Raw genomic sequence first — 49,217 nt, forward strand, 5'->3', positions numbered from 1 at the left:
AGGCGATGATTTCGCGGTCGAATGCGTCGATGACGAAGGCGAGACGAATGACCTCGCCATTCCAGCAGGTGAACTCCAGACCGTCCGAGCACCAGCGCAGATTGGAGCGCATAACCATGACCTTGCCGTCATGGATGCGGCCCTTGCGAACGGCGGTATGCTTCTCCAGCAGCATGGCATGGTTGCCCATGATGCGATGGACCCGTTTGGCGTTGACCACAGGCTTATCGGCGGCTCGCCTTTCGCGATTGAGGAGCGCGGCGATCCGCCGATAGCCATAGGTTGGCCTTTGATCCACCAGCCTGCGAATGGTGGGCAAAAGCTCTGCATCCTCGACCTTGTGGTAAGGCCCACGCGGCTTTGATTTGCCTTTCAGCCGCTCGATGAGGTTGGAACGGGAGACGCCTAGCGTGTCTGCTACGGCCTTCATCGCGAACCGTCCTTCGGCAACAAGATCGGCCGCGATATCCGTTTTTTTGAGTCCGCTTTGGAAAGGGCTTCGCGGAGGATTTCGACCTCCATCGTCTTACGGCCGAGCATGCGCTCCAGCTCGCGGATGCGATCTTCCAGTTTCTTCACTTCCGAATTGCCGACCACCGGCTCGTCAGAATCCACGGCTGCAGCACCTCCCTCACTCAAGAGCCTGCGCCACCGGTAAAGCAGATTGGGCGCAACACCATGGCGGCGAGCGGTCGAAGATACCGTTTCGCCTGGTTCGAAACTCTGCTCGATGATCGTCAGCTTTTGCTCGGTTGTCCACCGCCGACGGCGGACATCACCTGTCAGCAATTCGACATGTCGATACTCGTTAGACATAAGCCTATACCCAAGCCTGTGCTTGAGCCTTTCTGCTTATGCCGACTGTCCGGTCGAAATGGGGGGCAGTTCAGCGCGGCAGAAAAGCAATTAAGGACCTAATTAAAAGTACCCATACCTTTAAAATAGTTGTTGGTCCCGTTTCGCAAATAGACGCGCAAAATATGGAAGATGAACTTATCCGGCACTTTAAAGCGCGCGGGTATAACGTTCTCAACCAAGTTGCCGCTGGAGCATTGGGTTCGCTTGGCGCGATAAAATGGACAGAGGATGCGATTTACAAAGAGGCGCGCCAATACACGTCCAGAACTGAATTCCTTCGGGGGAGTCCGGGTGCGTATGGTGCAGCGCGGCGGCAATATGGAAGCGTTGATAGGTTCTGTAAGCACATGGAACCAAAACTAAAGTCTTGGGATGAGGCGTCGATTGCTGAAGAGGCGTTGAAATATAAAAATAGAGGGGCTTTTGAGAAAGCTTGTGGCGCTGCCGTACAGGCGGCTCGTCGACTTGGTATATGGGAGAAAGTGTGCGCCCACATGCCTTACCTAAAATTACCGAATGGATATTGGTCCAATCGTCCGCGTGCATCGGTGGTGGCATGACGGGAAACTCAGATGTTTGTTGGGTGTGCTCCAGAAGGGCCGTAGGCCTCGGCGTGCAGGCAGACCGTGAACCCATACGCTGGCTATGCAAGGAATGCGCTGACATCGCCGAGCATATTCGGCATCGCAGGCGGTTGGACCCGTACGAGCTGCGCGCCCTTGATACGGGCGTCGAGGCGGTCGGGGAGTATTTGCAGGAGTTGGGAAAGACCGACCTTAAGGAAATGGATGATCTGGAAGCACGCATGCTCGTGAAGGCCGCATGGGAAGGCTGCGGTCGAGGGATGCGCGCGGCCCTAAGCGAAGCTCCATTCTGAGGCAGCCATGACAGCCTATTACAACGAGTTTGACCCGAAAGCGGCGGCTTGGTTGCGCGAGCTAATCAAGGCTGGCCACATCGCACCGGGAGATGTTGATGAACGTTCAATTGTCGATATTCGACCTTCCGACCTTATCGGATACACACAATGCCACTTCTTCGCCGGGATCGGCGTCTGGTCCTACGCGCTCCGCCGAGCAGGATGGCCAGATGATCGCCCAGTCTGGACCGGATCCTGCCCATGCCAGCCTTTCAGCGCGGCAGGCAAAGGAGCAGGGTTTACTGACGAGCGGCACCTATGGCCGCACTTCCACTGGCTTATTGAAAACTGCCGCCCTCCAATCGTCTTTGGCGAGCAGGTTGCGAGCAACGACGGACTTGGCTGGCTCGACCTTGTACAAGCTGACCTGGAAGGATCGGGCTACGCCAGCGGGGCAGTCGATACCTGCGCTGCGGGCTTCGGCGCGCCGCATATCCGACAGCGGCTGTATTGGGTGGCCCACGCCAACGACGAGGGATCACAAGGACGGTGCGGAGTGCCAGAACGTACCACTGAACGCGCTGTTGGGTCGAGTGGCTTGGCTGACGGGCTGGCCGACAGCGCAGGCGTCGGACGGAGAGAGGGCGGGAACAGGCGTAGCGCCCAACATGACGGGCAGCAGCTTGCCTCAAATGGCAGCAATGGCGGGTTGGGAAATTTCTGCGGTCCAGACTGTTACTGTGAACTCACAAGCGATCGACCCTCCCGAGAATGCCTTGAGCGGATGGCCGACACCAACAAGCAGCATGGTCACTGTGGGGGATATGGTTCAAGCAATGACTGCTGGCAACGCATCGGATCGACCGAGCTACGAGGAAGCGAACAAACAGTTCTTCGGCCCCGCCCGACTAACGGCCACTGGCGAGATGCTGACTGGCTCTTCTGCCGGGATGGAAAGTGGCGGCCAGTTGAACCCGACACATTCCCGCTGGCTCATGGGATTGCCGCCCGAGTGGGACGACTGCACGGTTACGGTAATGCAATCGTTGCGCCTGCAGCGCAAGCGTTCATCGAAGCGTACCTAGGGACTGAGATGATGCCCGCCAACGACAATCACTGCGGCGTGACGTTTAGACCTGCGGCATGAATTCGGTTCATTAGAGCCGCCGCTGCCTCGGCCTCATCGATATCGAGGTCTCTTAAATAGGAATCTTGCAGCTTGGCCACGTGGTCGGTTTCGGTATCGATGACCGACCATTTGCCGTTGCTCGTTCTCATCATTTCATACCGTCCTTTGGACATCTCCAGGCTCCAATAAGGAAGATTGATGCAAAATAACATCCAAGTGTTTTCGGGTGAAGACCCCATGATTGACGTCGCCCTGTCCTACACCGCACGCAGCTGGCCTGTCTTCCCATGCCGTGCCGCTGACGAGGAGTTCATCGACGAGGACGGCATCATTGAAATTCTCGCGACTAAAACGCCGCTAACTTCAAATGGTTTCCGCGGTGCGACGTTGAACGAGCGCATTGTGCGGGAGCTCTGGCGCCGCAACCCCGGCGCAATGATCGGCGTGCCGACCGGGGCGACTATCGGCGCGTGGGTGCTGGATATCGATCCGAAGCACGGCGGTCCGGATACGCTCGCGGCATTGGAAGCCGAGCACGGTTCGTTACCTGCCACCCTCACCGCTGAAACCACGAGCGGCGGCCGACACTACTTCTTCAAACACCAGGCTGGCGTTCGCAATCGTGGCGCATTGGGCGCTGGCATCGATGTTCGTGGTGACGGTGGTTATGTCATCGCGGCTGGCAGTGTGCCTGCTGTTGGTCAGCCTTACCGCTGGTTGGTCGATGTGGAACCGGTCGACGCGCCAGACTGGCTGCTGGAGCTTGTCCTGCCACGGTCATACGACAGCGCGACTATGTATCAGGCGCCGTCGGTTTCGGGCACGATCAACGATCGGTATGTCGAGCGCGCGGTGCAATCTGAGCTGGACGACCTTGCCGTGGAACCGATGGGCAACCGCAACAACCGCTTGAACGACGCGGCGTTCCGGCTGGGCACGTTCGTCGGCGCCGGGGCTTTGTCGGAATCCGAAGCGCGGGCCTTGCTACAAGATGTGGCGCGCGGCTGGGGCAGGGACTTCCCGCGTTGCTGCAAGACGATCGACAACGGCCTGAAGGCGGGCAAGATGCATCCGCGACAAGCACCGGAAGCCGTCAATGACAATACCAAGCTGGTGGACATCACCCGTATGCTCGACAACGCGCGGGCGAAGGTTGATGAGCAGCGTGAACCCGAAGCGCACAACGAGGAACCTGACGTCCCCGTCGTTGAAGAAGCCCCCACAGACCAACCCATCCTCGCAGCTACGCCTTTCCAGTGGAAAGACCCTTCTTCGCTACCCCGCCGCGAGTTTGCTTTCGGTCGCCATTTCATCCGCAAGTATGTCTCGGTGACAGTTGCACCGGGCGGGCTTGGCAAAACCGCCAACAGCATCGTGGAAGCGCTCGCTATGGCGTCGGGGAAGGCCTTGAACGGCGTTAAGCCACCACGCCGCCTTAAGGTCTGGCTGTTCAACGTTGAAGATCCGCGCGATGAATTGGAACGCCGCATCATGGCTGCGTGCATTCACTTCAATCTGAAGCCGGAAGACATTGATGGCCATCTGTTTCTCGACAGCGGCCGCGAGCAGGAGCTTGTCGTGGCAATCGACGACAAGAAAGGCGTCAAAATTCAGGAGCCGATTGTAGAAGCCGTGGCTGAAACCATCCTTGCTAATGGCATTGACGTGATGATCGTCGATCCATTCGTTTCCACGCACCAGGTCAACGAAAACGACAACGGCGCAATCGATAAGGTCGCGAAGCTCTGGGCGCAGATCGCGGACTATACGAACTGCTCCATTGATATCGTGCACCACTTGCGCAAGGTGAGTGACCGCGAGGCCACCGTTGAAGACGCACGAGGTGCTGTGGCGTTGATCGGAGCGGCGCGTTCGGTGCGGGTGCTAAACCGTATGTCGGAAGCGCAGGCTAATGAGGCTGGCATCCCCAGCATGGATCGGTTTGGCTATTTCTCGATCACATACGGCAAATCAAACCTTACGCCGCTCTCGCATCGGCTTGATTGGCGGCATATCGAAAGCGTGGCTCTGGGTAATGGGCGTGGGCTGACACAGCCGCAGGACCATGCGCCGGTTGTGACCGAATGGCATTGGCCGTCCAGCGAGGAAGTGGCCGAAGGGCTGACGGACGAGCAGAAAGACGCAATCCGTGGCGCTGTAAATGGTGGCATGTACAAGCAAGCACCGCAGGCCAAAGACTGGGTTGGTCACGCCGTGGCTTATGCGTTGGGGCTGGATATAGACGACGAGTTGCAGAAGAAGCGGGCCAGCCTCATTACCAAGGCACTGTTCAAGGAAGGGTTTCTCGCAAAGGTCGAGGATCGCGATCCGATACAGCGGAAGACGACGTCGTTTGTGAGGGCGGTTTAGGGGGAAGCAGCATACGGGCTTATTCTGCGTCCGGGGCGGAGGATTCCTTAGTGGCCGCCTTACCGTTGGAGAAGAATACAAGAGTAAGCAGCGCAAACGCCATTATGATAATGGCCACGTCAAAGGCGTTTGCAGCGCAAGCAATGCCGATTGCTCCTGTTGCCCACAGGCTGGCCGCTGTTGCGGTGCCTTTGACGGACGAACTCAAACGAAGAATAGCTCCACCACCGATAAATCCCATGCCGGTGATCACACCTTCAATAATGCGCGCGAGTGCTTCGGGGCTTTCGGAAGTAAATCCCTCGGTAGCTTGGATAAAGCCGCAACTGGCAACCGCGACCAGCGGAAAGGTCCGCAGACCGGCACTCCGCTCTTCGCGTTCTCGGTGCCACCCTATCGGCAACGCCAGAATGTATGCGGCGGCAAGCGCGATAATGTGTGGCCAGACATTGAAGTTGTCGGACTTTAGCGCCTCATCGAGCGCGATCTCAAGCTGATCCATGTTTTCTATCACTCTGGGTCAATGGCTTCAGTAAACGGAACTGGCCGGTTTCAGTTCCAAACAAGCAACCTATTGGCGTCAAGACCATAAGCCCAAGTAATATGGACAAACCTAATAGCGGCTCTTTCGGGACGCTTTTTTTATTGCCGCGACCAATCCGGCGTGATGCCGTTCTTGCCCATAATTCCGTATGTTCCCCCGGTGTTAATGAACCAAACGCTGATAATTGCGCACAGGACTAGAAATACGGCAGCTGAGATGGTGATACGCGCTTTGCGCGTTCTGCGCCTCAATAGGAGATAAACGCCTGTACCAACAATAGCAGATGAAACATAGGCGGCGATCATATTCGACCTCTATCGGGAAAAATGCGGAGGCCGAGCAATACCACGCAAAGTCTTCAATATGCGTTGTGTATCCGGGTCGCTGCTGTGTTCTATATTCAGAACTGTGGAACTGATAGAAACAACATAGCTAGAAATGCTGCTGCACTCACAATTGCTACCAGCAATATAAAGCCGAGTATGGGCAAGCGATCCAGCCAATTACGATCACGCTCTTTGAGAAGTTCGGTCTTAATCCGCGCCTCCTCATCAAACTGGTATCTTCTGGCACCACGCCAATTTGCCTGAAAATCTTCCCGCTCCATTCGGGCGAGTTTGCATCAAACAGCTTAATTTCTGGTTGAAATCCCACCCCTTCAGAGCGTGAACCCTGGATGAGGGAAGGTGCGCAACGGCTACCGTTACTTTTTAGTTGCCGAATGATTGTGGCCGCACCTAGAGCAAGCCTTGTTAGGCCATGGATGGTAAATATACAGGCCAAAAATGCTTTCGCTTCTGAAAAGTGAAAATGAGCATTTGGGGCATACAAAGACGAACATGAACAAGATCGCCCCAAGGGCCAATACAACTGATCCGATCGCGGTACCGCTCGCCCCAATCGCATCACCAACGCCCTTCGTCCAGTCAGGCGAGGTGAGTACGAGAACAGATAATATAATCAGAAATAGCCAGGCTTTTTTGTAGAGTGTCATAAGTAATTGATATCTTTTTTATTTAACCTCGGACAGTTAATACATCTTACTTGCCACATCGTTGCGGCGAAAGCCTAACCTCAAACTGCCTGGGGCCTAACATCATCTGTTTCTGAGGGCGTGTGACGATCTTAGCCCGAATTGAACAAGGACCGGCGATGACCTGATATTGGTCAGGTTCTTGATAAATGACTTTGGTTACCGGGTGGCTTGGGAACTGTTCAGCAACAGCTTCAATTACTGCCGACATTTCTTTGGCGCGTTGATAATTGGGAGCTAAAGCTGCGTCAGCTGCTGTTGTGGAGAAGGCTAGCAGAGCAGTTAAGACAAAAGCATGATTTAAGCGCATATCGACCCTTCCTGTTTGGCAAGGATTGAACTGTGAGTCTTCTCCGGATGACAAGCAGAGAGCCTCCCGCCGACTGAAGGCCGGTTTATACCATGGATGCTATACCGAGGCCATCGACTAGCTCTGGTCGGCCGACCGCGCCAAGCGCTTCCACAACCGCTCGCCGCTCGTCGAGTGATCCCTGCTGTATCTCCACAGCAATAGCTTCCAGAGCTTTCAAGTCAGCGTCAACATCGCATTCTCGGTCTTCTATATAAGAAACAGCGATAGCAAGAGCGGTGGCTATATGCTGCATTTCACTGACTCCGCTCGACCGCGAAGCTTGGCGCATCTTTGCCTTTGCCTTCTTGCAGGAAGTCCATCAGTTCCCCCATTAAAACCTCGGCGACCGACTTTATCATGCCGAGCTCAATGACACCCTTATCGGTCTTTATACTAAGAATTCCGAGCAACGGGTCTTGATTTAGAACCTTGTATTTAGCGCCCAGCAGTTTGTCGAATTCATATGGCCCAAATTTAGACATTGGATTTCCCTTCGAATGGCACTTCATTACACATCATAGCAGGACTTGGCTCAGGTTGCGGGCTAATAATAAGGAACCTATCAGCAAATGTTTCGTTTCGCTTTTCCAACCAGGAGGACGATCATGAAAACTCTGTCTGATATTTTCGAGCATACCTTGCAGGACATTTATTACGCAGAAAACGCCATTACCAAGGCTCTTCCGAAAGTCGCCAAGGCGGCCAAAAGCGCCAAACTGAAGCAAGCCGCTGAGGAACATCTCGAAGAAACTAAGGGGCAGATCACGATTCTGAATGGATTGTTCAAGTCTCTTAAGCTAAAGCCTACCGCTGAGAAATGCGACGCGATCGAAGGGCTGATTAAGGAAGCCGACGGCTTGATTGAAGAGGCAAGCGGAACAGCTCTTGACGCAGGCTTGCTCGCAGCTTGCCAGGCGGTCGAGCATTATGAAATTTCCAGATACGGTTCGCTGCGCGAATGGGCAAAGGAGCTCGGACATACGGAAGCACACACCTTACTTACCCAGATTTTGGATCAGGAAAAAGCCACAAATAACAAGCTCACGAACTTGGCCATAAGCCAAATCAATAAGGCATAGTTTTCTGGCTTCATACGAGAGGAAGGATGTCCGCCTTCCTCTCTTTCTTCCATCAACACAACCGCCTGTCACAATAAAAATACAACCCTAAGTAACGCGTACTTCTTTTTGCGCACTTCTCGAAAAACCCTAAAAGAAGTTCGCAAATGCACGCTGCTTTTGGTGCGTAAGAGTTCTTATATAGAAACTTACGCACAAAGCGCGCGGCGCGCAGTTCTCGAGTTTTGAGAAGTGCGCACTTTTCCTGATTTAGGACTTTCCAAAATACAACCTGATTTGAGGTTGGCGACAAGACGCCCCCGGTGAATGGTGTAACTGGAGGACCGCAAAGCGCCTTGCCCCGCGGCAGGTTAACGTCTCATTTTCTGCATGTCCATTAACACCACATTTATTGAGGCATTCCACACTCCTCTTGCCGCTACCAACGGCATACCGCAATCAACACGAGGAGCACACATGGCACGCAACCGCACGCGCGCGCCTTCGTCTACGACCGCCACCACCACACAGATCACACGTATCAACGGCGCCCGCGTCAAGATCACCACCCGCAATGGCCGCGTTACTACTAAGTCTGCCCCGCCGCTCGAATGGGAATTGCAGGCGGCGCAGGTTCCCGCATTGCGCCGCCTGCCGCAATACCAGCGCCAGTTCCTGTTGGCCGGAGACATGAACGCCAGCAAGCGTGGGCCAAGGGCGCAGGCTCAGGCAATTGCAACGGGAATGACCAGCGGCGAACCTGACCTCCGCATCTATGGCGAATACGGTCGTCTGCTGCTGATCGAGAACAAGGTCGGGCAGGGGAGACTGTCACCAGCCCAGAAAGACCGCCACGCGGCCCTACAGCGCCTCGGCTACACGGTTCTGGTCATTCGGGCCACGACGACCACAGAAGCCGCTGAGCGGGCCGTTACGGCGGTTCTGGGGTGGCTTGGACAAGAGAAGGGGAAAGCAGCATGACGAATACAAGACACGGATCACTCGCAGAACAGTTAAAGGCGCTTATGACGTATCGCAACCGCCCAGAAGGTCAGCGAGAACCATTGCAGACGAACTGGTCTGTTGCGCCTGGAGCGAATGACAATGACCCGGAGGAAGTCGCCGACATGCGTTACGAGCGGGACTGGCGGCAAACACCGTCCGTGCAAGCCATCATGCAGAATGTAGCTAGTAACGATACCGAGAAGAATGAGAATGGACAGATTGTCCGCATAGGCAAGCTGCGGTTCAGCGATGGAAACCAGACTGAAGTCGGATATGTGCTCGGCATCGACGGTGAAGTTATTCAGGCCGACATACGAATGCCGGCAGGCGCAATGCTCGGCACGAAAGATAAACCAGATCGTGCATCGGGTGGCGGAGCTGATCCGAAGGATACCAAGGCGAGCAATCACTATTTCGAAGATATGCTTGGAACAATGCCGCATCGATATATTCCATCCGGCAAGCGCCGAAATGGTACGGATTACAGCGCTGAAGAATCCGCCCGCATTCTCGCAGAGGCCCACGCAAACACCGACATGGAGAAGGTGACTTACACGCGATACCCGAAAGGGTTGCCGTGTGGTTCGCCCAAGGTGGCCAATAGTTTTCTTGGGATGCGCAAAACAACGTGTGCCGGTGGAGGAGACGAGGCGTGGGAAGATACACTGTCTGCGATGATCGATCGCGACCTGTGGTTTGAAGCGCTTCAAGAGTTGAAAGATAGGGATCGCGACGTTCTAGATGCTGCGCTGGGGGCGGGCAGTCTGGCAGATATCGGAGTGAGTGGCCATCAGCGCACAAAAGAGCGGCAAGGCAAAAGGCGACTGATAGCGGCAAATGATAATCTTGTGGCCGCATTGAAAAAATCTGCGGCCTAACTGCCGCTTTTTGCGATCTCGTGCGGAGTATAGTGAAGGGGTTCAACCGCTACGCGGTTGCCCCGCACCGTTCCGTGCGCGAGGCGACGGACGCTCGGTCATGTTGCAGTTGGGTGCAACCGCTGAACCGGGCGTAACTTTCCAAAATAGCGCCCATACCTCTGCTATCGGCTTGTCCGGTATTATGTCTGGGCCTTCTAAATCCAGCGCCGTTTCTCCTCCGGCTGCTGGTTCGGCGGGTTGAGCCTATTGCGGTAGGCTCCCCGCCGATTGTGTTCTAACGGTAACGGTTGCCGCGGCCCTTCATGAGCATGCAGGCCACGAATGCAACCAGACCAACAGAAGCCCATGCGGATGCTGTGCCGGGATTTTCTCGTGCGTACTGAACAGCACGCTGGCCATGTTCACGCGCGCCTTCGGCGAGCACATTCACAGCGTCTTTCGTGGACGCAAGGGCATCGTCGGTTGTGTCGGATAGATTGCCGAGATGATCTGACAGTCGGGACGATAGGCTGCTGATTTCCTTGCGCAGTGCGTCGATCTGTTCGGAAAGCATGCCTTCGGTGGTCTGAGCCATTTCATTCTCCTTTTGAATTGCCAAACCGAAACGGCGAAGAGTAATGAATTGTTCCACCCTTATGCAGGTTTTGAGTAACTCTAAGCGGCCATCTCCCGGCAAGTTGCAGCGCAGAGATCGCAAGCGGCCACGCATTCGTCCATCCCATCCAAGTCTTCGCAGCTCTTGGAACAGGCCTCACATATTTCAGCACAGGCTTTGCACACCGCCTGATGCAAGGGCGTCCTCAAAAGCATGATATGGGCGCACGTCCTACATATCTCAGCGCAGGCGAGCATTGTTCGGAAATGCACGGGCTGAACGTGCTCACCACCTTCCTCAAGACAATGGGTAGACGCCATCCCGAGGCACGTTTGATAACAAGCAAGGCATGCTTCAATGCAGGCCTTCATCTCTGTGCTGTTCATGACGTCTTCTCCCTTTGCTGATTATATGATGCCCTTAATGGTGATGGGCGTGTTCCTCGTTCTGCTTGCGTGTTGCGGCTGCCTTCTTCGCAGAGGCGGAGCGTTCTGCAGCGCTTCTGGAGGCAGCTGCTTCACCGCCCTTCTTCCCGCCTTTATGTGCGGCGGGATTGCCTGTAGATTTGCCGCGACCTGAGCCGCCAGGCTTGTTGCCACCACCATCGTCCTTATTCACAGTCGCCCAAGCACGGCGTTCAGCTTCCTTATCTGATACGCCTTTCTTTTCGTATCCTTCGGCGATGTGATCTGCTTTGCGTTCTTGCTTATCAGTGTATTTGGATTTGTCACCGCGTGGCATATCTTCCTCCTATTCAAGTTTGGATTTCTGACCAATCGATGTGTCCCTTCAGGGATGCAGAACTAACGCGGGGACAATGAAAAATGTTCCTTGGCATAGGGACGAGAACCCCACATGTCAGCACCTTCTCGGCCTTGGCTGCGGCTATATCGAACCGCACGTTGGCAACGCTTACGTGAGCGGCAACTGACTGCGCATCCTCTGTGCGCCTACTGCATGCAGCAAGAGGACGTCACACCGGCCACGATATGTGACCACATTATTGCGCATAAAGGCGATGAGGATCTGTTCTGGGATGCAGATAACTTGCAATCACTTTGCAAGCCCTGCCATGACCGTATCAAGCAGCGTGAAGAGCTCGGGCAGGACGTCGTTCGGTTCGATGCGTCAGGCTGGCCAGTAAGCCAATAAAACAGAACGGCATCTGCAATTCTTGACCTCTTGCAGATGTTTGGCAGCGGGTGAGCGACGGCTCCCCGCTGTTTGCGCTTGAGGTCAATCCCCAACAATGGAGTCAAGCCATGGGAAGAAAAACAGACATAATCGGCATGACGTTCGGTCGGCTCACTGTATTGAATGAGGTTCCGAAAAAGAATTCTGGGCGTAGATACTTATGTCTATGTTCCTGCGGTACGACAAAGGAAATAGATGGCGCATCCATGATGCATGGTGGGACGCAAAGCTGTGGGTGCTTATCTCGTGAAGTGACGTCAAAGAGAAGTATAAAACATGGACATGCCTCGCCATACACACGAACACCGACCTACAGAAGTTGGGAGGCCATGGTGCGACGAGTATCAAATCCGCAAGTTGCCAACTGGGCAGAATACGGAGGTCGAGGCATTACGGTATGTGACCGGTGGAGACAGTTCGATAACTTCCTCGAAGACATGGGCGAGCGTCCAGTTGCCACTTCTTTGGATCGCATAGATCCTAACGGAAATTATGTGCCCGACAATTGCAGATGGGCATCTGCATCAGTGCAGTCGAGGAACACAAGAACTAACAAAATAACTTATTCGGATGCAGAGACCATTCGCTTGGCGGTTTCTAACGGAAGCTCGCAGAAGTCTCAATGTGAGATGTACAAGCTATCTCCGGGGACAGTTTCTGAAATAGTTTCAGGAAAGCTATGGGCCACCCCGTCATAGGCCAGATTGGCCGGTCGGTTGACCAGCCAGGGGGCATCGAAAAGTCCAGAAGTGCGCTAGCCCCGGACCGGCGAGGACCCACAGCGCACGCATCTCCAATTCAAAATATGACCCCATAAGGATTTCATTCCATGGCAAAGCCGAGAAATCCCCTCGGCAAGGCCAAAGTCGAGGGGCGAGACAAAACGCATGCCGGTCGGTACAAAAACCGCGCAGACCCAGTCGCAAACGGCCCGCTTGGCGCTCCTCCCGTCTGGTTGAAGGATAGTGCTGAGATAAAAGCGAAGTCAGCCTGGAAGCTTTTCGCGAAAGAGCTGCCGTGGCTAAATGAATCGCACCGCACGCTCGTCGGCATGGCCTCGACTATTCAGGGCCGCATCATGGCCGGGCAGGAGGTGGGTGTGCAGGCGATGAACCTGCTCCGCCAGATGCTTGGCCAGATGGGCGCGACGCCTGCTGATGCCTCCAAGGTGGCGACACCCGACGATGGCGAAGAAAAGGACGATCTGCTTGACTGATATGCCTGCGCTTGAGCGTGTGAGCGCTTATGCGCAAGCTGTCATTGATGGCAGAGAAGTTGCCGGTCCTCACGTTCGCAATGCCTGCCGACGTCATTTCGATGACCTCGAAAATGGCCACGAGCGTGGTCTGTACTGGGACGACGATGCAGCCGACCGCGTGTTTCGATTCTTTGAAGGGCGGCTTAAGCTTTCGGAGGGCCAGTTCGAAGGCAAGCCTTTCAAACTGCATGCCTCGCAGGCTTTCAAGCTGGGTTCGCTGTTCGGCTGGAAGCGTTCAGATGGTTCGCGCCGCTTTCGGCGCGCCTATATCGAGGAAGGCAAGGGCAACGGTAAATCGCCATTTGCTGGCGGTGTCGGCCTGTACGGCCTGATCGCGGACAAGGAAGCTGGCGCGCAGATCTATGCGGCGGCTGCCAAGAAAGAACAGGCGGGAATTCTCTTTCAGGATGCCGTGAAGATGGTTCGCGCTGCCCCGGCACTCGTCGAGCGGCTGAAATTCAGCGGCGGCATCGGTCGCGAGTTCAATATCGCGCATCACAAATCGCAATCGTTCTTTCGCCCGATTTCAAAGGATTCCGGCAAGTCTGGCTCAGGTCCGCGACCGCACTTTGCGCTTTGCGACGAGGTGCACGAACATCCCGACCGCTCGACGATGGAAATGCTTGAGCGCGGCTTCAAGTTTCGCCGCCAGCCTCTGCTGCTGATGATTACGAACTCGGGCAGCGACCGAAACAGCATTTGCTGGGAAGAGCACGAGCATGCCGTCAAGGTGGCTGCCGGTACCCAAACGCCAGACGAGGATTTCGCCTATGTCGGTGAGGTGATCGACGACACAACGTTTTCCTATGTCTGCGCGCTGGACAAGGGCGACGATCCGCTCAAGGACGAAACCTGCTGGAAGAAGGCGAACCCGCTTCTCGGCGTTATCCTGACGCTGGAGTATCTGGCTGGTGTGGTCGCTCAAGCAAAGCAGATGCCGGGCAAACTGAACGGCATTCTTCGACTTCACTTCTGCTGCTGGACCGATGCCGACAAGGCTTGGATGCCACGCGAGACCGTCGAAAGCGTAATGGACGATTTCGATCCCGAAGTCGAACACGCCGACAAGCCGGTTTTCATGGGCGTCGACCTATCCGGCAGCAAGGATATGACTGTTCTTGCCTGTGTTGTCCCGACCGGCTTCAAGGAAATGGATCGGGAAGATGGATCGACGGTCAATCTGCCGACGTTTGATGCGTGGGTGGAAGCTTGGACGCCAGCTGATACTCTGGAAGCGCGAGAACAGGCTGACAAGGCGCCATATGCGCTTTGGGTAAAGCAGGGCTGGCTGAATGCGCCGCCCGGTAAACGAATTCGATATGACTTCGTTGCGTCGCGGGTGCAGCAACTCGATCAAGCCTTTGACATTCAAGCCATCGCCTATGACCGCTACGCCTACGACAAGTTCCGCGAGGAAGTCGAAGCGCTCGGCTTGGACATTGAACATGTCGCACACCCGCAGGGCGGCAAGGTTCGGGCACGGCCTGAGCCTGCAAAGGTGGAGGCGGCGAAAGCTGCAAACCTGCCACCGCCGCAAGGTCTGTGGATGCCGGGTTCTGTTCTGGCTCTCGAGGACATGATTATCGATGGCCGCATTCGCATGCGGCGCAATCCCGTCCTTATGACTGCCTTGATGGGCGCGACATTCGATCATGACCCGCAAGACAACCGGTGGTTCGTCAAAACGAAGGCATCGGTGCGCATCGACGCTGCTGTCGCTTTGGCAATGGCGGTTGGTGTGGCGATGGACGGGGCGGTTACGCCGAAAGAGTCCGTCTACAAGAAACGCGGCATCCGAATGGCCGGCTAATCGGAACAAGGAAAGATATGGGTATTTTAGACCTGTTCCGGTCCAAACCGGAGGCAGCGCCTTCGGTCGCGCCGAAACGAGCGCCGCGAGCTGACTGGCAATATTTCGACGGCTTGGATGATCCACGGCTCGCCGCCTTTCTTGGCGGCGGCGCAGAAACCGCAAGCGGCATGGCGGTAACGCCAAAGGCTGCTCTGTTCAACACAACAGTTTTTCGCTGTGTCGACCTCATCTCAGGCAGCATCGGGATGCTGCCATTTTACTTGATGCACAAGAACGGGAAGGGGCGACTTCACCCAGCCGATGATCATTCTCTGTTTGATGTTCTTCTTACGCAGCCGAATAACTGGCAGACGGCGTATGAATTCCGTCGGCAGCTGCAGTCACATGCACTGACCTACGGCAATGCTTTCGCTCGTATTGTTCGAAGCGGCAAGCGTGTGGTGGCCTTGCAGCCCTTGCACCCAACCAATGTCACCGTCGAGCAGAAAGACGATCTGACCGTCATATACAAAGTCGTCTTGAAGGGCGGTCGATATGTCGAACTGCCCCAGTCGGAGGTTTTCCATCTCCGCGATATGACGGACGATGGCGTTATCGGTCTTTCACGCGTCCAGCAGGCAAAAGAGGCCATCGGCCTTGCTATGCAGACCGAAAAAGCCGCAGCTCGCCTGTTCAAGAATGGGACGATGGTCGGCGGTGCGCTCACGCACCCCGGCAAGCTTGGTGATGACGAGTTCGAAAACTTGGACACCAGCCTCAAGGATAAGTTCTCAGGCGCGGAAAACGCGCACAAGTGGCTGATCCTCGAAGAGGGCATGAAGGCCGAGCCGTTCTCGCAGACGGCAAGAGACAGCCAACAGATCGAGACAAGAAATCATCAGATCGAGGAGGTTGCGCGCGCTTTTGGTGTGCCGCGGCCGCTTTTGATGATGGATGACACGTCCTGGGGCAGTGGCATTGAAACCCTTGGTCAGTTTTTCGTTCGCTATGGCTTGGCGCCGTGGTTCATCGCTTGGGAGCAGGCGGTTTCTCGGTGTCTGCTGACGCGCGAAGAGCGTCGATCGTATCAGGCTGACTTCGACGAGCGCGAATTGCTGCGCGGTTCGATTAAAGATCAGGCCGAATTCCTCGCCAAAGCGCTGGGTTCTGGCGGTTCCCGTCCGTGGATGTCCCAAAATGAAGCTCGCGATTATGTGGGCTTGAGCCAGAGCGACGATCCGGACGCGGACAGCCTCAAAAATCCAATGACGCAGCCAGAAACTGGCCTCACTCCTTCAGGAACACGCAATGAGCCTTAACAGAACGCCGGTTGCTGCCGTTGCGCGACCGAAGTCTTATCAGTGGGATGTGCCTCTCTCCGCTTTAGAGCGGTGGGAGAGTGCTCCACAGGCGGCAGAAGCAGACGATCCGAACACAATTTCGATCTTTGACGTGATCGGCGAGGATTATTGGAGCGGAGGCGGGTTTACGGCCAAGCGAGCCGCCGCCGCGCTTCGATCCATCGGGAAAAATCCGGTTACCGTGAACGTGAATTCGCCAGGCGGCGACATGTTCGAAGGGCTGGCGATTTACAATCTACTCGCAAGCCATCCCGGCGAAGTCACTGTCAATGTGATGGGTTATGCGGCGTCTGCGGCATCAATCATCGCTATGGCCGGTGACAGAGTGGTTATGTCGACTGGCTCGATGATGATGATCCATCGAGCGTGGGGTCTTGCTATCGGCAATACGCACGATTTCGCTGATGCTGCGACGCTGTTCCAGTCCTTCGATAGTTCGATGGCCGATATCTACGCTGCCCGCACAGGGCTGGCGCAAGACGTCGTACTTTCTCTGTTGGATGGCCCGTCAAAGGCGTCGGATGGCACTTGGCTGTCAGCTGATGAGGCAATCGAAAAGGGCTTTGCGGACGAGAAGGCCGCCGGAACTGCCAAGTCTGACGCAAAAGCTGAACTTCCCGCACATATCGCAGCGATGCGCCGGATTGACCGGGCGTTGGCTGCCGCAGGTGAGACGCGCCGTTCGCGTACTCAACTTCTCCATGAAATTCGAGGCGAGCGCGATGCCGCCGAGAACGCCACGCGCGACGCTGGCAAGACCAGAGCCAAGGACATGACCGGCATCAAGGCCGCTCTTGTCAGCACAACGAATATTCTTTCCAAGGGATAACCAAATGGAACCCGATGAAATCAAGGCGCTCATTGAAGCGCAAGGCCGCGCATTTGAAGCGTTCAAGGCAGAACACAGCGCAGCTCTTAATGACGTAAAGAAGGGCACAGAAGATGTCGTTCGCACCGAAAAGGTCGAGCGCATCAATGCCACTGTAAGCGACCTTCAGGCGGCTCTCGATGAGCAGGCGCAGAAGCTCGCAGCTCTCCAGACGGCAGGTGCGTCCAAGCCTGGCGATGCCGTCAAGAATGCCGAATATACCAAGGCGTTTGACCGCTTCTTCCGTAAGGGCGATGAGGCAAGCATTGACGCATTCATTCAGGCCAATCCACAGGCCGCGATGAGCGTCGCCGTTCCAGAAGACGGCGGTTATACGGCTCCGACCGAATGGGACCGCACCATTACCGACAAGCTGAAGATCGTTTCTCCGATGCGCGGTATCGCTTCGGTCATTCAGATTTCTGGTAACGGCTTCTCCAAGCTCTACAATGACCGCGCTACGGCGTCTGGCTGGGTAGGCGAATCCGCTGCCCGTCCTGAAACCCCGGCTGCAAAGTTCGCCGAGGTGAAGTTCAACACCGGCGAAATCTACGCGAATCCTGCGGCAACGCAGCGCCTGCTGGATGATTCCGAAATCAACCTCGAAAACTGGCTTGCCGGTGAAGTCGAGACTGAGTTCGCATATCAGGAAGGCATCGCGTTCGTATCCGGCAATGGCACCGACAAGCCTAAAGGCTTGCTGACCTACACGACTGCGGCCTCGCATCCGTGGGGCGCAATCCCGACGGTGAATAGCGGTGACGCAGCTGGTTTTACGACCGATGGCCTCATTGATCTGGTTTACGACCTGCCAAGTGAGCGCACTCCGAATGCGCGGTTTACTATGAACCGCAAGACGCAGGGCGCCATCCGTAAACTGAAGGACGGTCAGGGCAATTACATCTGGCAACCGGGTCTGGTTTCTGGCCAGCCTGCGACGATCCTTGGATTCCCGGTCAGCGAGCTTGCTGCAATGCCGGACATTGCCGCTGACGCCATCCCGGTTGTCTTCGGTGACTTCCAGCGCGGTTATCTTGTGGTTGACCGCACGGGTATTCGCATCCTTCGCGATCCGTACACCAACAAGCCTTTCGTGCAGTTTTACACCACGAAGCGCGTTGGCGGCGGCGTTACCGATCCGACGGCCCTGCGTTACCACAAGATCGCAGCTGCTTAACAATACAAGGGCGCCTTCGGGCGCCCTTCCTACAGGAGGCGCTGATGGAAGTGCGTGTTGCGAAGGCATTCAAGGCGGTGCCTGAAGGCGAGGTTTATCCCCGCCAGTTTGAGGTTGGCAATACTGTGACTGGTCGCATGGCCGAGGTTGCGCGAACGCTGGGTTGCGTCGCAGATGAGCCTGCCAAAAAGAAGGGCTTCGACCGTGGCGGTGGATCTTGATCGGTTAAAGCGACATCTTCGAATTGAATTCGATGATGAGGATACGGAGCTTGAAGGTTATTTAGCCGCCGCTCAAGGGTCTGCGTTGCGCTATATGAACCGCGACGCCGTACCCGCAGGCGCCGAAGCCGAGGTGGATGCGGCTATCCTGCTTATTGCGGGAGACCTCCACGAGAACCGCGAGCGACAGTCGACTGTTGAACTATTCGAAAACAGGTCGGCGCGCTGGCTGCTTGATCCATATAGGCTGTTGAGGGTTTGAGATTGTTATCGTTCTAGCAATTGTGGAACATATGGACCTCTGAATGATTGGAGATCGCAATGGCCCGCACAGACAAGAATGATACCGGCTTTCGTCACGAGGTTGCAGAACGGTCGCTCAGGTACTTAGGGCGATCTGCGGATACACTGACAGCAAGAGAACAGTCTGTCCTAGCGCGATTGTCTGAGCGTCAAACGATTGCACGCGATGTAAACAGGTCGTTTGACGAGAAGCTGACCTATGGTCAACGGCTCGCAGATAAGGTCGCCGAATTCGGTGGTTCATGGACATTTATAATGCTTTTTGCTCTCGTGCTCGTCGCGTGGGTGGCTGCAAATTCAATTGTGGCGGCATTCGCTTTCGATCCCTATCCGTTCATCTTTCTCAATCTCGTGCTTTCGATGTTGGCCGCGGTGCAAGCGCCGATAATTATGATGAGTCAGAACCGCCAAGCTGCAAGGGACCGGCTGGATGCTGCACATGATTACGAAGTGAACCTCAAAGCTGAAATTGAAATAATGGCGCTACATGAGAAGTTTGACCAGTTGCGTTCGAACGAACTCAAGGCGCTCATTGAAAAGCAGCAAGAGCAATTGGATATTCTTACATCGCTGCTTGCGAAATCCACGCCAAATCAAAATTGAGGCTTCATGCCCTGGCTCCACTTCACAGCCACCTACGACTTCATCCCTGAGCCTGCAGTGACGATCCGCTATCCGGCAGGCTACGTCGGCTTGGTCACAACGCCTTGCGCTAACCGCGCTATTGCCGCTGGCAAGGCCGAGCGACTTCCAACTCCCAACAGAGACGAGGCTGAAGCATGGCGAAGCGCGCAGGTGCCGGCAGCCTGAATTGCCGTTTGACGTTTCAGGTTCGGCAGGACGTGGATGATGGTTTCGGCGGAACACGCGGTGAGTGGGTTGACCAGTTTACCGTGCCCGGGAGGCTGGAACCGCGATACGGCAGCAATGCTGAGAGCATCATGGCGGCGCGAATGCAGTCCATGCAGCCCTACAATCTGACCATTCGCGGTAGCGCAGCGGCAAGACAGATTACGGCATCATGGCGGGCATACGACGCTCGGGCTGGTAAGACTGGGGACAAGCCGAACCGGGTTTTCGGAATTAAGACCGTCGTCAATCCCGACGAGCGTGGGCAGTACATCGAGATGCTAGCGATTGAAGGCGAGGAAACTTGATGGCGGTAAAGATTAAAGGTCTGGACCGCCTACAGATCAAGCTAACGAAATTTCCGGAAGTTGCTGAAAAGCTTGTCAGAGCGGCGATGGAGCAAGGCGCTCAGGAAATCGTCAACATGATGCAAAACTTGGTTCCCGTCGATGATGGCGAGCTAATGGAAAGCATCGGCTGGACGTGGGGTAAAACTCCAAAATACAGCCAGCGAATTGGCAGCGTTAAGTCTAACGATGGCAAGCTGACCATCACGATTTACGCTGGCAATTCTAAGGTGCGCTATGCCCATCTGGTCGAATTTGGCAGCGCGCCACATGTGAACGGCGGCATGTATCCAGGAACAATCAACCCTGGGGCCAAGGCGCAGCCGTTCTTCTTTGTGAGTTTCCGAGCCAAACGGCGAAGCGCGCGGGCGAGGGTGTCTCGTGCCATCACCAAGGCAGCTAAACAGATTGCAGCGGATCGCTAAATGGACCCGGTTTTAGAACTTCAGGGCGCGATTATTCAGCGCTTGCGCAGCTTTCCTGCGCTTGTCTCGCTGATTGGTCAGCGCAGCTACGATAACCCGCCGACTAACGACGAAGGGCAGGTTTCGCCCTCAATCTTTCCATACGTCAGTATCGGCGCATCGAGCGCTCAACAGGTAGATGCCGACTGTATTTTCGCTGACGATATCATTTTCCAGCTGGATGTCTGGTCGATTGAGCCAGCCAAAAAGCAGATGCGCGACGTCGCAAACGCAGTGCGTCTTGCAACACGAGGGTGGGAACCTGTTTTGACAGCAAACGCCCTCGTGACATTCGAGTATTGGCGAACTGACTACATCAAGGACGGCGCAATCAATCATGCGTCGATCCGTTACACGGCGATTATCGAGCAGCCTTAAGGCCACCGCGCCGATCACCCCGAAAACTATTAATGGCCGCCCTTATGGTGGCCTTTTTCGTATGGAGGCCGCATTGGCTCAAGCTACTACGATCAAAGGCGGCAAGGTCCGCGTGAAGCTCGGCAATGACGCAACGCCGATTGTTTATACAGCGCCTTGTGGCTTCACACAGAAGTCAATTACGCTCTCGAAAAACCTCAATGAGGTTTCGATTCCCGATTGTGAAGATCCAGACAAAGTGGACTGGATCGGCCGAGATGCCGCTTCGCTTTCGATGAGTATTAGCGGCGAGGGCGTACTTGCTTCAGAATCTATCGAGGCTTGGCTCGACGCTTGGGAAAGCATCGATTCCGTTCCTGTTCAGGTTGAATTTGTATTCCCTGCCACGACCTACACATACACCGGCAATATGCATGTCGAGAACCTCGATATTGGTGGCAATAACGGCGAGCGCGCCACAAACAACGTTTCGCTGCAATCCGATGGCGAGATGGTCCGCACATCGGCGGCGACGGCTCCATAATGAGCAGAGACGCTAAGGTTGAGCTCGACTGGGCGGACGGTACTTATACCTTCCGCCTCGGTTGGGGAGAGCTATAAGCATTGCAGGAGGCGTGCGATGCGGGTCCGTGGGTCATTCTGGAGCGGTTATTCACCAAACATTGCCGCGTCGGCGATATTGCTCATGTTATCCGGCAGGGTCTGATTGGTGGAGGCTTGGAACCGACGGCGGCCACGAAACTCGTGCGAACCTACATCGAAAAGCGCCCACCTGCCGAGAACATCGTATTCGCCACCATCATCCTGCAGGCTGGCATTCAAGGCGTACCGGAAGAGCCGGTGGGGGAGCCAGCGGCGGCAAATCAGACGGAGAGCAGCTTGATAGTCTCCCCAACGGAAAAGTCAGATTTGCCGCGGTCTACGGCAATGGTGCGGCGCTCGGCTTCACGCCGCAAGAAGTAAGACGAATGTCCATGTGGCAGTTCATGGCTGCCGTTGACGGTTACGTCAAAGCTAACTCGACCGACGATGGCGGTTTGAGCCAGGCGGAAAAAGACGAGCTTTGGGAGTGGGTGAGCGAGGGGTAGGGTGGGTTGCTAATAGCAACCCAACTGCGTCGCCTCGGCCTGCGCCTGTGCGCGCTCCGCTTCCAGCAATCTTGGGATGTTAGCCCGGCTAAGCAGTTGCTGGCATCTCAGTTCTTTGCTCGCCGGGTCAGATGCCTTATTGCTGGCGCAACCGCCTATAGCCAGCATGATGGTGCAAATAGTGACGATGGCTTTCATGTGTGTCCCCCTCCTCGGACAATTTTCTAAGTTAATGGGTTAAAACCCGCACGCGCAATGATGTTTTCTTCCGCTCGGATCGCGTCAGCTTTCTGATAGATTCGGGTTCTAAGAGCATCGAACAATCTACTGTCTTGCTCATATATGATGATGTCATTGAGCGTTCCCATGCCGCCATAGCAGTGCAGGATCCGTATCACGCCGTGAAAGTCAGAAAGCCTGATTTCTGATGCGCCTTTTTCGAGCACACTTGCCCATCCACGCACATTATGGGCACGCAATATTGCTACGATCTCATCTACATCGGAGCAAAGAGACTCTAAGTCCGGGTGCATCGTAAATTCTTTCGCTAAAACGTCGGCTCCTTCACGCGAGATCCCGATCTCGCGCCGTCGACTCCCGTGGCAAATCCTTCGAAATCACGACCGATAATAATCAGCGGCAACGACGCTAGTGAGGCGATGCCGCCAATGATCAGTAGCACATACGGCATCAACATACTTTGATTGTAATAGCCGCCAAATTGGACGTTCTTCGCAACGGTCGCGAGCAGATACCAGTAGCCATACGCGGACACCAGAGGGCCGACGAATAGGAACGCGATTCCTAACCAGCCCACTCCATTAAATCTCTGTTCTATTTTCATAGGTGCCCCACCATGGCCACTGACCTGGAGACTCTTGTCGTTCAATTTTCAGCCGATTTCAAGCGTTTGGAGAACGCGATTAATCGGCAACGTGGGCAGTTCACGCGGCAGATGCGTCAGATGGAGAAGTCCGCAGATGCCAGTGTGCAGCGCATAAACGCGGCGCTTGGAAACATCGGCAAGGGCACGATGCAAGACCTCGCTACTCCCCTAACCGGCATTACTGCCGCATTGGGCACGCGCGAGTTGATGCAGTATGCGGATGCTTGGACGCAGGCTGGAAACCTCATTCGTTCGTCAGCGACGGCAGCTGGTGTTGGCGCACGTTCGCTGAATGAGTTGAAGGACGGTGCGAACGAAGCACGCACAAGTCTTGAAGCCTATACTGACTTATATGCTCGGCTGATCAGATCTGCCTCCGCCGTAGCCAAGTCGGAAGACGAGATTGCGCTGGCGACTTCGCTTGTTTCGAAAGCCTTTAAGGCTGGCGGTGCGTCCGCACAGGAACAAGCTGCTGGCATTCTCCAGCTCGGGCAAGCTTTGGGTTCTGGCGTGTTGCAGGGCGATGAACTCCGGTCGTTGCGTGAAAACGCGCCGGTAATTGCGAAGGCAATTGCTGACGAGTTCAAGACCACGATTGCTGGCTTGAAGCAGCTTGGCGCCGATGGAAAACTAACGTCCGATCACGTGTTCAAGGCTATCCTGAATGCACAAAAGGGCATTGAGGCTCAGTTCAAGGCCACCAACGCGACTATTGCCGACGCCTTCACGCAGATTAATAACGAGTTTACCGCTTATATCGGCAATGCCGATAAGTCAGCTGGCGCGAGTAGGCAGCTGGTTCAAGCGCTGCAGTATGTAGCTGACAACTTCAAAGAAACAGCGGATGTCGTCGCAGCCTTTGCGACAGTGCTGATTACCGCGTTCACCGGTCGGGCAATCGCTGGCGTAGTCGTCGGACTTGGCCAGGCCGTTGTTGCATTGGGCTCATTCCTGACCGCACTTCGTACAGGTACGAGCGTAGTTGCCGCCTTCAGTGCATCGCTTGGGCCAATCGGCCTCTTGGCCGGGGCTGCGGCAGGTGCCGTCTATTTGCTCTACAACAATATGTCGTCTGGCGACCGTGCTGCGAAATCATTCAGCGATGCTGTCGACGAAAACAAGGTTGCGCTGGAAAATGCTGCTTCAGCTTCTCGTCAGTATCAGACTGAACTGACGAAGCAGATTAGCTTGCAGCTTGAAGCAGCCAAGGCCGCATACACGCAGGCAAGCGCAGACGCCGACGCCGCCGACGAAAGAGCTAAAACATTCTATAGAATGACGGGCTTGAAATTCGAGCCGTTTGAATATGCCGCTGAAAGCGCTGGCAATAATGCCATCGCATTAGCCGGCGCGGTCGATAAGCTCGAAGTTCAGCAGAAGCGTGCCGAAAAGATCCTCGCCTCAACGCCTTCTGGCTACGGCGGCGGTATCGCGACTACGCCAGACGACAAGAAGAAGGGCCGCACGAAGAAGACACCTGCTGAGCGGTTCGACAGCGACATCCAACGTATCACCGACCGCACATCGGCTCTTGTCGCGGAGACTGAAGCGCAACGTCAGATCAACCCGTTGATTAATGACTATGGCTTTGCCATGGAGAAGGCGCGCACAGAGCAGGAATTGCTCAATGCGGCGCAAAAGGCGGGCGTGGCGCTAACGCCAGAACTGCGAGCGCAGATTGCCCAGACCGCCGATCAGTGGGCACTTGCGAGTGCAGAGGCTAACAAGCTTGCCGAAGCGCAGAACCGTATTCGAGAAAACGCCGAAGACATGGCGGCATTCCAGAAAGAATGGGTTGGAGGAATTGCCAGCGATCTTTTGAACGGGGCTGACGCAGCGGAGATATTTGCTAACTCTCTCGGACGCATCGCAGACAAGTTTATCGAGATCGGCCTTGCGAACATCTTCGATACCGACAAGGGTGGCTTCAACCTATTCGGCGCTCTGGGCGGCATTTTCCGCAAGAACGGTGGACCGGTAAAACGCGCAGGTGGTGGCTTTGTCCGCGGTCCTGGCGGACCACGTGGCGATAAAATACCGGCGATGCTGAGCGACGAGGAGTTCGTCGTCAATGCAGCAGCTACGAAGCGCAATCGTGCGTTGCTGGAAGCCATCAACAGCGGCCGTGTTATCGGACTGAAGGATGGCGGCCCACCTTTGCGCGCGCCATCCATGCCGATCCTGCGCTCATCATCCGCGACGCGGCAAGCGCAATCCGGCATTGCCGACGTTCGTGTCTTTGTGGATCGCGACGGCAACTGGCAGGCCGAGGTCGAACGCATCTCGCAGCGGAACGTGAAACAGGGGCTTACTGCTTTTGACAAAACAGGCGCCATGCGAACTGCACGCGATCTACGGCAAGTCAATTCAAGGGGGCTGGCAAGGTAATGGCTGAACTTCTTCCGACTGGCCTTCGATATCAGCCCACTTTCCCGGTTCTGAATCGCCCGGTTTCCGTGTCTCAGTACGGGGATCGGGCGATTTCTGCCATTGAGAACGGCGATCCATTCTGGACCTGGACGGCCAAAGTCACCGACTTGACGAATGCCAAGAGAAATTTACTTGAGGCGTTCATCGATCGGTGTCGGGGCGGTCTGGTTACGGTGCATTACACCCCAAAGCATGTTTGCATCCCGCAAGCTTATTGGGGCGACGCTAATAACCCGGCAATCACCGGCACCGCTACGCTGGCTGCGATCAACGGCAACTCGCTCACCTTAAATGGCGCGGTGGTCGGATTGAAACTGAAGGAAGGCGATTTGGTCGGGTTTACGGTCGGCGATTACAACTTCATCGCCCGCATCGTTGCTGATGCCACAGCAGCCAGCACGAGCGTGCAGGTGAAGATCGAGCCGTTCTTACCGTCCTACATCACCGTCGGCGCGGCAGTTCGCTTCAAGAGCCCGGTGATGAACATGCGGCTAATGCCGAAGACGTGGGAAATTGGCGACGGCAAGTTTCCCGATGCGTCGTTTCAGTTGATTGAGGTGCCGAAGTAGGCTTGCCTACCGTTGGCGCCGAGCGCGAATAGCACGAACCCAGGTGTTGTTGAACATAATGGCGCCTATGACCAATGCGACGGCGCCAAGGGCGATCATGCCGAAAGCTACGCCTTGGTCTCCGAACTGCTGATATAACCAGCCCGTTTTTTCTACTGCTTGGGCAGGATTACCAAGGCGAAGAACACCCTGGATCAATGCACCAAAACCGACAATCAACATGCAAACACTTCTAATCATGCCGGCCAGATATCAGCTGGGCGCGGTTCAATCTACCCTTTCGATGATTTGGCGGTAACTAATGGCCTTCCCAGCACGTCTACAGCAATTGCTCGACGAGGGCAGGGGCAAGATAGCCTCGGCCGTCAAAGTCGAATTCGGTACCGGCACCTATGGCTTTTTCTCTGGCAAGGGGAGCGTGAGTTATGCTGGCCTTACGTACAACGGAAACACGCTGATCGACATCGACGAGCCTATGTATGCGCTCGGTACGGCTGCCCAGCCGGTGACGATGCGATTGCCTGCCGCTGCTGATTTTGGGCTCACACCCGACAAGCTGAAGCTGATTGAGCAGGAAGACTACAAGAACCGTCCAGTCACGTTCTACGACTTCTATTTCGACCCGGATACGAACGCGTTCCTTCACGCCGAGCCGACATGGTACGGCTATGTCGATACCATCGACCACCGCGAGGAAGGCGACAATGTTTGGCTGGAAGGCAATATCGAGACCGGTGCAGTCGACAATTTCCGCGAAGGCTATCGTTATGCCTCGCACGAGGATCAGCAGCTTGTTTCGTTAGGCGACATGCTTTTCGAGTATGCAGCGAGGATCAAGAATGAATTCTTCAAAATCAAATTCGGCTAGGGTGCAAGGATGGGATCGGGCGCTGGAAGACTTGGCAACCGCTCATGTCTCTATCGCTCCTGAATGGGGTGTATCCGACTGTCTGATGACGGCAGCCGACGCGATTGAAGCGGTTATAGGTGAACATCCGCTTGCCGAGTTTCGCGGCAAATACAAAACCGAAGCCGGCGCTGCTCGCAAGATGCGCGCTAATGGCTGTGAGAGCGTCAAGGATGTGTTCGAAACCTATCTCCAGCTTGAGCCCGTCAATCGGCTTTCTGCCCGCCGGGGAGATGTCGGCGTGATGCTCATCAACGACGAATACGTCGCCGGTTTCATTTGCGGCTCTGGCTTTGCGGTCAAGCAGCCGCATGGGCTTACGTTCTATCCTGTGACCGAAATCGAGCAGGCCTACAGGGTCGGCAGCTAACCACCACTACAATCAGCACCTTTGAAGGTCCGTCAGCAGCGGGCCTTTTTTGTTGCGCCTGCATGAGGCCGCCGTATGCCATTTTTAGCGCCTATCTTCACCGCTATCGGCGGCATCGTGTCGAGCGTGGCCGCATGGGCTGCCGCCAGTCCGATTCTCGCGGGTATCGCGCAGACAGCCTTCGGCATTGCACTTAAATATGCTGTAAACGCGTTATTCCCTCCCAAGACGCAGAGCCGCGCTTCCGAGCTGGAAACCCAGTACGGTGCGAATATCCCGCGTTCGGTCATTCTCGGCACATGTGCGACTGAAGGCCATCATATTTATCGGAACAGCTACGGCAGTGGCGGACGGCTCATTCAGGACGTGTTTGTTCTGTCGAGCTTCCGCATCACGTCTGTACCGCGGGTCCGATACAACGGTGAATGGCGCACGCTTATTGCGCAAGACGCTGACGGCTATTGGCTTGTGCCGAACGAAGGCACGAGCGGCGACGATCACGATAACGTCCGCGTCAAGTTCTTCTATGGCACTATGGATCAGCAGGCCGAGCCGACGCTGATCAATAATGCCCGTCCTTCTGGCCGCTGGACCGCGAACCATCGCGGCGCAGGTGTTGCTTATGCCATCGTGTTTTCGGAGCTGCGCAAGAATGGCGACGGCCTGACCTCCCCAGCAAAGCTCTTGTTCGAAGTCGTCGGCGCGCCGCTGTATTACTGGCGCAAAGACACCACGATGGGCGGTGCGGGCGCGCATCGCTGGGACGACCAGAGCACTTGGGAATACTCCGATAATCCGGTTGTGCAGATTTATAACCTGGAGCGAGGGTTCTTCAACGGTACGCAGCGCATGGTCGGCAAGGCGGTTCGTGCAAGCCGCCTGCCATTGGCAGAATACACCCAGGCGGCGAATATCTGCGATGAAGGTATGCCGGACGGTTCTAAGCGGTATCGCGCGCACGCGATTGCCAAGGACGGTCCCGGCGCGAACCACGACGCCAACCTGACGCCGATCCTCGAAGCCATGTGCGGCTCGTGGGTGGAGCGTGTTGACGGCGAATTCCCGATTCCAGGCGCTCCACAGGCCATCGTTGCAACCATCACCGATGCTGACATCAAGCGGGGTGCGGCTTTGCGCTTCAGCGTCAAACGCAAGCGCACGGAACTGATCAACACGGTTGCGGCCTCATACGTGTCGCCGGACGACTTCTATGAGACGAAGGACGCGGCAACCCGTATCGATGCCGGAGCATTGGCCGAGGACAGAGAAACGCTCGCCAGTGCCATTCCTTATTCCGCTGTCACTGATGTGCGACAAGTGGACCGGCTTGCAGATATCGCAATCCGCGGGGCGCGCTATCAGGCATCAGCGGAAATCGTCGTTCATCCGAAGTTCCTCGACACGATCAAGGAAGGCCGGTGGGTTCGCTGGAATAGTGCGAAATATGGCGACCGCACGTTTCAGGTTCTGACCCGCCAGCTTGGTGGGATCAATACTGATGGTGCTCGTGATATCTCTCTGTCTTTGCAGCAGATCAGCAACGGCGTGTTCGACCCGACTGCCTACGAGACGAACCCGCCGAACATCATCGTCATCCCGCCGCCGCAATACCTGGCTGAGGTGCAAAACTTCGACGTAATCCCGCTTATCGTGGTTTCGAACGGTGAAGGCGAACTGCCCGCTGCTCAACTTCTCTGGGACAGTATTGAAGATATCTCGGTCATTGGCGTGAACATAGAATATTGGCCCGCCAATGACCCGTCGCAGGTGTTCACGCGGTTTGTCACATGGGATGTGACGAGCGTTATTCTATCCGAAGGGTTGACCTCCCTCACTGATTGGTTCGTTCGGACACGCTTGCGTGTCGATAATGGCCGGTCGGTGGCGTGGTCAACGAATACTCCCTTCACGACGCTTAAGGCCCGTTCGGGAGGTCCGGTTGATTACGAGCGCCTCGACGGTGACGTGAAGGGCCTTATCAACTGGATGACAGACGACCGACGCGAGATTATCCGTCAAGCTCAGGAAAACGCCACCAAGACAGCTGACGGCATGCTGGCCGGTTATGCCGATAGTCGTTCTCTTCGCCGCGAGCTTGCCAGCACCTACGGCAAGGCAAAGGCATCGTGGTCGGAAGACATTTATGTGGCCACGGGTCCAAACAGCGCCATCGTGCAGCAGCTGACACAGTTGAACGCCGAGCTTGACGATAAGGCGGATGCCAGTGTCGTGACGCTTCTGTCTACGCGAGTGGATAACGTCGAAGGGCAGTACACAGCCGTCGCGGATGCAATCACTGACGTGAACGCGTCGGTCGATGGAACGGTGGCTAACTCGGGTTGGCGCATGACATCCACTGTCGGCGGCGGTGGCACATCGGCCAGAATATCGGCCTATGCCCGCATCAACACAGGCGATACTTGGAAACAGGCAGGCTGGTTTATCAATGTCACCCCGACGGGAAGCCAGTTCATTGTTGTGTCCAACCAGTTTGCGATTGCCGATCCGAACAATAACGGCACCTTCACCTATCCGTTCGTTGTGCAGAATGGGCAGGTCTACATTCAGAATGCCCGTCTCGGAACGCTGTATTTCGACGTGCTTCAGTCCAACAACAGCAAGATGATCATGCGCGGTTATGACAACTTTGCCGATCTGCGGATGTTCACATGACCCAGACATTCATTGGCTACAAACCGGGCGTCGGCCCGGTTTTGAAGTGCCTGAAATATGACACTGACGATCCGCTGACGCTGGCGAACACAGCATTTGACAGGTTCTTCTTCAATTCGGAGACACAGAACCTGTCCTACGTGTTCCCGACCAACCCTTTTTTCTATCGCTCGGCAGAGCTATCGACCCTCCCGGCGAGCTTCAACATCACCAATGATCGGGGCAACGTCGTCATTTCGGGACGGACGGGAACAGCAACCGGCTTCTATAATGTTTCGACCTTCTACAGAATAACGAATGCCTATCCTAGCATGGGCTATGTTCCGATGTCGGAGTTCAGACAGGTTGACTTGCTCACCAACCGAATTGAGTGCGGGTTTTTCCTTAGCTATTACGCCTTGGTCGGCTCGACCAATCATAACGTGGTGACGGCGCAGCAGTTCTATACTGTGATGGGCCGATTGGTTGGAACGACGAGCGGGTCAACAACATTCCCGACGGTCTACAACGGCATAATATCTACGGGCGATCAGGGATTTGTCGGACTTGGGGAGTGGTTCGTCTGGAAAAACCAGCTGATCTACACCGACAATAGAAACCCGAACGCAATCTATCCGAGCGTATGGGATTTGCCTGCCGATGCGTCGGCTATGCGGACCTATACCACTGCTCCGAACCTTCTTTCGTTGGAAGCAAGTTCCAGCCGGTTCGTGCTGTCCAGACCCGGCTATGATGTGAATACGACGAATGAATTCGGCACGATCATAAGCTCGAACAATCGTTCGCCGGCTCTCTGCGTCATGAACGGAACGGAAAACAATATCCCGGCCAATGGATCGAGAACGATTGCAGCGCCTGCGGGCGTCATCCTCTCGCAAAGGGCGGTTGTTGACGTTATGTTCCGTGTCTCCGGGCAGACATGGCGCGTACCCGGGCTGCTTACCGATACCACTGCGGCAGGAACTTGGCGGCTATCCTATACTGTCTCTGGTAACAGCGTCACGTTCTACAATTCCGAAAAAGATGCCGTTGACCTGCGGTATGTCGTTTTCAACGTGGACGATCAGCCCACATCAACGGGCGGCAATGAGGTCATCTTCCGTGGAAACGATGGATCGCGGGATTTCGTTCAAATCAAGAAGCCCGGCACAAGCGACCCAGCCAGCCGCCCGAATGATATCCTGTTTGACAGCCGCTATCCGCAATTCCAGATCATCGCGCAGGGCTTTATTCCGATATCCAGCTTTGGTGCAACGCAACCTCCGACCTCGATAGATAAAGGCGCAAGAACCTATCGGCTGAACTTCAACAATGCCGGTTTCGTGCCTTACCTGAAATACTCAACCGTGTTTCCGAACTGTGTGACGACGCCGATCTATCGAGCCGAACGCGGGGTTGATGTCTCCAACATATCCATGCTGGCCGAAGTGAACGACACCTATGTCGATTTCTTCTGTTCGCCGGATAGCGGTTGGTCTGATGCATTCAGTCAGGCTGGCAGCTGGACGCGACTTGATTACGGTGCCCGTATTCAGGGTGTCCGGTACTACATTTTTGGCATAACGCCGAACTGATCTCAGGAGAAAAATCTATGGCCACTTTGTCCGACTACATGTCGGGAACGATTTCGCTCGCCAATGGGTCAGTGACGGTAACCGGCACCGGTACATTGTTCGAGGTGACACGGTTTCGGGAAGGCGACACGCTTCAAATCCAGAACCTGACGGCTGTTATCGCCAGCGTTGATAGCGATACGCAACTGACGCTTGCAGAGCCGTGGACGGGCACGACCATTGTTGACGGGCCATACCGTGCCCGACAGCTTGGCGATGGAAGCCGGGTCTCAACGCAAGCCGCAACGGTTATCGAACTGCTCGGCAATGGCGTCCTGACAAACCTTGCTGAACTCGGCGTCGAGGAAGGGAAGGTGCCGGTCGGAGGGCCAACTGGCGAGTACGAACTTGTCGACACATCTTCTTTCGGCATCCAAGACCCGAACGGCAGTCTCGACAAGCTGGCGGCGCTGACGTTGGCGGCGCGCCAGATATTGCAGACGGATGCAGCGGGCGATCTGAAACAGATATCGTTGGCTGCGAACAAAGCAATCGCCACGGACGCGAATGGGGACGTTACCCCCATCGACCTCGGCACACTGGGCCGCTCGCTGCTTGCTCTCGCTGCCGGAACCAGTGCTCATTATGTGCAGGGTGATGGCACCTTGCAGGCCAAGACCGGCTTACCGGTTAGTACTGCCACACAGACCGCATTGGATGCTAAGGCCAGCTTGTCAGGCGCCGCATTTACCGGGGGTGTCAGTACAACAACGACTGTCACGATAGGTAATGCCGCGAACGGAAAGCTTTACTACCGAAATGCCAGTGGCGTCCCTATAGGCGAGGTTGGTGTCGGAAGCGGCAGCGGTTTTGGTAACAGTATTGGTATTGCGATCACCGAAGCAACAGGACAGTTCGGCATATACTTGGGGGGCGGAACTGCAAGGCGCTTCAGTATTTTCTCGGATGGAAGCGCTCAGTTTACCGGGTCATTGGCCAAGGCGTCCGGCACCTTTCTCATCGATCATCCGCTTGACCCGTTCAACAAGAACCTTCGCCACGGCTTCGTGGAAGCACCTCGATACGACCTGATCTATCGCGGGACTGTTCAGCTTGTGAATGGTCGCGCCACGGTCGATATCGACGCAACAAGTAATATGACTTCCGGCACTTTCGCTGCTCTCACGACCAACGCCGTCGTGACCAGTCTGCAAAATCAGGAGGGCTTCGCTCATCTGAAGCCTGGGGCACTCAGCGGTGGCTCATTCGAAATCATCTGCGAGGACGAGAACTGCACCGATCTGGTTTCATGGGTCGTGATTGCGGAGCGCAATGATCCGTTCGTCAAATCTGATCTTGATCAGAACACCAACAATGAAGGCCGCTTCGTGCCGGAGTTCGAAAAGGAGGATGCATAATGTCTGCCACGGAAACTTTGATTGATAACGCTCGCATCGGCAAGAAAGGGTTCCCGATGCATTATGCGGCACTTGACCTTGAACCTCCCACGAAGACCATTCCTGTCGATGAAGACATTCCCCAGACGGATCACCCCGGCATGACGTTGCAAGAATATGCCGCTGCCAAGCGCTGGGAGCGGGAAGTCAGCAGAACCGTCTGGAACGGCTGGCCTGTTCTTTCCGACCGTGAAAGCCAGAGTAAGATCATCGCTGAAGCACTAGCGATTGAGAAAGGCGAGCGCACGGACGGCGATCCGTGGAAGTTTGCAGATGGTGAGTTCCGCTCCCTGACAAACGAGCAGATGGACGATCTTGCCGCAGCCGTCCGCCTTCACGTGCGAAACAGCTATCGCATTGAAGCGCAGGTGCTGGCCGCAATCGCAGCTGGAACCATCATGACTGAGGCCCAGGTCGACGCTGCATTTACAAGTTAGGACTCTTAGCCAATGCCCAGCGATGAAGCTGTCGGCACCTCGATGTAACGCGGTATCTAGCGATTGGTTTGACCCATCAGAATTATTCCTGTTACTGCTACAGCGAGGCCGTGGCTGCCTTAACTAGTAGGTCCATCCAATGTGAGGAGAAAGCACCAGGATAAGATTTCTATCTATTATTGTAGTTACAGGAATTTCTTGCCGGCTATTAAGGTCAACCTCGATTTTCTTGCAAAGCTCCTCTCCACATGCACGAGTGTATACGCCAAACTTCTTGTATAGATAATTCCGAAGGTGTCTATTGCTATGTAACCATTGCGTAATGTGGTTCTCTTTGTAGTCGCCAAAAACGATAATATTATCATATAAGCCGTTATTTGCCGCCGCCGATTGCATCAAAGTTTCGCCGAGTGAATGAGCGTATGGGAATGTGCGGTATATAACTTGCAGGCGATGAGACCACGAATAAACGGCTATTAACAAAACAGAGAACGCCAGAATAAACGATAAATAAGTGAACCTTTTTGAATGGAGGACGAAAAGCACCGGGGTAATCAATGAAATCCATAGCCAAAGCGAGGTTCTCGAAGGTAGATCCAACCCATTAATGATTGATGCGGACGCTTCCATGGCTATTATCAAAACAGATAGCAGCAAAACATAAACGCATTGGCGCTTCTTAATATTCGCAAAAAAGCATGTGGCATATCCAATAACTGATATTATAAACACAGGCCAATATCTAGTAACTTCAATCCAGAACTTTGTATATCGAACTATATTTGCGATCAAATCTCCATCTGGGAAGAGAGGTGTCGAGTGGCGCCATCCCGCGACTTTGATACCAAAATTGTTATGGAAGTACCAGTTCAGTGAGAAAATGGTAATTATTCCAACAGCATATGCTCCAACGTATACCGCGGCAGTATTTATTAGTTCGTTAGTTTTATTTAATAAGGTCGCGCCAAATACGATTAAAATCATTGGTGCGTACGCCGGGTATGTAAGTAGGGACGCTATAACTACCCCTCCGAGCATAATATAACGGACGTTATTGCGTTGTAGGAAATAGAGTGTAGTAACGCACGCTGCTGTTATCAATACGCTGCTGCTTTGCGTTACTGGCCACAGGGAAAGTTCCCCAGCAGGAGGCGAGAAAAAAAATAGCAGCGCTGCTATCACAGAAAGACGTCCCATATATAGACGAGATATGGAAACACACATCCAGATCGTAAGCGCGACAAACAGATAGTAAGCTGAATTTATGTTCAAATGAACGGTTAACAACGACCATGGGTAGTTCAGCCACCGCCCCTCGGTGGATGCTTTACTCCAGGGGCTTTCAAAGCCTTGGTCGAAATTCGCCGGAATTAGCCAGTCAAAGTCATCGTGAGAGATAAAAGGTTCTGAGAACTGGCCAAAAACGGCAAGGAACGCGCATGCAATTAGGGCGAAGATCAGTAAGCGGGTGGCTGCTTCGGAGGGAATGGTTCTAATCTCGGTAATCTGCTGATGCATCAGAGGAGTTTGTCCGTGTAATTTTCGAATAAGTTCAGCGCCTTATATAGAAAAACAATCCAGCGACGACGACAGATATCACTAACGCTGACCCTATCGGAAAGATCACCCACGGATGTAACGCGTCAGAAAAATCCAGCATCGTGTACGGCAAAAAGTGCTTCCTACTGACACGCGCTCAGGAAGAACTCGCGCGATTTTAAAAATCCAATCAACCCGAACGAAATAATAACGATGCCAACTATCAATATGGAAACATTGAACCAATACATATCCCAACCCCGTTTTTGACGCGGGTTAGTTAACCCGAACCGTGATGGTTTTACAAGCCGCCGCCCCTGAGGCAGCTTTTTCATTGCAACATGGAGAAAGCAAAGCCCCGGATGGGGGCCAGGACCGGGGTTCTACGCACCGCTCTGAAAGCGGGGGCTCCAACTGGTGCGCGGTCAGATGATATCACGATATCAGGAAATTACACTTTCACGGTCTGTCACATTCTGGCTATGTGTATCTTGGCGATACCTGCCTTTCGACTATGCTGAAATGAAATAGCGCCGGCAAGGTTTCATTAACCGGGGACGGGCGCCTTGGGAAATCTAGCTGAAAGCAACGATAAGCGCCCCGTCCCAGATTAAAGGCACGATTGTTAGGATTTTAATTCCTGCTCAAAAAAAACCTCGGTGCGCGGAACGTCACATCCGAGGTAGCGCTGCAAGGGAGGGTAACCTCAGCGCGCTAACCCCAATTATCTCACAATTTAAAGTATAAATAACTGGCGGCTGTAGTGTTTACAGCGTCCATCCGTACACAGTGAGAGCAACGCCGCCGACCGCACCGATGACTGACCATCCAATCATGCTGATACCCATGAAGCTGTGATACGTGTCCGCTGAAATCTTCTTGAAAGCCGCAACCACCAAAAGGTTTGCTAATGCGCCAGCAATGAGACCGATACCGTTTGCGACATATGCCGCTGGATGAAGTGCCATGGTCTGCATGAAATACGGTCTCAACAGGAAAGTCGCCCCCAGCATACCTGCGATCAACACAAAAACGGAAACCATTCCGAAACCGGACCATCTTACGAGCATTTGGTGAATTACCTTTGTCTTGGAGAAGATCAGGCGGTAATGGCCCATGCTCGCTCACCGGGCAACCCACCGATGACAAAATCCTCAAGAAAAACCCCGGAACAAGCCGGGGCTATTTGTCAGCGAACTTGCAGTACCTCGCCGGAATACCGGTCGATGACTACCCGCATTTCATCATCGTAACGGTCCACTCCGCGGACGATATAGACATTGCGTTTACGTGAGACGCTGTCAATTTCATCCATACCCTCTCTCTGAGCGATGCGTGCCGCACGACGTTCGCTGATATCTTCGCGATATCGCGGGCGATCACTTTCAGGTTCTACTAGGCGGATGCCGTTCGGGCCGATTTCTATACTCTGCGCATGCGCAGGAAGAGCGGAAGCCAATACTGTTATCAGTGCTGCGAAAGCTGCAGTTTTGTACATTGTCTATCCAACATTCAGTGGTTCATATCGCCCGCCAATTACCGGCGGCTTTGTACATCGCCTCATCTCCGGTGAACACTGGCTTGTGGCTCAATTACGCTAACAAAGCGAATGATCCTGTGATGTCTTCAAGGCAGCCGACCGGATCCGCATTCTTGGTGGCGTTCGATATACTTCCGGTTCAGCAAATCGACAGCCTTCTTGGCGTCACTTTCGCTGAGACCGGACTGTTTATGGCCTTCAATAGAGACAATCTCGCCGTTGAACACGTCATACACGCACCAAGTCATATCGCTCTCCCGACGCATGTCGAAACCATTTCTAATCATACCCATTCCTCCAATGATCAGACTAACGGTCTCGAAATAACGAACGGGAGGATCTTTCGTTCGTTCAATTGGAATTACGCTTCAGAACGAACCGTGCGCACGGAGCGCTAATTGAGCTCCCAACTCCATTACAGGACATCCCCATGAACAAAACAACGTTCTTCGCGTATGCGAGGCGCGCGCCTTTTGGCGGGCGCTTGAGCCAAGCGCAGGTCGACGGCACGTCGGCAATTCTGGCTGAAGCTGAGCGCCGAGGCCTGCCTGACGAGCAGACCGCTTATGTGCTCGCGACGGCATTCCACGAGACCGGCGGCAAGATGCAGCCGATCGAAGAAAACCTCAATTACACCAGTTCGGCACGCATCCGGCAGGTCTGGCCGTCGCGCTTCTCCACTGTGCAGAGCGCCCAGCCTTATGTCCGCAACCCGCAGGCTTTGGCTAACAAGGTCTATGGCGGCCGCATGGGCAATGTTGGCGCGAACGATGGCTGGATATATCGTGGCCGCGCCTTGGCGATGATCACCGGCAAGGACAACTATAAGAAGTATGGCCTCGGCGATAACCCCGACGCTGCGCTGGAGATGGCCACGGCTATCAGCATCCTGTTCGACGGGATGATCAACGGCAAGTTCACGGGCAAGCGGCTGGCAGACTATTTCGGCGCCGGTAACGCTAACCCAGTGGGCGCCCGCGCTATCGTCAACGGCAGCGACAAGGCCAGCCTAATCGCCGGTTATTACCGCAATTTCCTCGACAGCCTTGTGGCTGCCCGTGAAATGAAGCCCGCCGCGGCCGAGGACGCCAAGCCTGATGATGTGCCGCTTCTCGAAAGCCCGGCCGTAAAGCTGATGCTGACAGGCGGGGCGGGCACTATGGCGACCAGCCTTATTGGCGCTGTGGCTAACCCGTGGGCATTCGCAACTGTCGCGCTTCTGCTGGTCGCAGCAGGCGCGGGCTTCTGGCTCTGGAAGAGCGGCAGGCTTGAGCTGAAGAGGGTGGCGGCGTGAGCATAATTACAACAGCCATAGAGTACGACACCGAAACCGAAGTAGCGTTGGTGCGGATCGGCAATAACCTACAGGAATGGCGCGACGCCAAGCTGACCTTCGCTCAGGGAATCACCGAGACGCGAGATGGCTACCTCATCCGCCGCGAATGCGACGGCAGTGCTTCCATTATGTTGACTGGAGTGCCGACATGACCTGGCTCTTATCCCTGCGCTCCAGGATCACAGGCTGGGCCGTGGCTATCGCTGCGGCCCTTGCGATTCTGGCGGGCGCTTACCTCAAGGGCAGGGCGGACAACGCCACAAGCGCAACTGCCGACCGGCTGAAGGCCGCCAACAAAGCAAGGAAAATCGAAGATGAAACCAGCAAGCTTGGCGGCGGTGATGTTGACGCTGCTCTGTCTCAGTGGATGCGTGACAGCCGGTAGCTACTGCGACATCGCGCGGCCTGTCCGCCCGAGCATCGAGGACAGCCTGACCGACGGCACGAAGCGCCAGATCCTCGCGGAGAACACGAAACTGGAAAAGCTGTGCGGGGTGAAGCCGTGAGGGCGCGAAAGTGGCTGGCCTGCCTTTGGCTGGGTGTGGCAGCAAGGGGGATTATTGGATGACCGGCGCTGAAATCATGGCCGTTGTCGGCTTTATCGTGATGCTGATGGGCTTTCTGTTTGGGCTTTGGAAATACGTCGAAAGCCAGATCGCGAAAGCTGAGGCCCGCAATGCGACGAAAGCGGACGCTGCAACAGCTCTTGCCAGCCTGACGCGGCAGGAGCTTTCCGACTACAAGCTGCGCGCGGCAGAGACATTCGCCACCAAGGCGGGCATGCAGGAACAGACGTCCCAGATCATGCGGGCCATCGAAAGCGTGGCGCACCGCATCGACGGGCTAACCGAGCGGATTGATAATCTGATGCAGCCAAAATCGGTGAGAAGTAGAAATTAATTCCTAAAAAGTGGGAACAAAGGATACCGCATGCGCATTATACGTTCGCAAATGCCAAATATGAATGGAGAATATAATATGCGTCGTATTTTGTTAGCTGCTGTTGCAACTGCCGCACTTGTTTCTTTCGCAAATGCGCAGAGCGCTACCGCAACGCAAGAAGAGGTATTTGTTACTGCAAAGCCTACCGACGTTATTACTAGTAATATTCTTAACCTTGATGTTACGAATTCTAACGATGAGAGCATCGGTAAGATCCAGGATGTAGTGATGGGCGACGGTGACGTCGAAGGCTATATCGTATCGGTTGGCGGCTTCTTGGGCGTCGGCGAAAAGTATGTAGTCGTTGATCCGGATGCCATCGAGATTGTCTATTCTGAGAATGATAAGAAATGGTCGGCGAAAATGAACGCCACCAAGGAACAGCTCGAAAAGGCCACCGAGTTTAAGTACGAAGGCCGATGGGCCAAGTAACTGGTTTTTGAGAGAGCGGCTTTCTGGCCGCTCTTTTCATTTCAGGTAAGCTAGAGGCGCGAGCAGCTCACTACTGGTTTTCAGGTCCAAGCGCTCCCCGGATCATGTGAATGCAGACGGCTTAAAGAGAGCTATCAGCCCCGCTGGGCCGTGGTTCCTATTTATGCAAGCGTGTAGAACCAGATAACTGGCGCCACGATGAGGAATGCGAGAACACTCCAGAAAGCGCGCCAGCCCACGCTCTTCGTTCCCAAGAATGCCGTTATGGCTATAGCCGCCGCTATCATCACGGTAATCGGCCAGTAGATTGACATATAGACGAGGGCGGCAACCCACCAAGAAATTGAAATCATACGCGCTTGTAGCTGGTACGCAGTGCGGCGGCAATATCTCGTGGCGATGAGGGCGGGGCGGGGGGAGCGAAATGAATCCTGTGGGCTCCATTGCTATCGCGCTAGGTTACCCAAGGCTTGTAGGCTCTCTTAGTGACACCACGCTCAGTTTGAAAAGCTAGGACTCTCCTCAATTCACGTAAATCATCTCGTTCCGAAACATAACTCCTTAGCATTGAGTAGTCCGTTGGGGACGAAATTGTTTTGGCTATTGCGTCTAAGATTACCTCAGAAGAATTCATAATCTCGAGGCCAGAATTAATGGTGTGTATAACCACTATTTTCGTACTGCCTTGAAATGCGCGGTCAAATAATAAGGCGCAAGATATCTCCATGACGTTCAGAAGTCGCTCGATGTTGTCTTCGATATCACCCTTTTTATTTTTAATGTCGCTGGCAACATCTGTAAAAGTAGTTTGAATAAAACTTAGCGCCGCAAAACCATTCGCGGCTGATGAAGACCGGAGTTGCCACCAAACTAGCGGAAAGGCGACAATGGCGACAACCAAAGAGCTTATCGTGGCGAGGCTAGCCCACTCATTCAAATCTAATCTCTCAAAAAAGATCAGCACAGTCACCCGTCTTTTTTGGTTTCCGTTATACTGGGTGCGTTAGCCTGTGACTGGTTATTAGTTTGCACATTCTGAACCGCCGATCGTAGAGCTGACGAGCCTAACCCCTTCTGGACAATGTCCCCGGTCGAGACACTCTTGCGAAAAGAGGACATCCCGAGTCCTTCAGCGAATAATGTCGGCTTCTCTGTATCATCGCTCATTAAAAGCCCTCCCGTTACATTCCAATAAGTTATTCGAGGCGAATTGATTCGCCAACTGACTGGCGCTGAAATTACCGCCCGCCATTAACACCACATTTATCGTGACATTCCATCCTTCCTTTTGCGCCGCTCACCACGGCTACCAAACCAAACACGAGGAGACTGTATGTCCCATGACAGACAGGGCGCGGGTGCGCCCATCGTTGTTGATGTCGCGCTGGCGATGAAGCAACTTGAAGAAAACCCGGAAATGGCCGCCAAGATGAACGAATTGGCGTTTGGCCCGTTCGCCGCGAGGCAGCTTGCCGCTCGCGACGAGCTTATTGAGGATCTCGTTGCTGCACTGGAAGCCATGCGCGGTGAATTTCGCGCTGCTGACCTGCCTTATGGGAGTAAGGCATACCTACAGGCGGGCGAAGCGCTCGCAAATGCACGGGGTGAGGCGTGAAACGAGCGGATTTCGAACGAACACTGCGCCTTATGGAGCATGCGCGCCATCTGTCTTACGAAGCTGAAACCAAGGCAGAAGAACGCCGACTGATCCGGGAGTACAAAGCGATGCACAGAGCTATTGAGCCGTACATCAAAGGCACGGTTGCCTTTTCTGACGACGTGCAGCCCGGTCTCTTCAGAGGACACTAGATGAAGCTTTCACACGAAGAACTCCTGCGCCGCGCCGAGGCTTACCGCGAGCACGGCACGCTGGTTAAAGCTGCCAGTGCGCTCGGCATAAAGAAGTCGGCATTCCACGAGAGCATCAAGCGGGCGGCTGAGATTGGGCTGTTGGGTCCGTCGCCGACGTTGCCCGGCTATGCGATCAAAAGCCTGACGGAGACGCCGAACGGCACTTATATGCGCCAGACGAAAGAGCCTGGCCCGGTTTACGAACCGACTGCTGGCCTTGCCGTCAAAGGCAAGACAACGCTCATCAATGCCGAAGGTCGGGTTATAACCCAGCACATCATGGAACGCGCTGATGCCAGCGCACAGCGTGCGGCACTCGATGCCATGGTGGCCGCCCTGTCCGAAAGCCTACCGCGCGTCAGCATCATGCCAGCTCCGCGCGGCACGAATGCGGAGTTGTTGAACTTCTTCTGTTTGACGGACGCCCATTTCGGGATGCTGGCATGGCGTGAAGAAACCGGCGCTGATTACGATATCGAGATTGCAGAGCAGCTTGTTACGGACTGGTTCGCCGCCGCGATTGATCTTGCGCCTGACGCGCATACCGCCGTGCTGGCACAGCTCGGCGACCTCGCTCACTACGACAGCATGGAAACGGTCACGCCCGCCAGCAAGCACGTGCTAGATTCGGATTCACGCCTGCAGAAGATAATTCGCATCATCATCCGGACCGTTCGGCGTGTCATCGACATGCTGCTGCAAAAAAATCAGCACGTGCACATCATTATGGCGCAGGGCAACCACGACCCGGCCTCCTCGGCATGGCTTCGAGAAATGCTTGCAGCGATGTACGAAAACGAGCCCCGCATCACCGTCGATAACTCGCCCAGCCTTTATTACGCCTACGAGTGAGGCAAGACAGCGATCTTTGCGCATCACGGTCACAAGCGCGGCGTCAATAACGTCGATGCGACGCTCGCTGGCATGTTCCGCGAAATGTATGGACGCAGCAAGTACGCCTATGCGCACGTAGGGCATTTGCATTCGGACGAGGGGCGTAAGTCCGGGCTGATGTATGTCGAGCGCCACGAAACGCTTGCGGCTCCAGACGCATATGCTGCTGGCGGTGGCTGGCTGTCAGGCAGATCGGCGAAAGTCATCACGTACTCAAAGCTGTACGGCGAAGTTTCGCGCCTGACGCTCAGGCCTGAAATGGTCCAAGGCGCTGCGCGTTTGCTGGTGGCCGCGAATGATAACCAGCCTAAGCGGGCTGCAGCTTAAAAAGAAAAAGGCGGGTTTTGCCCGCCTCTCACTTCGTTGTCCTATTGTGCAGCAAGAATGCCAGCAATCAATCCGGTGGCACCTGCAATGAGAAGGTACTGATTATCGACCTTAACCCAATGCTGGCCACGACCAGGCTTACGAAGACCGTAGCGATTGTAGTCGCGGATTTCCTGATGGCGGCGCCAATCGCTGTAACGCTGACCCTTTGACCACTGATGACGGCCGTAGTCGCGGCGATCATGGCGATAGAACTCCTTGCCGTGATGCGGGCGCTGCGGCTCATAGCGCTGTGGAGCAGGCTTGCTGTGATGGTAATCGCGGGCCTGTGCCATTGGAGCGGCAACGAACGTCATAGCGATGGCGGCTAGTACAGCTTTCTTGAACATGAATGCTCTCCTTTGTTGTCCGCAAGATATCGGGAGCGAACTGAACGCTAGATGAACAGACGTAGGTGCAAACATTAAATAAAATCAATGTGATGTTAGTAAAATATTAACCAAAACACTAACCGCCGCAGCCAAAAACACGAGGAGAGAACATGCTTGAAGAAGCAGAAGACCGCGCCGCGCGAGCGGCTGTAGAAGGACGGCAGATGAGGGTAGGCGGGAAGGTTATAAGTTTCTTGCCAAAACATTATAACGACAATGTGCCAACTACCGGCAAGCCACTCGTCATCATCGAAAGCCCATATAGCGGCGACGTGGCGCGCAACACCGAATATGCCCGCGCCTGCCTTCTGGACAGTTTGCGTCGGGGCGAGGCACCGATTGCAAGCCACTTGCTGCTTACGCAGGTGTTGGACGACTTGCGGCCTGATGAACGTGAACTCGGCATCGAGGCTGGCCTTGCATGGTATCGCGTGGCGGAGAAATGCGTTGTCTACGAGGATTGGGGAAAAAGTAGCGGCATGATAACTGGTATCAGGCGGGCTAAGCAATTTAGCGTGCCGGTCGAGTTCCGCAATATTGAAGCAAGCGCCGCAGCTTGATAGCGCCGCAGGAGAAAAACCATGAGTAACCTTGAAACAGCAATTGCGGTAGCGGCAGCGGCGCATATGGACCAGAAGAGCGACAACGGCGATCCGTACATTCTGCATCCACTGCGCGTTATGATGGCTCAAGAGACACGCGAAACGCAGATCCTCGCTGTTATGCACGACATGATCGAGCACACGAACACCTCGCTGAACGATATCTATTCGTTCGGCTTTGACGACGATATCGTGCTGGCCTTGAACGCGATCACCCGACGCGATGATGAAGACTATCTCGTCTACGTCAAACGGGCCTGTTCCAACCCTATTGCGCGACCGGTGAAGATCGCAGACCTGCGCGACAATTTGCGTGCCTATGGCGACGATGAGGAACACCGAGTGCGCTACACCGCAGCTCTCGAAATGATCGGGGAGGCGCCATGATCCCCTTCAAAGTTGGTGATCAGGTGGTCTGTATCGATGCCAAGGTCGGCTTCGAACAGTTCATCGAGATTAAGGAAGGCGAGATTTATGAAATCGCCTGGATCGGCCCGTTCGAGCATTACACGCAGGGCAGCTACATCGGTGTACGCCTAAAAGGCGTCGATCGGGGCATCTGCCCGCAGTTCGGTTATGACAATCCGCCATTCGCAGCGCGCCGGTTTCGTCCGCTTGTTCGCGATAAGCTGTCGTCGGTCCGGGGACTACTTGCTGGCGGGCCTGTAACTGAAGAGTTTGAAGAGCCGAAGCGGAAGGTGAGGGAGGAGGTATGAGTTTCGTCCTCGACAGGGCAGCGCCTATTTATGCCGACCTCAATTGTGCGCCCGTCACCTCCGACGGCGGCAGCACGAGCTATTACGAGCTACCTCCACATGCGACCGAACTGAACGACCTGATCGAGCACAAAGGCATGTCCTTCGCGCTCGGCAACATCTTTAAGGCTTGCTATCGGTTCGGCGAGAAAGACGCGGCCAGCCGAATGTATGATCTGAATAAAATCATCTATTTTGCTGAGAGACTGAAGGCTTTGGAGAGCAGAAAGGTCTGATCAAAAAGAACCCCGCAAGGAAAACCGCACGGGGTCAAGCGACTTTGTCCCCTCCAAAAGGACAATCAAAATTTACCCTTCTGGTCAAAAAAGTAAACCCCGATCTCCGAGAGGGAGACCGGGGTTTGCCTGCTGAGGGGCAAAGCATTCAGTGATTTACCAGGACAGCATGCACAATCAGAATATCAGTTGCTGAATAGATGAAAAGCCCCGAAATAAATAATGCTTTGCCGGGGGCTGCAAGCTGCTAGTGGGGCGTCGCCACACTAGCAAGCCTTGTTTAAGGTCAGCTATTCGCATCGAATTTAAAAGTCGAGTGACTTCCGTCGAGGTACGCCTCAATTCTGCTCGTTATCTATCACGACGGTTATGTTATCTCTGACAAGCCCTCTGGCGATTATTCCGACAGCTACCGCTGCTTCCATGCCGCTCCACCCAGCTTTTTCAGCTCGTTCGATCAAATCGATAACGCCGTCGACTATAGCGTCTTGGCAATCAGCGTCGCGACCTTGATATTGTCCGATCTCGCGAGGACGAATAATCCGATTAGGCATGTGGCATCCTAGATTTTATTCTGACTTACCTCTCCTTGCGAATTTTTGCCATCGTTGACAAAAAAGTAAACCCCAGCAAGGAGGACGCCGTGCCGGGGTCACGCAGGTTGGGTTTTCATCGGTCTGAAAAGCCTACGCAATTTATAATCTATGCGAACTAGATTAGTGGTCAAGCACAACCGATCAATCGAAAAGCCTAGCCAATTCGGCCGCGCGCGTTGCCGTCGATTCAGGATCGTGGTTGCTTTCCTCGAAGATTCTCATCACGAGACGGGCTAGTCGGTCCTTGTCCTCATGGGTGGAAGGGCATCGTTCAAGGAGATCGCAGCATTGGGTATATGCTTGCTGTAAAAGTTCCAGTTCGGTCGGGTTATATGTTCCCTGATAGTCTGCGGATCTGAACGGCATCGGTGGCTCCTTCTATGCAACCACAGCGCTCAGTTTCGGCAAATTTCAAGTGGTATTTTGCGTTCGAAAATCGGGTGCTTTAATTGTCGCATGGGCGCGGAATAGAAACCCCGGCTCCGAGGGGGGCGCCGGGGCTACATACTAGTAGGGGTGTTAACAGAGTCAACCTAGTATGCAGGGTCAGAATATCAGTTCGCGAACATATGCAAAGCCACTAATCGCGGTCCTGTGGCGCCCTAGTTACGTTCGCAAGTACCCGTGAAAAAATGGGGAACGTTTTATCGCTCTCTTCGTTTTCACCCTGCGAAGAAATTCCCATCATTCAAAGGATGAAGAGATGAGCAGCACCACGGACAAAATTAAGGGAAAAGCCAATCAGGCCGGCGGAGCCATCAAGGAAGAAGCTGGCAAGCTTACAGGTAACCGAAAGGTTGAAGCAGAAGGTGCGGCCCAGAAGCTGAAGGGCAAGGCTCAGGAAGCCAAAGGCAAGGCAAAAGACGCCGTAAAGTCGGTCGTCGATAAGGCATAAGTGATTTGCCGCTAATATCTCTCCATCCTCGCGGGTGGGGAGATTTTTATGTGTTTGGATGGTCGACCTCTGTCAACGGAAATCCAAATGGAATTGTACAGCTAGAATTTGGAATTTTCTTGCTACTCGCCACAACATCAAGCGGCGGTAAATTGACGTTATTGTCGGAGATGCAGCTTTGTCGACTTCACTGAATAATGCACGTCCCCGGCCAATCACGGCATGAGCGGTTAGCGCATGAGGTAACAGATGTCGCAATGACGATCATGCCGATAAGTATAAGTGCAAATTTCATGTGAATTTCTCTAGCCGTGATGATGTCGCGAATGCAAGGCCAACGATCCTAATGATGCGACCTCCGCCATTCTTCGGCAGCTTCAGCTAGTGCTCTGCTGTCATCCTCTGATGCCTCGTTCTGAAGGATGCGGTTCATGGCAAGTTCGATAATGGCGTTCGCGGCTTCTACCTCTCCCCATCCCGCTTGCTGAGCTTTGTCGACAAGTTCCCAAACCAGGGTTTCCAGTTGAAACTGGCAATCAAGATCGCGGTCGTCGTATTCTCGACTATGTCTCGGACCCTTCACCATCCACCTCCTGCATCGTGTCGTTGCCTTGATATCGGCTGTTGTTGACCTGAGGCGACACGCGCCACGCTTGCAATATGTCGTCGTTTGCTGGCTTGAGTAGGTCTTCACGTGGCTCGGAAAGCCATAGATGCCAGTTCTTTTCCTCCAAAATGACCGGCATGCGGGTGTGGATTTTCGCCATGAAGTCGTTAGCGGCACAAGTGATAATCGTGCAGCTCTTCACTTCTTCGCCTGTAGCCTTGTCGTGCCATCTCTCATGCAGGCCAGCGAAGGTAAGGGGCTTGCCATCTTTGGCGGATATGAACCAAGGCTGACGCGCCTCCTTCGGGCCTGACCATTCGAAGAAGCCCGTGGCAGGGATGAGACAGCGCGAGCGATTAAACGGTCCTGCGAAAGTCCGCTTTTGCTTCAACTCCTCGGCCTTGGCATTAAAAGTGGTGTACTTGAACTCGCTCAGCGATTGTTTCCACGAACTCGGAATGAGCCACCAACGCATTTCTGAATAATCGAGGTTTCCGCCGTTCTGCGTGATGACGCCCACCTGCGTTGTCGGCGCGATATTATACCGAGGCTGGATATTCCGAGGCGTTACCGCCGTCAGATTGTACATCGCGTGGATTTCAGCCCACGTATAGGTCTGGGTAAATCGTCCGCACATCCGCTCCTTCTCGTTTGCAAAAAGGTAGGGCGCTTATTTTATGCGTCCATACGTCGATGGAACATCACTGCGATAAGACAGTTACCTTAGACGATTGAACATGCCGAGGAGCCGGTCGAATGAAATGGATAGCTGTAGCAGTTGGCCTCGTGGTCATGTCCAGCGCGTCATTTGCGCAAGGATCTGGAGCGCCATCGCAATCTGGTGGGCAGGAACCTGAAGTGCCGGGTAACCCTCCAGCAGCACCGGGCCAGCCACCATCCGATCCAGACAGCACCCAAGTCCCGTCGTCGCAAAAGCAAGATCAGATACAGAAGCCGGAGATAGACGCATGTTCTCCTGGGCAGGAAGCAAAAACCTGCGTTGAAAAGCAGCGTGGCACCAAGTAGCGCTTATTTGCGCCGTCCAGCCAAGGCTTCTTCGCCTTCCTGTTTATGCTCACGGCAGAACCAGAGTTGAGCCGTAGCGGTCTTGTAGCCGAACGATCCCCACGTTTTGCAGCCCTTCGCATCGCAGAAGTGCTCAAACAACTTGTTGCCTTTGGCGCTGGGAGCTCGGTCGGTCTTGTATCCAGTCATTCTCTATCTCGGTGGTTTTGTCACTCCGAACTGAGCATCGCCCTTGGCCGTGCAGGCCCGGCAACGCATTCGTCGGTGAAGATCAACAAAGTATGTATGTGTCCCGAACTTCCGCAGAATGATCCGTTTGTCGACCGATCCAATATGACCGCAGCGGCAGCAATAGCCGTACAGTTCGTACCAGCCAAACAAATCCATGATCCGCGTCGAGGCCGGCATATCCATCAAGTAAGGTGGTCGAATCTTCATTTTTCAAAATACGTCTCCCATGGCTTGGAAGACTTATCTGCGGGATCGTGCGGCTTGCCACCGTAAAGGCGGATGAACTCTTTCTGCCCTTCCAGAGTGTTAAAGCGCGCAATGCTAAATCCCGTCAGATTGTTTTGAATCCCGCCCCAAAGCCGGTACCCGCCCAATCTCTCTCGGTCGTTCAACATTTGAACCAGATGCATCCGATGCCATTCGGTAAGTAGAAGAACGACCTGGAATGGGTATTCCTTGTTGATCAGCGTTTTTGGCGGCTCGCCGCGTGAACGGCTCATTTGGGAAGGAAATCTATTAACGAACTACGATTCTTTCCCACTTGTCGGCAGACGCAGCGCTGCCGAATTGGAGTTGCCCCTTAAAAACCGGACATTTTCAGGATTGAGCATTTCGGCTCAGGAACTCTCGTGGAGATTGATATCCTAAAGCCTTGTGCGGGTGAAGATTGTTATAGTGCTCGAACCATGATGGCAGTTGAGCCATGACAGTTTCGGCGTCCGGCGTCGGGTTGATCCGGACATAATCGCGCTTGAATGTTTTGACGAAAGCCTCAGCCATTCCATTTGACTGCGGGCTGCGCACTGGTGTTCTGCACTGTTCCATACCGATATCCCGGAGCAGGGACGCGGTGTTTTTCGCAATGAAGCATGAACCATTGTCGGTAAGCCACTGGATGGGCTCTGCCAGCATATTGATGCGCCCGAAGCGGTTTTCTACCGCCGTGATGACAAGGTCCTGTACATCTTCGCTCTTGATGCCTTCTGTCGTGGCCACATGAGCGATTGCTTCCCGATCACAGCAGTCGAGCGCAAATGCAACGCGGACCTTTTCCTTGTTGTCGCACGTGATCTCGAAGCCATCGGAGCACCATCTGGTATTGGAGCGCTCGACGGTGACTTGCCCGTCGTGTCTGCGTTCACCGGCAGCTCCGGTATGGCGCTGAAGGAGCAGATCATGCCGCTTCATCACGCGATAAACACGTTTGGCGTTCGGCCATGAACGCCCCTGTTCACGGGCCTTGCGCCGCAGAATGGCATGAACGCGCCGATAACCATAGGTCGACATTTCTTCAATGACCGCCTTGATCTGAGCAACCAGATCAGCGTCGGGAAGCGGAGGTCTCCCTCGGGCTCTGGAAAGGGTGCCTGTGGCGCGTGCAGCGATATTCGACCGGGCAACGCCTAACGTCTCGCATAGCGCCTTCATCGCAAAACGTCCTTCGGCAGCGAGATTGAGTGCAGCAGTCGTTTTTTTGGGCCGTTGGCGATTTCGAGGGCCTCCTTGAGAATTTCCCCTTCCATCGTCTTCTTGCCCAGAAGGCGCTGTAATTCCTTCACCTGAGCCTGAAGCGCCCGGTATTCCGAGGCAGGGACAACCTCCTCTTCGGCTGCGGTGGCAACCAAGGCACCCTGCGATGCAAGCTTGCGCCACGCGAACAGCTGGTTAGGCGCAATGCCATGACGACGGGCGACCAGACTGACCGTCGCGC

Annotated in this window: 68 protein-coding genes and 1 pseudogene; 43 read left to right on the top strand and 26 right to left on the bottom strand. The window is 54.7% G+C overall.

All coding sequences use genetic code 11. The features are described 5' to 3' along the window. Positions 1-816: pseudogene (locus ACTJKP_RS21215) on the bottom strand (IS3 family transposase); the annotation flags it as partial. A gap of 164 nt (positions 817-980) precedes the next feature. Here ACTJKP_RS21215 and ACTJKP_RS21220 point away from each other — a divergent pair. From ACTJKP_RS21220 to ACTJKP_RS21230, 3 genes are read left to right on the top strand one after another with little or no spacing between them, the layout of a single operon-like run. Continuing rightward, entirely contained in the window at positions 981-1,418 is a 438-nt protein-coding gene (locus tag ACTJKP_RS21220; RefSeq protein ID WP_440632055.1) for a hypothetical protein, read from the top strand. Positions 1,419-1,471: 53 nt separating this feature from the next. Continuing rightward, complete coding sequence (locus ACTJKP_RS21225; RefSeq protein WP_440632056.1) at positions 1,472-1,735, top strand: DUF6511 domain-containing protein; 264 nt, start codon at positions 1,472-1,474, stop codon at positions 1,733-1,735. Positions 1,736-1,742: 7 nt separating this feature from the next. Then, positions 1,743-2,864 (top strand): DNA cytosine methyltransferase, encoded by a 1,122-nt coding sequence (locus tag ACTJKP_RS21230; protein WP_440632057.1) that lies wholly within the window; start codon positions 1,743-1,745, stop codon positions 2,862-2,864. Here the strand turns inward: ACTJKP_RS21230 and ACTJKP_RS21235 are convergent. Continuing rightward, positions 2,831-3,019 (bottom strand): hypothetical protein, encoded by a 189-nt coding sequence (locus ACTJKP_RS21235; protein ID WP_078339758.1) that lies wholly within the window; start codon positions 3,017-3,019, stop codon positions 2,831-2,833. The two genes, ACTJKP_RS21230 and ACTJKP_RS21235, sit on opposite strands and share 34 nt — an antisense overlap. Positions 3,020-3,044: 25 nt before the next feature. Here ACTJKP_RS21235 and ACTJKP_RS21240 point away from each other — a divergent pair, with 25 nt between their 5' ends. Further along, entirely contained in the window at positions 3,045-5,216 is a 2,172-nt protein-coding gene (locus ACTJKP_RS21240; protein ID WP_440632058.1) for a bifunctional DNA primase/polymerase, read from the top strand. Positions 5,217-5,235: 19 nt separating this feature from the next. Here the strand turns inward: ACTJKP_RS21240 and ACTJKP_RS21245 are convergent, their stop codons facing one another. From ACTJKP_RS21245 to ACTJKP_RS21265, 5 genes are all read right to left on the bottom strand, one after another. Further along, positions 5,236-5,718 (bottom strand): MgtC/SapB family protein, encoded by a 483-nt coding sequence (locus ACTJKP_RS21245; RefSeq protein WP_440632059.1) that lies wholly within the window; start codon positions 5,716-5,718, stop codon positions 5,236-5,238. A 442-nt stretch (positions 5,719-6,160) separates the two neighbouring features. Continuing rightward, positions 6,161-6,367, bottom strand: a complete 207-nt coding sequence (locus ACTJKP_RS21250) for a hypothetical protein (RefSeq protein ID WP_440632060.1) — start codon at positions 6,365-6,367, stop codon at positions 6,161-6,163. A 433-nt stretch (positions 6,368-6,800) separates the two neighbouring features. Then, a complete protein-coding gene (locus ACTJKP_RS21255; RefSeq protein WP_440632061.1) occupies positions 6,801-7,157 on the bottom strand; it encodes a hypothetical protein in 357 nt (118 codons plus the stop codon). 31 nt (positions 7,158-7,188) lie between these two features. After that, positions 7,189-7,398: a hypothetical protein gene (locus ACTJKP_RS21260; RefSeq protein WP_440632062.1), complete on the bottom strand. Its 210-nt coding sequence runs from the start codon at positions 7,396-7,398 to the stop codon at positions 7,189-7,191. Position 7,399: 1 nt separating this feature from the next. Continuing rightward, positions 7,400-7,627: a hypothetical protein gene (locus tag ACTJKP_RS21265; RefSeq protein ID WP_280992934.1), complete on the bottom strand. Its 228-nt coding sequence runs from the start codon at positions 7,625-7,627 to the stop codon at positions 7,400-7,402. 123 nt (positions 7,628-7,750) lie between these two features. Between ACTJKP_RS21265 and ACTJKP_RS21270 the strand changes: the two genes are divergently transcribed. The 3 genes from ACTJKP_RS21270 (at position 7,751) to ACTJKP_RS21280 (ending at position 10,086) form a co-directional block, all read left to right on the top strand. After that, the gene (locus ACTJKP_RS21270; RefSeq protein WP_440632063.1) at positions 7,751-8,224 is read left to right on the top strand and encodes a YciE/YciF ferroxidase family protein; all 474 of its coding nucleotides are present in this window, start codon (positions 7,751-7,753) and stop codon (positions 8,222-8,224) included. Positions 8,225-8,680: 456 nt separating this feature from the next. Beyond that, positions 8,681-9,184: a VRR-NUC domain-containing protein gene (locus ACTJKP_RS21275; protein ID WP_440632064.1), complete on the top strand. Its 504-nt coding sequence runs from the start codon at positions 8,681-8,683 to the stop codon at positions 9,182-9,184. Then, positions 9,181-10,086 (top strand): hypothetical protein, encoded by a 906-nt coding sequence (locus ACTJKP_RS21280; RefSeq protein ID WP_440632065.1) that lies wholly within the window; start codon positions 9,181-9,183, stop codon positions 10,084-10,086. Before ACTJKP_RS21275 ends, ACTJKP_RS21280 begins: the two co-directional genes overlap by 4 nt. 277 nt (positions 10,087-10,363) lie before the next feature. Here ACTJKP_RS21280 and ACTJKP_RS21285 read toward each other — a convergent pair whose 3' ends face one another. The 3 genes from ACTJKP_RS21285 to ACTJKP_RS21295 form a co-directional block, all read right to left on the bottom strand. Then, positions 10,364-10,663, bottom strand: a complete 300-nt coding sequence (locus tag ACTJKP_RS21285) for a hypothetical protein (protein WP_440632066.1) — start codon at positions 10,661-10,663, stop codon at positions 10,364-10,366. 80 nt (positions 10,664-10,743) lie between these two features. Next, positions 10,744-11,070, bottom strand: coding sequence for a four-helix bundle copper-binding protein (locus tag ACTJKP_RS21290; RefSeq protein WP_440632067.1), 327 nt, complete (start codon positions 11,068-11,070; stop codon positions 10,744-10,746). A 34-nt stretch (positions 11,071-11,104) separates the two neighbouring features. Beyond that, the gene (locus tag ACTJKP_RS21295; RefSeq protein WP_440632068.1) at positions 11,105-11,425 is read right to left on the bottom strand and encodes a plasmid stabilization protein; all 321 of its coding nucleotides are present in this window, start codon (positions 11,423-11,425) and stop codon (positions 11,105-11,107) included. Between the two features lie 216 nt (positions 11,426-11,641). Here ACTJKP_RS21295 and ACTJKP_RS21300 point away from each other — a divergent pair, with 216 nt between their 5' ends. The 15 genes from ACTJKP_RS21300 to ACTJKP_RS21370 all read left to right on the top strand — a co-directional run bounded on the left by ACTJKP_RS21300 (position 11,642) and on the right by ACTJKP_RS21370 (position 21,859). After that, positions 11,642-11,836: an HNH endonuclease gene (locus ACTJKP_RS21300; RefSeq protein ID WP_440632069.1), complete on the top strand. Its 195-nt coding sequence runs from the start codon at positions 11,642-11,644 to the stop codon at positions 11,834-11,836. A gap of 871 nt (positions 11,837-12,707) precedes the next feature. Beyond that, positions 12,708-13,094 (top strand): hypothetical protein, encoded by a 387-nt coding sequence (locus tag ACTJKP_RS21305; RefSeq protein ID WP_440632070.1) that lies wholly within the window; start codon positions 12,708-12,710, stop codon positions 13,092-13,094. Position 13,095: 1 nt separating this feature from the next. Next, the gene (locus ACTJKP_RS21310) at positions 13,096-14,946 is read left to right on the top strand and encodes a terminase large subunit (protein ID WP_440632105.1); all 1,851 of its coding nucleotides are present in this window, start codon (positions 13,096-13,098) and stop codon (positions 14,944-14,946) included. A 17-nt stretch (positions 14,947-14,963) separates the two neighbouring features. Further along, positions 14,964-16,247: a phage portal protein gene (locus tag ACTJKP_RS21315; protein WP_440632071.1), complete on the top strand. Its 1,284-nt coding sequence runs from the start codon at positions 14,964-14,966 to the stop codon at positions 16,245-16,247. After that, complete coding sequence (locus ACTJKP_RS21320) at positions 16,237-17,118, top strand: head maturation protease, ClpP-related (protein WP_440632072.1); 882 nt, start codon at positions 16,237-16,239, stop codon at positions 17,116-17,118. Before ACTJKP_RS21315 ends, ACTJKP_RS21320 begins: the two co-directional genes overlap by 11 nt. A 4-nt stretch (positions 17,119-17,122) precedes the next feature. Beyond that, positions 17,123-18,334 carry a phage major capsid protein gene (locus ACTJKP_RS21325; RefSeq protein ID WP_440632073.1) on the top strand — a complete coding sequence of 404 codons (1,212 nt, stop codon included), beginning with the start codon at positions 17,123-17,125 and terminating at the stop codon, positions 18,332-18,334. A gap of 44 nt (positions 18,335-18,378) precedes the next feature. Next, a complete protein-coding gene (locus tag ACTJKP_RS21330; protein WP_440632074.1) occupies positions 18,379-18,555 on the top strand; it encodes a hypothetical protein in 177 nt (58 codons plus the stop codon). Continuing rightward, positions 18,539-18,817 carry a head-tail connector protein gene (locus ACTJKP_RS21335; protein WP_167836072.1) on the top strand — a complete coding sequence of 93 codons (279 nt, stop codon included), beginning with the start codon at positions 18,539-18,541 and terminating at the stop codon, positions 18,815-18,817. The genes ACTJKP_RS21330 and ACTJKP_RS21335 overlap by 17 nt, the downstream gene beginning before the upstream one ends. Before the next feature lie 59 nt (positions 18,818-18,876). Beyond that, positions 18,877-19,461 carry a DUF1003 domain-containing protein gene (locus ACTJKP_RS21340; RefSeq protein WP_109367081.1) on the top strand — a complete coding sequence of 195 codons (585 nt, stop codon included), beginning with the start codon at positions 18,877-18,879 and terminating at the stop codon, positions 19,459-19,461. A gap of 6 nt (positions 19,462-19,467) precedes the next feature. Continuing rightward, complete coding sequence (locus ACTJKP_RS21345; protein ID WP_440632075.1) at positions 19,468-19,668, top strand: hypothetical protein; 201 nt, start codon at positions 19,468-19,470, stop codon at positions 19,666-19,668. After that, a complete protein-coding gene (locus ACTJKP_RS21350; protein ID WP_319080750.1) occupies positions 19,638-20,015 on the top strand; it encodes a head-tail adaptor protein in 378 nt (125 codons plus the stop codon). The genes ACTJKP_RS21345 and ACTJKP_RS21350 overlap by 31 nt, the downstream gene beginning before the upstream one ends. Next, on the top strand, positions 20,015-20,479 hold the full coding sequence (locus ACTJKP_RS21355; RefSeq protein ID WP_440632076.1) for an HK97-gp10 family putative phage morphogenesis protein: 465 nt from the start codon (positions 20,015-20,017) through the stop codon (positions 20,477-20,479). Before ACTJKP_RS21350 ends, ACTJKP_RS21355 begins: the two co-directional genes overlap by 1 nt. Continuing rightward, positions 20,480-20,896 (top strand): DUF3168 domain-containing protein, encoded by a 417-nt coding sequence (locus ACTJKP_RS21360; RefSeq protein ID WP_319080748.1) that lies wholly within the window; start codon positions 20,480-20,482, stop codon positions 20,894-20,896. Positions 20,897-20,969: 73 nt separating this feature from the next. Further along, positions 20,970-21,419, top strand: a complete 450-nt coding sequence (locus ACTJKP_RS21365; protein WP_440632106.1) for a phage tail tube protein — start codon at positions 20,970-20,972, stop codon at positions 21,417-21,419. Between the two features lie 80 nt (positions 21,420-21,499). Next, entirely contained in the window at positions 21,500-21,859 is a 360-nt protein-coding gene (locus ACTJKP_RS21370) for a gene transfer agent family protein (RefSeq protein WP_440632077.1), read from the top strand. A 134-nt stretch (positions 21,860-21,993) separates the two neighbouring features. Here the strand turns inward: ACTJKP_RS21370 and ACTJKP_RS21375 are convergent, their stop codons facing one another. The 3 genes from ACTJKP_RS21375 to ACTJKP_RS21385 are packed head-to-tail and all read right to left on the bottom strand — an operon-like array spanning position 21,994 to position 22,828. Then, the gene (locus tag ACTJKP_RS21375) at positions 21,994-22,182 is read right to left on the bottom strand and encodes a hypothetical protein (protein ID WP_440632079.1); all 189 of its coding nucleotides are present in this window, start codon (positions 22,180-22,182) and stop codon (positions 21,994-21,996) included. 26 nt (positions 22,183-22,208) lie between these two features. Then, entirely contained in the window at positions 22,209-22,517 is a 309-nt protein-coding gene (locus tag ACTJKP_RS21380) for a DUF6966 domain-containing protein (RefSeq protein WP_440632080.1), read from the bottom strand. Between the two features lie 14 nt (positions 22,518-22,531). Then, positions 22,532-22,828: a hypothetical protein gene (locus ACTJKP_RS21385; protein WP_440632081.1), complete on the bottom strand. Its 297-nt coding sequence runs from the start codon at positions 22,826-22,828 to the stop codon at positions 22,532-22,534. 12 nt (positions 22,829-22,840) lie between these two features. Here ACTJKP_RS21385 and ACTJKP_RS21390 point away from each other — a divergent pair, with 12 nt between their 5' ends. Both ACTJKP_RS21390 and ACTJKP_RS21395 read left to right on the top strand, forming a co-directional pair. After that, positions 22,841-25,258, top strand: a complete 2,418-nt coding sequence (locus ACTJKP_RS21390; RefSeq protein WP_440632082.1) for a tape measure protein — start codon at positions 22,841-22,843, stop codon at positions 25,256-25,258. Next, on the top strand, positions 25,258-25,869 hold the full coding sequence (locus ACTJKP_RS21395) for a hypothetical protein (RefSeq protein WP_440632083.1): 612 nt from the start codon (positions 25,258-25,260) through the stop codon (positions 25,867-25,869). The genes ACTJKP_RS21390 and ACTJKP_RS21395 overlap by 1 nt, the downstream gene beginning before the upstream one ends. Positions 25,870-25,875: 6 nt before the next feature. Here the strand turns inward: ACTJKP_RS21395 and ACTJKP_RS21400 are convergent, their stop codons facing one another. Then, positions 25,876-26,091: a hypothetical protein gene (locus ACTJKP_RS21400; protein WP_124916359.1), complete on the bottom strand. Its 216-nt coding sequence runs from the start codon at positions 26,089-26,091 to the stop codon at positions 25,876-25,878. 79 nt (positions 26,092-26,170) lie between these two features. Between ACTJKP_RS21400 and ACTJKP_RS21405 the strand changes: the two genes are divergently transcribed. The 6 genes from ACTJKP_RS21405 (at position 26,171) to ACTJKP_RS21430 (ending at position 33,266) form a co-directional block, all read left to right on the top strand. After that, the gene (locus ACTJKP_RS21405; RefSeq protein ID WP_109367093.1) at positions 26,171-26,737 is read left to right on the top strand and encodes a hypothetical protein; all 567 of its coding nucleotides are present in this window, start codon (positions 26,171-26,173) and stop codon (positions 26,735-26,737) included. Beyond that, positions 26,709-27,146, top strand: coding sequence for a DUF6950 family protein (locus ACTJKP_RS21410; RefSeq protein WP_440632084.1), 438 nt, complete (start codon positions 26,709-26,711; stop codon positions 27,144-27,146). The genes ACTJKP_RS21405 and ACTJKP_RS21410 overlap by 29 nt, the downstream gene beginning before the upstream one ends. A 75-nt stretch (positions 27,147-27,221) precedes the next feature. Next, the gene (locus ACTJKP_RS21415; protein ID WP_440632085.1) at positions 27,222-29,819 is read left to right on the top strand and encodes a phage tail tip fiber protein; all 2,598 of its coding nucleotides are present in this window, start codon (positions 27,222-27,224) and stop codon (positions 29,817-29,819) included. Further along, positions 29,816-31,393, top strand: a complete 1,578-nt coding sequence (locus ACTJKP_RS21420; protein WP_440632086.1) for a hypothetical protein — start codon at positions 29,816-29,818, stop codon at positions 31,391-31,393. Before ACTJKP_RS21415 ends, ACTJKP_RS21420 begins: the two co-directional genes overlap by 4 nt. 17 nt (positions 31,394-31,410) lie before the next feature. Continuing rightward, positions 31,411-32,790 carry a hypothetical protein gene (locus ACTJKP_RS21425; RefSeq protein WP_440632087.1) on the top strand — a complete coding sequence of 460 codons (1,380 nt, stop codon included), beginning with the start codon at positions 31,411-31,413 and terminating at the stop codon, positions 32,788-32,790. Beyond that, positions 32,790-33,266 (top strand): DUF4376 domain-containing protein, encoded by a 477-nt coding sequence (locus ACTJKP_RS21430; protein WP_440632088.1) that lies wholly within the window; start codon positions 32,790-32,792, stop codon positions 33,264-33,266. The genes ACTJKP_RS21425 and ACTJKP_RS21430 overlap by 1 nt, the downstream gene beginning before the upstream one ends. 123 nt (positions 33,267-33,389) lie before the next feature. Here the strand turns inward: ACTJKP_RS21430 and ACTJKP_RS21435 are convergent, their stop codons facing one another. From ACTJKP_RS21435 to ACTJKP_RS21450, 4 genes are all read right to left on the bottom strand, one after another. After that, a complete protein-coding gene (locus ACTJKP_RS21435; RefSeq protein ID WP_440632089.1) occupies positions 33,390-34,784 on the bottom strand; it encodes a hypothetical protein in 1,395 nt (464 codons plus the stop codon). 788 nt (positions 34,785-35,572) lie between these two features. After that, on the bottom strand, positions 35,573-35,923 hold the full coding sequence (locus tag ACTJKP_RS21440; protein WP_440632090.1) for a hypothetical protein: 351 nt from the start codon (positions 35,921-35,923) through the stop codon (positions 35,573-35,575). Between the two features lie 71 nt (positions 35,924-35,994). Next, positions 35,995-36,303: a PepSY domain-containing protein gene (locus tag ACTJKP_RS21445; RefSeq protein WP_121538146.1), complete on the bottom strand. Its 309-nt coding sequence runs from the start codon at positions 36,301-36,303 to the stop codon at positions 35,995-35,997. Between the two features lie 128 nt (positions 36,304-36,431). Then, complete coding sequence (locus tag ACTJKP_RS21450; protein WP_440632091.1) at positions 36,432-36,632, bottom strand: hypothetical protein; 201 nt, start codon at positions 36,630-36,632, stop codon at positions 36,432-36,434. Between the two features lie 143 nt (positions 36,633-36,775). On the opposite strand from ACTJKP_RS21450, the gene ACTJKP_RS21455 reads away from it, so the two are divergent. The 5 genes from ACTJKP_RS21455 to ACTJKP_RS21475 all read left to right on the top strand — a co-directional run bounded on the left by ACTJKP_RS21455 (position 36,776) and on the right by ACTJKP_RS21475 (position 39,055). Beyond that, positions 36,776-37,639: a chitinase gene (locus tag ACTJKP_RS21455; protein WP_319080867.1), complete on the top strand. Its 864-nt coding sequence runs from the start codon at positions 36,776-36,778 to the stop codon at positions 37,637-37,639. After that, the gene (locus ACTJKP_RS21460; protein WP_440632092.1) at positions 37,636-37,833 is read left to right on the top strand and encodes a hypothetical protein; all 198 of its coding nucleotides are present in this window, start codon (positions 37,636-37,638) and stop codon (positions 37,831-37,833) included. The genes ACTJKP_RS21455 and ACTJKP_RS21460 overlap by 4 nt, the downstream gene beginning before the upstream one ends. Continuing rightward, entirely contained in the window at positions 37,830-38,066 is a 237-nt protein-coding gene (locus ACTJKP_RS21465; protein ID WP_440632093.1) for a hypothetical protein, read from the top strand. Before ACTJKP_RS21460 ends, ACTJKP_RS21465 begins: the two co-directional genes overlap by 4 nt. A gap of 179 nt (positions 38,067-38,245) precedes the next feature. After that, positions 38,246-38,581 carry a hypothetical protein gene (locus ACTJKP_RS21470; protein WP_440632094.1) on the top strand — a complete coding sequence of 112 codons (336 nt, stop codon included), beginning with the start codon at positions 38,246-38,248 and terminating at the stop codon, positions 38,579-38,581. 78 nt (positions 38,582-38,659) lie between these two features. Next, entirely contained in the window at positions 38,660-39,055 is a 396-nt protein-coding gene (locus ACTJKP_RS21475) for a PRC-barrel domain-containing protein (RefSeq protein ID WP_025089957.1), read from the top strand. 161 nt (positions 39,056-39,216) lie between these two features. Here the strand turns inward: ACTJKP_RS21475 and ACTJKP_RS21480 are convergent, their stop codons facing one another. Together ACTJKP_RS21480 and ACTJKP_RS21485 are read right to left on the bottom strand one after the other, a co-directional pair. Then, positions 39,217-39,408, bottom strand: coding sequence for a hypothetical protein (locus tag ACTJKP_RS21480; protein ID WP_121538154.1), 192 nt, complete (start codon positions 39,406-39,408; stop codon positions 39,217-39,219). A 101-nt stretch (positions 39,409-39,509) separates the two neighbouring features. Beyond that, positions 39,510-40,025, bottom strand: coding sequence for a hypothetical protein (locus ACTJKP_RS21485; protein ID WP_440632095.1), 516 nt, complete (start codon positions 40,023-40,025; stop codon positions 39,510-39,512). Positions 40,026-40,388: 363 nt separating this feature from the next. Here ACTJKP_RS21485 and ACTJKP_RS21490 point away from each other — a divergent pair, with 363 nt between their 5' ends. From ACTJKP_RS21490 to ACTJKP_RS21500, 3 genes are all read left to right on the top strand, one after another. After that, positions 40,389-40,670 (top strand): hypothetical protein, encoded by a 282-nt coding sequence (locus ACTJKP_RS21490; RefSeq protein ID WP_440632096.1) that lies wholly within the window; start codon positions 40,389-40,391, stop codon positions 40,668-40,670. A gap of 194 nt (positions 40,671-40,864) precedes the next feature. Then, on the top strand, positions 40,865-41,758 hold the full coding sequence (locus tag ACTJKP_RS21495; protein ID WP_440632097.1) for an oxidoreductase: 894 nt from the start codon (positions 40,865-40,867) through the stop codon (positions 41,756-41,758). Positions 41,759-41,830: 72 nt separating this feature from the next. Next, complete coding sequence (locus ACTJKP_RS21500) at positions 41,831-42,127, top strand: hypothetical protein (protein WP_440632098.1); 297 nt, start codon at positions 41,831-41,833, stop codon at positions 42,125-42,127. Positions 42,128-42,168: 41 nt separating this feature from the next. On the opposite strand, the gene ACTJKP_RS21505 is transcribed toward ACTJKP_RS21500, so the two are convergent. Further along, positions 42,169-42,516: an RcnB family protein gene (locus ACTJKP_RS21505; RefSeq protein ID WP_151657599.1), complete on the bottom strand. Its 348-nt coding sequence runs from the start codon at positions 42,514-42,516 to the stop codon at positions 42,169-42,171. A 152-nt stretch (positions 42,517-42,668) separates the two neighbouring features. Between ACTJKP_RS21505 and ACTJKP_RS21510 the strand changes: the two genes are divergently transcribed. From ACTJKP_RS21510 to ACTJKP_RS21530, 5 genes are all read left to right on the top strand, one after another. After that, entirely contained in the window at positions 42,669-43,118 is a 450-nt protein-coding gene (locus tag ACTJKP_RS21510; RefSeq protein WP_440632099.1) for a DUF7768 domain-containing protein, read from the top strand. A 21-nt stretch (positions 43,119-43,139) separates the two neighbouring features. Next, complete coding sequence (locus ACTJKP_RS21515; protein WP_124916274.1) at positions 43,140-43,547, top strand: GTP pyrophosphokinase; 408 nt, start codon at positions 43,140-43,142, stop codon at positions 43,545-43,547. After that, on the top strand, positions 43,544-43,876 hold the full coding sequence (locus tag ACTJKP_RS21520; protein ID WP_440632100.1) for a hypothetical protein: 333 nt from the start codon (positions 43,544-43,546) through the stop codon (positions 43,874-43,876). Before ACTJKP_RS21515 ends, ACTJKP_RS21520 begins: the two co-directional genes overlap by 4 nt. Continuing rightward, a complete protein-coding gene (locus ACTJKP_RS21525) occupies positions 43,873-44,151 on the top strand; it encodes a hypothetical protein (protein WP_440632101.1) in 279 nt (92 codons plus the stop codon). Before ACTJKP_RS21520 ends, ACTJKP_RS21525 begins: the two co-directional genes overlap by 4 nt. Positions 44,152-45,450: 1,299 nt before the next feature. Next, positions 45,451-45,642 (top strand): CsbD family protein, encoded by a 192-nt coding sequence (locus tag ACTJKP_RS21530; protein ID WP_113533395.1) that lies wholly within the window; start codon positions 45,451-45,453, stop codon positions 45,640-45,642. A gap of 563 nt (positions 45,643-46,205) precedes the next feature. Here ACTJKP_RS21530 and ACTJKP_RS21535 read toward each other — a convergent pair. The 5 genes from ACTJKP_RS21535 to ACTJKP_RS21555 all read right to left on the bottom strand — a co-directional run. Further along, positions 46,206-46,886 carry an SOS response-associated peptidase gene (locus ACTJKP_RS21535; RefSeq protein WP_440632102.1) on the bottom strand — a complete coding sequence of 227 codons (681 nt, stop codon included), beginning with the start codon at positions 46,884-46,886 and terminating at the stop codon, positions 46,206-46,208. A 153-nt stretch (positions 46,887-47,039) separates the two neighbouring features. Next, positions 47,040-47,219, bottom strand: a complete 180-nt coding sequence (locus tag ACTJKP_RS21540; RefSeq protein ID WP_162762601.1) for a hypothetical protein — start codon at positions 47,217-47,219, stop codon at positions 47,040-47,042. Positions 47,220-47,278: 59 nt separating this feature from the next. Further along, a complete protein-coding gene (locus ACTJKP_RS21545) occupies positions 47,279-47,464 on the bottom strand; it encodes a hypothetical protein (RefSeq protein WP_440632103.1) in 186 nt (61 codons plus the stop codon). 245 nt (positions 47,465-47,709) lie between these two features. Beyond that, positions 47,710-48,006 carry a hypothetical protein gene (locus ACTJKP_RS21550; protein ID WP_440632104.1) on the bottom strand — a complete coding sequence of 99 codons (297 nt, stop codon included), beginning with the start codon at positions 48,004-48,006 and terminating at the stop codon, positions 47,710-47,712. A gap of 97 nt (positions 48,007-48,103) precedes the next feature. Further along, a protein-coding gene (locus ACTJKP_RS21555; RefSeq protein ID WP_440630270.1) for an IS3 family transposase occupies positions 48,104-49,217 on the bottom strand; the annotation gives its coding sequence in 2 pieces (ribosomal slippage) (positions 48,104-48,987 and positions 48,987-49,217; 1,115 coding nt annotated over the 2 pieces). This gene is flagged as partial in the annotation.

It is taken from the genome of Brucella sp. 22210 (assembly GCF_052045675.1).
Lineage (GTDB): Bacteria > Pseudomonadota > Alphaproteobacteria > Rhizobiales > Rhizobiaceae > Brucella.

Bases quoted from the DNA above. Each gene is read 5' to 3' on its own strand.
- ACTJKP_RS21495 (WP_440632097.1), top strand. From the start codon at position 40,865: ATGAAGCTTTCACACGAAGAACTCCTGCGCCGCGCCGAGGCTTACCGC.
- ACTJKP_RS21405 (WP_109367093.1), top strand. From the start codon at position 26,171: ATGGCCTTCCCAGCACGTCTACAGCAATTGCTCGACGAGGGCAGGGGC.
- ACTJKP_RS21290 (WP_440632067.1), bottom strand. From the start codon at position 11,070: ATGAACAGCACAGAGATGAAGGCCTGCATTGAAGCATGCCTTGCTTGT.
- ACTJKP_RS21395 (WP_440632083.1), top strand. From the start codon at position 25,258: ATGGCTGAACTTCTTCCGACTGGCCTTCGATATCAGCCCACTTTCCCG.
- ACTJKP_RS21465 (WP_440632093.1), top strand. From the start codon at position 37,830: ATGACCTGGCTCTTATCCCTGCGCTCCAGGATCACAGGCTGGGCCGTG.
- ACTJKP_RS21390 (WP_440632082.1), top strand. From the start codon at position 22,841: ATGGCCACTGACCTGGAGACTCTTGTCGTTCAATTTTCAGCCGATTTC.
- ACTJKP_RS21250 (WP_440632060.1), bottom strand. From the start codon at position 6,367: ATGGAGCGGGAAGATTTTCAGGCAAATTGGCGTGGTGCCAGAAGATAC.
- ACTJKP_RS21355 (WP_440632076.1), top strand. From the start codon at position 20,015: ATGGCGGTAAAGATTAAAGGTCTGGACCGCCTACAGATCAAGCTAACG.
- ACTJKP_RS21240 (WP_440632058.1), top strand. From the start codon at position 3,045: ATGCAAAATAACATCCAAGTGTTTTCGGGTGAAGACCCCATGATTGAC.
- ACTJKP_RS21315 (WP_440632071.1), top strand. From the start codon at position 14,964: ATGGGTATTTTAGACCTGTTCCGGTCCAAACCGGAGGCAGCGCCTTCG.
- ACTJKP_RS21475 (WP_025089957.1), top strand. From the start codon at position 38,660: ATGCGTCGTATTTTGTTAGCTGCTGTTGCAACTGCCGCACTTGTTTCT.
- ACTJKP_RS21235 (WP_078339758.1), bottom strand. From the start codon at position 3,019: ATGTCCAAAGGACGGTATGAAATGATGAGAACGAGCAACGGCAAATGG.
- ACTJKP_RS21350 (WP_319080750.1), top strand. From the start codon at position 19,638: ATGGCGAAGCGCGCAGGTGCCGGCAGCCTGAATTGCCGTTTGACGTTT.
- ACTJKP_RS21330 (WP_440632074.1), top strand. From the start codon at position 18,379: ATGGAAGTGCGTGTTGCGAAGGCATTCAAGGCGGTGCCTGAAGGCGAG.
- ACTJKP_RS21375 (WP_440632079.1), bottom strand. From the start codon at position 22,182: ATGAAAGCCATCGTCACTATTTGCACCATCATGCTGGCTATAGGCGGT.
- ACTJKP_RS21500 (WP_440632098.1), top strand. From the start codon at position 41,831: ATGTTCCGCGAAATGTATGGACGCAGCAAGTACGCCTATGCGCACGTA.
- ACTJKP_RS21340 (WP_109367081.1), top strand. From the start codon at position 18,877: ATGGCCCGCACAGACAAGAATGATACCGGCTTTCGTCACGAGGTTGCA.
- ACTJKP_RS21305 (WP_440632070.1), top strand. From the start codon at position 12,708: ATGGCAAAGCCGAGAAATCCCCTCGGCAAGGCCAAAGTCGAGGGGCGA.
- ACTJKP_RS21435 (WP_440632089.1), bottom strand. From the start codon at position 34,784: ATGCATCAGCAGATTACCGAGATTAGAACCATTCCCTCCGAAGCAGCC.
- ACTJKP_RS21265 (WP_280992934.1), bottom strand. From the start codon at position 7,627: ATGTCTAAATTTGGGCCATATGAATTCGACAAACTGCTGGGCGCTAAA.
- ACTJKP_RS21470 (WP_440632094.1), top strand. From the start codon at position 38,246: ATGACCGGCGCTGAAATCATGGCCGTTGTCGGCTTTATCGTGATGCTG.
- ACTJKP_RS21385 (WP_440632081.1), bottom strand. From the start codon at position 22,828: ATGAAAATAGAACAGAGATTTAATGGAGTGGGCTGGTTAGGAATCGCG.
- ACTJKP_RS21325 (WP_440632073.1), top strand. From the start codon at position 17,123: ATGGAACCCGATGAAATCAAGGCGCTCATTGAAGCGCAAGGCCGCGCA.
- ACTJKP_RS21230 (WP_440632057.1), top strand. From the start codon at position 1,743: ATGACAGCCTATTACAACGAGTTTGACCCGAAAGCGGCGGCTTGGTTG.
- ACTJKP_RS21300 (WP_440632069.1), top strand. From the start codon at position 11,642: ATGCAGCAAGAGGACGTCACACCGGCCACGATATGTGACCACATTATT.
- ACTJKP_RS21310 (WP_440632105.1), top strand. From the start codon at position 13,096: ATGCCTGCGCTTGAGCGTGTGAGCGCTTATGCGCAAGCTGTCATTGAT.
- ACTJKP_RS21425 (WP_440632087.1), top strand. From the start codon at position 31,411: ATGGCCACTTTGTCCGACTACATGTCGGGAACGATTTCGCTCGCCAAT.
- ACTJKP_RS21450 (WP_440632091.1), bottom strand. From the start codon at position 36,632: ATGATTAGAAATGGTTTCGACATGCGTCGGGAGAGCGATATGACTTGG.
- ACTJKP_RS21415 (WP_440632085.1), top strand. From the start codon at position 27,222: ATGCCATTTTTAGCGCCTATCTTCACCGCTATCGGCGGCATCGTGTCG.
- ACTJKP_RS21295 (WP_440632068.1), bottom strand. From the start codon at position 11,425: ATGCCACGCGGTGACAAATCCAAATACACTGATAAGCAAGAACGCAAA.
- ACTJKP_RS21440 (WP_440632090.1), bottom strand. From the start codon at position 35,923: ATGGGCCATTACCGCCTGATCTTCTCCAAGACAAAGGTAATTCACCAA.
- ACTJKP_RS21545 (WP_440632103.1), bottom strand. From the start codon at position 47,464: ATGACTGGATACAAGACCGACCGAGCTCCCAGCGCCAAAGGCAACAAG.
- ACTJKP_RS21285 (WP_440632066.1), bottom strand. From the start codon at position 10,663: ATGGCTCAGACCACCGAAGGCATGCTTTCCGAACAGATCGACGCACTG.
- ACTJKP_RS21345 (WP_440632075.1), top strand. From the start codon at position 19,468: ATGCCCTGGCTCCACTTCACAGCCACCTACGACTTCATCCCTGAGCCT.
- ACTJKP_RS21510 (WP_440632099.1), top strand. From the start codon at position 42,669: ATGCTTGAAGAAGCAGAAGACCGCGCCGCGCGAGCGGCTGTAGAAGGA.
- ACTJKP_RS21525 (WP_440632101.1), top strand. From the start codon at position 43,873: ATGAGTTTCGTCCTCGACAGGGCAGCGCCTATTTATGCCGACCTCAAT.
- ACTJKP_RS21360 (WP_319080748.1), top strand. From the start codon at position 20,480: ATGGACCCGGTTTTAGAACTTCAGGGCGCGATTATTCAGCGCTTGCGC.
- ACTJKP_RS21520 (WP_440632100.1), top strand. From the start codon at position 43,544: ATGATCCCCTTCAAAGTTGGTGATCAGGTGGTCTGTATCGATGCCAAG.
- ACTJKP_RS21550 (WP_440632104.1), bottom strand. From the start codon at position 48,006: ATGAGCCGTTCACGCGGCGAGCCGCCAAAAACGCTGATCAACAAGGAA.
- ACTJKP_RS21320 (WP_440632072.1), top strand. From the start codon at position 16,237: ATGAGCCTTAACAGAACGCCGGTTGCTGCCGTTGCGCGACCGAAGTCT.
- ACTJKP_RS21515 (WP_124916274.1), top strand. From the start codon at position 43,140: ATGAGTAACCTTGAAACAGCAATTGCGGTAGCGGCAGCGGCGCATATG.
- ACTJKP_RS21420 (WP_440632086.1), top strand. From the start codon at position 29,816: ATGACCCAGACATTCATTGGCTACAAACCGGGCGTCGGCCCGGTTTTG.
- ACTJKP_RS21220 (WP_440632055.1), top strand. From the start codon at position 981: ATGGAAGATGAACTTATCCGGCACTTTAAAGCGCGCGGGTATAACGTT.
- ACTJKP_RS21270 (WP_440632063.1), top strand. From the start codon at position 7,751: ATGAAAACTCTGTCTGATATTTTCGAGCATACCTTGCAGGACATTTAT.
- ACTJKP_RS21275 (WP_440632064.1), top strand. From the start codon at position 8,681: ATGGCACGCAACCGCACGCGCGCGCCTTCGTCTACGACCGCCACCACC.
- ACTJKP_RS21480 (WP_121538154.1), bottom strand. From the start codon at position 39,408: ATGATTTCAATTTCTTGGTGGGTTGCCGCCCTCGTCTATATGTCAATC.
- ACTJKP_RS21430 (WP_440632088.1), top strand. From the start codon at position 32,790: ATGTCTGCCACGGAAACTTTGATTGATAACGCTCGCATCGGCAAGAAA.
- ACTJKP_RS21410 (WP_440632084.1), top strand. From the start codon at position 26,709: ATGAATTCTTCAAAATCAAATTCGGCTAGGGTGCAAGGATGGGATCGG.
- ACTJKP_RS21400 (WP_124916359.1), bottom strand. From the start codon at position 26,091: ATGTTGATTGTCGGTTTTGGTGCATTGATCCAGGGTGTTCTTCGCCTT.
- ACTJKP_RS21380 (WP_440632080.1), bottom strand. From the start codon at position 22,517: ATGCACCCGGACTTAGAGTCTCTTTGCTCCGATGTAGATGAGATCGTA.
- ACTJKP_RS21535 (WP_440632102.1), bottom strand. From the start codon at position 46,886: ATGTGCGGACGATTTACCCAGACCTATACGTGGGCTGAAATCCACGCG.
- ACTJKP_RS21540 (WP_162762601.1), bottom strand. From the start codon at position 47,219: ATGCGTCTATCTCCGGCTTCTGTATCTGATCTTGCTTTTGCGACGACG.
- ACTJKP_RS21245 (WP_440632059.1), bottom strand. From the start codon at position 5,718: ATGGATCAGCTTGAGATCGCGCTCGATGAGGCGCTAAAGTCCGACAAC.
- ACTJKP_RS21260 (WP_440632062.1), bottom strand. From the start codon at position 7,398: ATGCAGCATATAGCCACCGCTCTTGCTATCGCTGTTTCTTATATAGAA.
- ACTJKP_RS21505 (WP_151657599.1), bottom strand. From the start codon at position 42,516: ATGTTCAAGAAAGCTGTACTAGCCGCCATCGCTATGACGTTCGTTGCC.
- ACTJKP_RS21280 (WP_440632065.1), top strand. From the start codon at position 9,181: ATGACGAATACAAGACACGGATCACTCGCAGAACAGTTAAAGGCGCTT.
- ACTJKP_RS21490 (WP_440632096.1), top strand. From the start codon at position 40,389: ATGTCCCATGACAGACAGGGCGCGGGTGCGCCCATCGTTGTTGATGTC.
- ACTJKP_RS21530 (WP_113533395.1), top strand. From the start codon at position 45,451: ATGAGCAGCACCACGGACAAAATTAAGGGAAAAGCCAATCAGGCCGGC.
- ACTJKP_RS21455 (WP_319080867.1), top strand. From the start codon at position 36,776: ATGAACAAAACAACGTTCTTCGCGTATGCGAGGCGCGCGCCTTTTGGC.
- ACTJKP_RS21445 (WP_121538146.1), bottom strand. From the start codon at position 36,303: ATGTACAAAACTGCAGCTTTCGCAGCACTGATAACAGTATTGGCTTCC.